The following is a 43,182-nucleotide window of genomic DNA, read 5'->3' as shown; positions in this document are numbered from 1 at the left end:
AATCAGGGGGGCGTTTCAGCGACATCTCGAACATCGCTCGTGGCATCGTCTGCATCCTTGCGGATGTTGATGTCGATGAGCAAGGTAGAACCCTCGGCATCACCAAACTTAACAAGAGTCATGTCCCCGCAGTCCACGGGAAAGAAAGTCACTGTCGTGGCCATGGCTGGCACTCCTTTAGATTGCTCGGGTTTCTCATGAAGTGGGAGCCGGCTGCGCGGCGGCCTATGGCCGTCACACCGATGGCGACCACCGCTTAATTGAATGCTCAGTTGGAACCGGCTTTGCTCGCCCGCTTCTTCGGCACCTTCTCCAGTGCCTCCCAGAGGCGCTTCGCGTAGGCGAATCCAGATTGCTTTACCGTCCTCGCGGTAAAGTGAAAGCACCAAAGGCAACAAAAGACTGCAGCAACAATCACAACACTGGCATGCCCAGGCTCAAGATCAAGTGGCGTCCAGTAAGGCGGATGTCCATGAAGCATCCCCGCATGCACAAGACTGAATGCGATTGTTAGCAATGCGACGGCAAGCCCAACCCATCGCGAGCCATGAGCATTCCTATTGAATCCGTAGGCCACCAGTTCTTTGAAAACAAAAGTGAAAGTTTTTCGGTCATTGGTGAGCGGACGCAGCGTGTCGGCGGCCGCCGCGTAGGCTTGATCTGCCCCCTGTGGGTGTTCGGCCTCTTCTTCGGCCGTCGGCAAGTGGATACCAAGCTTCAACGCTGAGAGTTCGCCATAGCGCCGCTTGGTCATTGGTGGCAGTTGCTCATCCCTGTGTCGCAAGAGGATGGTCGATGGCTGTCCACCCCACTCGCGGAACAGGCGGTCTTGTGCGTGCTGACCCCAAGTGCGCACAAAGCTAGCGAGCAGGTAGGGACCGCCGCAGGCAGTCAACACTGAGGTAAGCGTCACCGCCATTGGACTCTTGGCCCCGTACAGCACCGCAATGCAAAGAATGGCAGGCAGGAGCACTAGAAGTCCCGGCAAGTAGCGAGCTTTCAGATCATATGGGTCCAAGAGCTTGTGGAGGCCAAGGCGCAATGCCAGATCGCCGCCGCTCATGCCGCGACCCCATCCAGCGAGTACTCGGTCTCGACTTCGATGCTGCCCACATAGTTATCGAAGGTGTTTGCGCCCTCGTCCGCCAAGTCTTCCCTCTTCTTGTAATTCGGGTTCGAGGCGTAAAAGTGGACCTTGTTGCCCACCAACTCCATAGTGATGTCGCCAGTGCGGTTTTGGGTAAACGTCATGTAGCCGGTGTAATAGTGCAAGTGACGCGAGGGTGCTTCACCGATCACAATGATTTGAGGGTCGAGCCTTTCCAGCCAAGCATCAGGAATCTTCCCCGAGTGACGCCCATGGTGAGAAGCAAAGACGATCGTGGTCTTCTCCAACGCGATGTGGTCAGTGATCTTCTCCATGAACTCGGTTTCGAGGTCTCCGAGCCACATGACACTGGCTCCCCCCTCAAGGGAATAACGCAACACAGCCGACATGTTGTTGGGACTCTCACCCTGCTCGCACGCGGCCAAAGCGTCTTTGAAATCCGCATTGTCGGTATCTGGCCAAAGAACATTGACGCCCGATGATCCACGCTGTTCGTCGGTCTGATTCATCCACTTGCGGCTGCAATCCTTGTAGATGTAGAAGGCCTTGGTCAGGTCATCGCGCAAATTGCAATAGTGCTTGAACGATTCCGTCTCTTCCGGTTTGGTGGCTTGATTCTTAACAACGTAGAAGTTTGCGATGGGCATCTCAGCATCCAGCAACTCGATGCCACCAATGTGGTCCTGATCGGGATGGGTGGAGATGAAGCGGGTGATCCCTTTGTGGCGGGAAGCGTGCTTGAGATCGGCAATGCGCCCCGCCGCCGTATCGGCATTGAGGTTGCAGTCGATGATCGTGAAGTTGTCGCTGTTGTGCTGTATGTAGAACATGTCGCCGTGGCCAACGGCGAAGCTTTTGACAATTGACATTGGGAATACCTGGTTGAGTGCGAGGCCTCGGGGGAAGCGAGGATCTTGTAGAGCGAGAATGCTGAAAGTAAAGAAAGTATACGCGTACTTTCTATGCGCGTCAACAAACTATACTATTGCAATGAAAAATCGAACTCTCCGTCATCGGTCTCCTGAAGCCTCTAGGGCCAGCCCCCCTCCCGAGCAGGAAGAAAAGCTGCCCGAATCGCATGGGGCTGGAACCTCAGTGGGAGCTGGCACGTCAGGCCTCGCGAACACCGACGCTGGCACGGTCAAGTGGAGCCAGGAACGTAGGCTGCGGTTTATAGACTTCCGGCTTCAGTGGGACGGACGGATCAACCGGCGAGACGTCACCGAGTTCTTCAAGATTTCTGTGCCTCAGGCTTCAGCTGACATTGCGCGGTACACGGACCTTGCTCCTGAGAATTTGGCTTACGACACCTCCTCACGCACATACGTCGCCACGCGAGCGTTCGCCCCTCGCTACCAAACGAGCGGCGCGGGGCAATACCTGTCCCAACTTCTCGCGTTGGAGCGTCAAATCCTCACCGCCGACCAAGCTTTTTTGGCGTTCCGCCCCCCTGTAGCATCGGTGCCGCTGCCCAACCGGACGGTTGATCCGCAGACCCTTTCGCTCGTTGTTCAAGCCATAGCATCACGAGCCAAGTTGCAGATTCAATATCAGTCGATCACGCGCGATGAACCGTTAGACCGCTTAATAAGTCCCCATGCATTTGGCTACGACGGCCTTCGGTGGCATGTGCGTGCCTACTGCCACATGCGGGGCGGGTTCAGAGATTTCGTTCTAGGCCGGATCATGGCGCCAGGTGCACTGATTGCCTCTGAAGTGGACCCACAGCAAGACGTAGAGTGGAACAGCACCGTTGATCTCATCCTTACGCCCAACGAATCGCTGTCGCCAATGCAACGCAAGGGGGTCGAAGTTGACTACGGTATGACCAATGGGATGGTTACGCTGCCGTGTAGGCAGGCGATGTTGTTCTACACGCTCCGGACGCTGAACTTTGAACCTAGCGGAGCACCCAGAAAAGGCGAAAGGCAAGTAGTAATAGCAAATCTGGAAAAAATTAGGCCCTGGCTACCTAAGCCGGGACAGGCCTGAGCGCGGCGTTGCACGATCTGGGAAACCTAGAGAGGAGCTCCAGGCGGCAGGCTCTTAATGCGCGCGTGCTTGAGTTCAGAATCCTTCAGCCGACCTCCCTCGCCTTCATGCCGTCGCGCTTGGCGAGCCATTGTTAGAAGGTTGGCTCTCCAAAAACCGGCCTGGCAGCAGAGCTCTCTGACTGGAGTTGCCCCTGCATGACCGGTGATTTGATCCCCTCAAACCCTTGGACTTCTCTACAACTGACTGGTATGGCCTGTAGAGGGCAGGTCAGCTGCACCAAGGCAAAGGGCCCTGCTGATCGGCAGGGCCCTTTGCTGAGTCGGCGTGAAGACACCCTCAATGACTAATCATCCAAGGCCTCTTAGAAGGAAACGCCTTAGCCCCATTCGGCGCAGTCACCGTCGCCCCCTTCTTCCCAGTCGAACAACACCCACACCCAGACGGATGCTTCATCCGCCCATAACTCCCAACGTCCTTCGACATCATCGGCTCATGCGATGCCTTCTCGTTCCGGTCCATCGCATTGCGCGTGTTCGAGTTCAAGAATGCCAGCCTGGGCGCGCTCACAAACACGCGGGGTGATTCACCACCGCAATCGGGGCACACGGCCGGGTCGTTGCGCTGGGCCAGGCTGCGGAAGGCGTCGAAGCCCCCGCAGTCCGTGCACGCATAGTCATAAGTGGGCATGGGGGCTCCTGCTGCGGGGTTAGACCACGTCTTGCGAGATCGGCATGTCGATGCTGCCGTCCAGCATCTTGATTGGCCCGGCGGCCGTCGGGTTGATGTCGAACTCGAAGATCTCGGTCGGTAGCCACAAGGTGGCGCATGCGTTCGGCACGTCCACCACGCCGCTGATGTGGCCCTGCACCGGCGCCGTGCCCAGGATCGAATAAGCCTGCGCGCCGCTGTAGCCGAACTTCTTCAGATACTCGATGGCGTTCAGGCAGGCCTGGCGGTAGGCCACGTTCACGTCCAGGTAGTGCTGCTTGCCGCCTTCGTCCACCGAGATGCCTTCAAAGATCAGGTAATCCTTGTAGTTGGGCGTGATGGGGCTGGGCTTGAAGATCGGGTTCTTGATGCCGTACTTGGCCATGCCGCCCTTGATCAGGTTCACGCGCATGTGCACCCAGCCGGCCATTTCGATGGCGCCGCAGAAGGTGATTTCGCCATCGCCCTGGCTGAAGTGCAGGTCGCCCACCGACAGGCCCGCGCCATCCACGTACACCGGGAAGAACACCTTCGAGCCGCGGCTCAAGTCCTTGATGTCGCAGTTGCCGCCATGTTCGCGCGGGGGCACGGTGCGGGCGCCTTCGGCGGCGGCCTTGGCCTTGGCATCACCGCTCAGCTTGCCCAGGTGGGCGGTGGCGGCGAAGGGCGGGTTGGCCAGGCCGGGCACGCGGGTGGGGTCGGTGTCGATCAGTTCCTGCTCGCGCTCGTTCCACGCGGCCAGCATCTTCGGGTCAGGCAGGCAGCCGATCAGGCCAGGGTGGATCAGGCCGGCGTATTCGACGCCGGGCACGTGGCGGCTCTTGGTGAACAGGCCATTGAAATCCCAGATGGATTTCTGGGCCAGCGGGAAGTGGTCGGTCAGGAAGCCGCCGCCGTTCTGCTTGCTGAAGAAGCCGTTGAAGCCCCATTGGCTGTCGGCCTTGGTGCCGATGTCCAGCAGGTCGACCACCAGCAGGTCGCCCGGCTCGGCGCCCTTGACGCCCACGGGGCCCGACAGGAAGTGCACGATCGACAGGTCGATGTCGCGCACGTCGTCGGCGCTGTCGTTGTTCTTGATGAAGCCGCCGGTCCAGTCGTAGGTTTCCAGGATGAAGTCGTCGCCGGGGTTCACCCAGCAGGCCATGGGCACATCGGGGTGCCAGCGGTTGTGGACTTGTTCGTTCTCGTAGGCCGATTGGTTCAGGTCTACTTTGATGAGGGTTTCAGCCATTCGCATTGCTCCTTCGGTCAGACAGAAAGGTATTGCTTGATGTGCGCCACGTCGGTGTCCGCACGCTTCGTTTCATGCACCAGCCGGCCGCCTTCGATCACGAACAGCCGGTCGGCCACATCCATCGCGAAGGACAGCACCTGTTCTGAGACGACGATGGTGATCTCGCGCAGCTTGCGGATCTCGTTGAGCGCCTTGGCGATGTCCTTGATGATCGAAGGCTGGATGCCTTCGGTGGGCTCGTCGAGCAGCAGCACCTTGGGGTCGGTCACCAGCGCGCGGGCAATGGCCAGCTGCTGTTGCTGGCCGCCCGACAGGTTGCCGCCCTTGCGGTTGCGCATGTCCCACAGCACCGGGAACAGGGCGTAGATCTCTTCGGGGATCTTGCGGGTCTTGCTGTTCTCAAGCCCCGTCTGGATGTTCTCTTCCACCGACAGGGTGGGGAAGATCATGCGGCCCTGGGGCACGTAGGCGATGCCCTTGGCCACGCGCTTGTAGCTCTCGTCTTTCGACACGCTGTGGCCGGCCACGTTGATCTCGCCGGCCTTGGTGGGCAGCACGCCCATCAGGCTCTTGAACAGCGTGGTCTTGCCCATGCCGTTGCGGCCCATGATGGCGACGGTCTCGTTCTTGTTGGCCTCGAACGAGATGCCGTGCAGCGCCTCGCTCTGGCCATAGCTCACGTACAGGTCTTTGACTTGCAGCATGTTGGTAACTCCAGTGGATGGCAGGTCAGTGACCCAAGTAAACGTCGATGACTTTCGGGTCGTTCTGCACCTGGTCCATCGAGCCTTCGGCCAGGATCTTTCCCTGGTGCATCACGGTCACCTTGGAGGCGATCTGCGCGACGAAGTCCATGTCGTGCTCGATCACGATCATCGAGCGGTTCTTGCAGATGCGCTTGAGCAGGTCGGCGGTGAGCTCGCGCTCCTTGGCGCTCATGCCGGCGATGGGTTCGTCCAGCATCAGCAGCTCGGGCTCCTGCATCAGCAGCATGCCGATCTCCAGCCACTGCTTCTGGCCGTGGCTGAGCAGGCCGGCTTCGCTGTCCAGCTTGTCAGCCAGGCCGATCTCTTCGGCCACGGCCTGCACGCGGGCTTGCACTTCGTTGTCGCACTTGAAGCCCAGCGCGCCCATCACCGAGCGGCCGCGCGGGAAGGACACCTCCAGGTTCTGGAACACGCTGAGGTTCTCGTAGATGGAGGGCGTCTGGAACTTGCGGCCCACGCCCGAGCGCACGATCTTGTGCTCGGCCATCTTGGTCAGCTCGGTGTCCTTGAACTTGATGCTGCCCTTGCTGGCGCGTGTCTTGCCGCAGATCAGGTCGAGCAGGGTGGTCTTGCCGGCGCCGTTAGGGCCGATGATCACGCGCAGCTCGTTCTTGTCGACGTAGAGGTTGAGGCTGTCGATGGCCTTGAATCCGTCGAAGGACACGGTGAGGTCTTCGACGTAGAGAACGAATTCCTTGGCGGCGCTCATGGTGAGGGTGCTCCTGGGAGGGGTGTCGAAGATCGGGGCTCAGGCCTGCTGGCTGCTGATGCCGTCGGGCATGGCGCCGTCGCCCTTGTCCTTGCCCTTGATGGGGGGCAGGGGCGGCTCGGGGTAGGCCGCGTGGGCGGCGGCGGTGCGCTGCTTCTGCGTCACGCGGTCGGCCTTGCGCTTGGCCCACCAGGGCTTGATCTTCTGTTCGACCAGGCCGGCCAGCCCATCCGGGAAGGCCATGGTCACGCCGATGAACAGGGCGGCCATCAGGAACAGCCATAGGTCGGGCGCGCTCTCGGAGAAGTAGGTCTTGCCGAAGTTCACCAGCAGCGCGCCGTAGATGGCGCCCACCAGGCTCATGCGGCCACCGACCGCGGCGAAGATCACCATCTCGATGGAGGGCACGATGCCCACGAACGAGGGCGACATGAAGCCGACCTGCAGCGTGAACATGGCGCCGCCGATGGCCGACAGCATGGCCGCCAGGCAGAAGGCGAACACCTTGAACATGGACACGTCGTAGCCGGAGAAGCGCACGCGGTCTTCCTTGTCGCGCATGGCCAGCAGCAGGGTGCCCAGCTTGGAGCGCTGCACCCAGCGGCACAGCAGCACCGAGCCCAGCAGCAGGCCCGCGCACACGTAGTACAGGATGTAGCGGGCGCTGTCGGTGCGGATGTCCCAGCCCAGCAGTGTCTTCAAGTCGGTGATGCCGTTGACGCCGCCGGTGTAGCCCTGCTGGCCGATGATCAGCACCGTGAGCACCAGGGCCACGGCCTGCGTGATGATGGCGAAGTACACGCCGCCCACACGCCGTTTGAACATGGCGTAGCTGACGATGAAGGCCAGCAGCGTGGGCACCACCAGCACCGCGATGATGGACAGCGGCAGGCTCTTGAAGGGCAGCCACCACAGGGGCAGCTCGGTCAGCTGGTTCCAGTCCATGAAGTCGGGGATGCCCGGCGTGGACTGGATCTTGGTGCTGACCGGGTCAGACGCTTCCAGCTTGAGGAACATGGCCATCATGTAGCCGCCCAGGCCGAAGAACACGCCCTGGCCCAGGCTGAGCACACCGGCGTGGCCCCACAGCATCACCAGGCCCAGCGCCACGAAGGCGTAGCTGAGGTACTTGCCCACCAGGTTGAGGCGGAAGGGCTCCAGCGCGAGCGGGAACACCACGAGCAGCAGGATGGCCAGCAGCACCAGGCTGCCCAGCTTCTGGTTCGCGATCCAGGTTTGAATCTTGGTCATTGGTAAAGCTCCGAGTCGTCGAATCCAGGGGATGTCAGCGGCGCACCTTGGCGGCGAACAGGCCTTGTGGGCGCAGCATCAGGATGCAGATCACCACCATCAGCGTGAGCACCTTGGCGTTCGAGCCCGACATGAAGAACTCCGAGATCGATTGCGTCTGGGCGATGCCGAAGGCCGAGACCACGGTGCCCAGCAGGCTGGCCGCGCCACCGAAGGTGACGACCAGGAAGCTGTCGACGATGTAGAGCGAGCCGCTGGTAGGGCCCGTGGAGCCGATGGTGGTGAAGGCCGCGCCCGCCACACCGGCGATGCCGCAACCGATCGCGAAGGTAAGGCGGTCGGTCTGCTTGGTGTTGATGCCGATGGCGTTGGCCATCACGCGGTTGCTGACCGTGGCGCGCACGCGCAGGCCCCATCGGGCCTTGTACAAGGCCAGCAGCAGCAGGCCCGTGACCACGGCGGTCAGGGCCATCACGAACATGCCGTTGATGGGGATGTCCAGGCCTTCGGCCGGTGCCCACGAGCCCATCAGCCATTCAGGCAGCGTGGGGCTGACTTCCTTGGGACCGATGGCGGTGCGGAAGACCTGCTGCAGGCCCAGGCTCAAGCCCCAGGTGGCGAGCAGGGTGTCCAGCGGTCGTTTGTAGAGGTGGCGGATCAGCGCCCATTCGGTCAGCCAGCCGGCCGCGAAGGCGATGAGGAAGGCGAAGATGATGGCGACGGGAAAGTAGGCCTGGATCAGGTTGGGCGCGTACTTCTCGGTCATGGTCGAGGCCATGTAGATGGTGTAGGCACCGATGGTCATGAACTCGCCGTGGGCCATGTTGATCACGCCCATCTGGCCGAAGATCACCGCCAGGCCCAGTCCCATCAGCAGCAGCACGGAGAACAGGCTCAGGCCCGCGAAGCCTTGCATCAGGCCGATGTTGAGCATTTCAGAAAAAGTCATAAGGCACCTGTCTCTCGAGTCGGGGAAAAACCTGCGCCAGCCGAGTGGCCGGCGCAGGAAGCAGGTAGTTCAATGCACCACCCGCGCGCTCACCAGAGAAGACCCAGCGCACACCACGGATCCGGCTTTGCCGGGCCGTCGGTGTGGCCCCCTTGAGGGGGCGGCCGCAGGCCGTAGGGGGAGGGTTACTGATATCCCTTGGGGAAGGGGTTCGGCTCGATCAGCTCGGGCGATTCGGCCACCACCTTGAAGGTGCCGTCCGGTTGGCCCTGGGCGATGCGCGACTTGCTCCACAGGTGGTGGTTCTGGTGGACCTTGACGTAGCCCTCGGGCGCGGTCTTGAGTTCGATGCCCGGCGAGGCGGCCACCACCTTGTCCACATCGAAGCTGCCGGCCTTTTCGACCGCGGCCTTCCAGAGCCATGGGCCCAGGTAGCCGGCCTGCGTCACGTCGCCGATCACCGCCTTGGGGCCGTAGGCCTTCCTGAACGCTTCGACAAACTTCTTGTTGTTGTCGTTGGTCAAGGTCTGGAAGTACTTCATCGAGCTGTAGAAGCCGGCGAAGTTTTCGCCACCCACGCCCAGCATTTCGTCCTCGGTCACCGACAGGGTCAGCAGGAACTGCTTGGCGCCTGTGATGCCGGCGGCCTTGAGCTGCTTGTAGAAGGCCACGTTGGAGCCACCCACCACGGCGGCGAAGATGCAATCCGGCTTGGCCACCTTGATCTTGTTGATCAGGGAGTTGAAGTTGGTGTGGCCCAGGGGGTAGTACTCCTCGCCCACGACCTTGCCCAGCTTGCCCACCGATTCGATGTGCTTGCGCGCGATCTTCATGGAGGTGCGCGGCCAGATGTAGTCGGAGCCGACCAGGAAGAAGGTCTTGGCCTTCTTCTCTTTCGAGCCCCAGTCCAGGCCGTAGATGATCTGCTGCGTGGCTTCCTGGCCGGTGTAGATCACGTTCTTGGACTGCTCCAGGCCTTCGTAGAAGGTCGGGTAGTACAGCAGGCCGTTTTCCTTTTCGAAGATGGGCAGCACGGCCTTGCGGGAGGCCGAGGTCCAGCAGCCGAAGACGGCGGCGACCTTGTCGTTGACCAGCAGCTTCTTGGACTTCTCGGCAAACGTGGGCCAGTCGGAGGCGCCGTCTTCCTTGATGACCTTGATCTTGCGGCCCAGGATGCCGCCCATGGCGTTGATCTGGTCGATGGCGAGCTGTTCGGCCTGGATCGAGCCGGTCTCGGAGATGGCCATGGTGCCGGTGGCCGAGTGCAGCTGTCCCACGGTGACCTCGGTGTCGGTCACGGCCAGCTTGGTGGTGTTGACCTTGGCCGTGGCCTGGGCGTGGCCCAGGGAAGGCAGGCCGATCAACGGCAGGGCGCCCAAGCCCTGCAGCACCTGGCGGCGGCGCTGGTCATGCTGGGTGGGGTCGTCGTGGTCGTGGGACATTTAAAAACTCCTCGCACAAAAAAGGTGCTTGTGCTGCGCCTTGGTGCGTTCCCCGTGAACACACCTTGTCGGTACAACCTTGGACGCCATGTTGCGCAAGCGCGGGTTTTCGCTGAATACGTCATTCAACGTAGGTGATGTACGCACAGCACATGGATCTCGCATGGCCCGCTTCTTGCGCCATGGCCTGGGTGTTCTTTCACGGGGCCAGTTCGTGTCCGTTGCCCGGCAGAAGATCTTTCGCATTCGCCGTGACTACAACTCCTGGGTGGCCAACGAGACCCTGGAGGACTACGCGCTGCGCTACACCCCGCGCACNTCGCATTCGCCGTGACTACAACTCCTGGGTGGCCAACGAGACCCTGGAGGACTACGCGCTGCGCTACACCCCGCGCACCTTCCGCAAGTGGAGCGAGTTCCGGGTGGCCAACACCGCCTTCGGGGCGGTGTCCTTCCTGGCGCTGGAGGCCATCGGCGGCGCCATCGCGCTGAACTACGGGTTCACCAACGCGATGTGGGCCATCCTGGTGGTGGGCCTGATCATCTTTCTGACGGCGCTGCCGATCAGCTACTACGCGGCCAAGTACGGCCTGGACATGGACCTGCTGACGCGGGGGGCGGGCTTTGGCTACCTGGGCTCGACGCTGACCTCGCTGATCTATGCCACCTTCACCTTCATCTTCTTCGCGCTGGAGGCGGCCATCATGGCGCTGGCGCTGGAGATGCTGTTCGATTGGCCGCTGGCGCTGTGCTACATCGTCTCGTCACTGGTGATCGTGCCTTTGGTGACGCACGGCATCACCCTGATCTCGCGGCTGCAGCTGTGGACGCAGCCGCTGTGGGCGGCGCTGTTCGTGCTGCCCTTCGTGGCCGTGGCGATCCAGCGGCCCGAGGCCTATGTGGAGTTCACCACCCTGGCCGGGCGCACCACGGGCGACAGCGATTTCACGCCGCTGGCCTTCGGCATGGCGGCCACGGTGGCCTTTTCATTGATCGTGCAGGTGGGCGAGCAGGTGGATTACCTGCGCTTCCTGCCGGAGAAGACCAAGGAGAACCAGTGGCGCTGGTGGGGCGCCGTGCTGGTGGCCGGGCCCGGCTGGGTGGTGCCGGGCATGCTCAAGATGGTGGCCGGGGCCTTCCTGGCCTTCCTTGCGCTGCAGCACGAGATCCCTGTGGACAAGGCGGTGGAGCCCACGCAGATGTACCTGGCGGCCTTCAGCGAGGTGTTCACATCCCCCGCCTGGGCACTGGGCGCCACGGTGGTGTTCGTGATCGTGTCGCAGATCAAGATCAACGTGACCAACGCCTACGCGGGCTCGCTGGCGTGGTCGAACTTCTTCGCGCGGCTCACGCACAGCCACCCGGGGCGGGTGGTGTGGCTGGTGTTCAACGTGCTGATCGCCGTGCTCTTGATGACGCTGGGCGTGTTCGGGGCGCTGGAGCGGGTGCTGGGGCTGTACAGCAACGTGGCCATCGCCTGGGTGGGCGCGCTGGTGGCCGATCTGGTGATCAACAAGCCGCTGGGCTGGTCGCCCAAGGGCATCGAGTTCAAGCGCGCCTACCTGTATGACCTGAACCCGGTAGGGCTGGGCTCGACCCTGCTGGCCGCGCTGGTGGGCATGGTGGCGCACGCGGGCGTCATGGGCGAGATGGCGGCGGCCTGGTCGCCTTTCATCGCACTGGGCATCGCGCTGGTGGCCTCGCCCCTGCTGGCCTGGGGCACCAAAGGCCGCTACTACCTGGCCCGCCAGCCCGAGCCGCAGGGCTGGGCGCCAGGGCAGATGGTGCAGTGCTCGGTGTGCGACAACCATTTCGAATCCGAAGACATGGCCACGTGCCCGGCCTACGACGCGCCGATCTGCTCGCTGTGCTGCACGCTCGAATCGCGCTGCCATGACCGCTGCAAATCCAGATCCCGCGCGGCCGAGCAGGTATCGCACGGGCTGAGGGTGGTGCTGCCGGTGGAGTGGTCCAAGCGGGTGAACTTCCGCGTGGGGCACTACCTGGTGGTGTTCCTGGCGCTGGCGGCCATGCTGGCCTTCGTGCTGGGCGTGGTCTATTACCAGGAGGGCGTGGTCAACCACGCGCTGGAGCACATGGGCCAGGCCGGGCCCAGCCTGCTGGAGGCGCCCTTCATCAAGGTGTATGCGCTGCTGCTGCTGGCGGCGGCCGTGTGCTCGTGGTGGGTGGTGCTGGCCAGCGAGAGCCGGCGCATGGCGCAGGATGATTCCAACCGCCAGAACCAGCTGCTGCAGCTGGAGATCGACGCCCACCGCCGCACCGATGCGGCCCTGCAGCAGGCCAAGGAACTGGCCGAGGCGGCCAACCAGGCCAAGACGCGCTACGTGGCCGGCATGACGCACGAGTTGCGCACACCGCTCAACAGCATCCTGGGCTATGCCCAGATCCTGTTGAAGGACGAGGGCCGCAACGGCCCCAAGCGCGGCGCCTTGACCACCATCCAGCGCAGCGGCGAGCACCTGATGGGCCTGATCGACGGCCTGCTGGACCTGGCCCGCATCGAGGCGGGCCGCCTGCGGCTGGACCCCAGCCCCGTGCCGCTGCACGAGTTCCTGGATGATGTGGTGCGCATGGTCGAGCCCCAGGCCCAGGCCAAGGGGCTGGATTTCAGGCTGGAGACGCGCGGGCGGGTGCCTTCATGGGTGCATGCCGATGCCAGGCGCCTGCGCCAGATCCTGCTGAACCTGCTGGGCAATGCCGTGCGCTTCACCGACAAAGGGCAGGTGACCCTGCGGCTGGATGCCCGCCGCGAGGTGCTGCGATTCGAGGTGATCGACACCGGCATCGGCGTGGCGCCGCAGGATCTGGACCGGATCTTCCTGCCCTTCGAGCGTGGCAGCGGCGGGCGGCGCAGCAGCGTGCCGGGCACGGGCCTCGGCCTGACGATCACGCACCTGCTGACCGAGCTGATGGGCGGCGAGCTGAGCGTGCAGAGCACCATGGGCGAGGGCAGCACCTTCACCGTGCGCGTGTACCTGCGCGAGATCGCGGCGCCGGCCACGCCGCTGCTCAGCAACGGGCACGGCGACCGGCCGCGCCACCGCCCCATCACGGGCTACCATGGCCAGCGCCTGACCCTGCTGGTGGTGGACGACCAGCCCATCCAGCGGCAGATGCTGGCGGGCATGCTGCTGCCACTGGGCTTTCAGGTGCGCGAGGCGGCTGGCGGGCTGGAGTGCCTGGAGAGCGTGCGCGACGCCTGCCCCGATGCCGTGCTGCTGGACGTGAGCATGGATGACATGGATGGCTGGAGCACCTCGCGCGCGATCCGCGAGGCGGGCTTTGCCGACGTGCCCATCATCATCGTGTCGGCCAATGTGTTCGAGAACCGGCCCGAGAACCTGGCCGCGGCGCAGTGCCAGGCCTTCGTGGCCAAGCCGGTGATCGAATCCGAGCTGCTGGACACGCTGGGCGAGTACCTGGACATCGAGTGGAACACCGGGCTGTCGGCCTTGCCGGGCCATGGCCGCATGGCGTCGGTGGTGGCTGGGGATGCTGCCAGTGTTGGCGGCACCGAGCAGCGCGCGCGTGCCCGGACGCAGGCTGTTCTGGCGCAGGCCAGCGCGCCGGTGCTGCATGTGGTGAGTCGAGGCGCCGCTGCGCCGGTGGCGGTGTTGCCGCCCGACGCCACGGCCGAGTTGTGCCAGTTGGCGCGCATGGGCCATGTGCAGGGCGTGGCGCGCGCGCTGGCCCAATGGGCACAGGCCTACCCCGAGCATGAACCGCGCTGGCAATCGCTGCAGCAGCGCGTGGACGATTTCGATCTGGATGGACTGCTGGCCGATTTGGCGCCAGCCTTGAACGAGGACCCGCTTGATGAGCCCCAATCCTGAGCGCCACCTGGGCACGGTGCTGGTGGTCGACGATGCACCCGATACGCTGCGCATGCTGTGTGATGCGCTGGCGGCCGAAGGCTACACCGTGCTGGTGGCCCGCGATGGCGAGCAGGCGCTGGAGCGCCTGGAGCTGGTGGTGCCCGATGCGATCCTGCTGGACGCGGTGATGCCGGGCCTGTCGGGCTTCGAGACGTGCCGGCGCATCAAGGCGCACGCGGCCTGGGTGCATGTGCCGGTGGTGTTCATGACGGGCCTGTCGGAGACCTCGGACATCGTGGCCGGCTTCGATGCGGGCGGGGTGGACTACGTGGTCAAGCCGGTGCGCATCGAAGAGGTGCTGGCGCGCCTGGCCACGCACATGCGCAATGCGCGTGTGACGCGCCTGGCGCGTGAGGCAGTGGACGTGGGCGGACACGGCGTGCTGCTGCTGGATGTGAGGCAGCGCATCGCATGGCGCTCGCCCCAGGCAGAACGTTGGCTGCGTGAGGCGTTTCCAGAACTGGAAGGTGGCGCGCCGGTGGAATGGCTGGCGCAACTGGCGGGCAGCCCCACAGGGCACGAGGTGCCTGGACCGGCCCTGCGGGCAGGCACGGTGGGCATCCGGCTGATCGCGCGCAGCCTGGGCGCGGCAGGGCTGGGCGAGACGATGGTGCTGCTGAGCTCGGAACGGCCGGCGGCGGCGAATGCGGCGGCGGGTGGTGCGGTGGTGATGGGGGAGGGCGTGACTGCCGCGCCAAGCCGGCTGGACGTGGCCTCGCTCACGCCGCGTGAGACCGAGGTGCTGTCGTGGCTGGCCAAGGGCAAGACCAACCGCGACATCGCCGACATCCTGGGCATGAGCCATCGCACGGTGAACAAGCACCTGGAGCACATCTTCGAGAAGCTGGGGGTGGAGACGCGGGCTGCGGCGGCGGCCCTGGCGAGCCGCGCGATCCCGGGCTGAGGCCTCGGCCCTTGATCAAGGGGGTGGTAAGTCTCTATGTGGACAGGTGTGACGACTTGTTATGCTCTGCATATGTGGCCGATCAACAGGCCACTAACGTTCATACACAGGGGAGTGCACACGTGAAGAAGTTCGTCCGTATTGTCCGTCTGTTCGGTTTGAGCGCCCTGGCAGTGACCGGAGCGGCCCAGGCGGCTACCACCTGGCACCTCAATGATGTGATCTACAGCGATCCAGAACGCCCAGCCGTTGCGCCCGAGCAGGCGGTCGGCTGGTTCACCTATGACGAGGCGAGCAACACCATCACCGATTGGAGCCTGCTGGTGAAGACGGTGGGCAGCAGCACCGCCAACTTCACCTATGACAAGAGCCGCATGACGGTGACGCCCAGCGTCCGGGACGGCTTTGTCGGCTTCGATGCGAAGACCTTCGATGCGGCCATGTACAACTTGGTGTTTCGTTTCTCCGGAACACTGGCGACGGCTGGTGACACGCTTGCGTTGACCTCGGGCGTCATCAACCACGGTTGGCGTGGCCCGACCAGCTTGCTGGTGAGCGGCTCCATCTCGACATCGCCCGTGCCTGAGATCGATACTGGCGTGGCGTTTGCGATGGGACTGCTGGGTTTGGTGGCCGTGGCGAGGCGCCGCCAGCAAAGCCACCAACAGCAGGATCGGGCTCCCCGGGTCTTGCCGGTGCAGGCGGGCAGGGTAGCAGAGGGAATTGCCGCTGATACGCCCTGCGGATGAGGTGGCGGGAAGGCGTCGTGAAGCTGAACAACGCTGGGCAAACCCATGCGGCGACCTTAGAATTCCGGACGATGCGTGCCGGGGGCTGCTGCCTAGCGGCGCGTTTCTTCAACGCATTCAAATCCCGGGAGAAACCACCATGCGCGCAAACCGCGTCCTTCTGCCTTTGGCGCTGTCACTGATCGGCGGTGCCGTACAGGCCGATCTGCTCTACACCTTCGATGCGTCTGCCCAGGGCTTCACGGTCACCTCTGGCGGCGCACTGACCCATGTGGTCAGCGGCGGCAACGGTCATCTGTCGGTGGCGGACATCGACAACGCAGACGTGCTGTTGAACCTGCCTTTGGCTTCAGGCACCACAGACTGGAGCAGCTACCTGGGGGGCACCCTGTCACTGGACGCGGCCAGCCTGAACGGGCAGGCGCCCAGTTGGTCCACTTTCGGCTTGCTCACGCTGACATCCGCCACGGCAGGCAGCGTGTCCTTCGACTTCGTGCCGGAGACCGATCCCACCACGGGCTGGAAGACCTATTCGGTGCAGCTGGACGTGGCCACCTTCGGCGCCAACCTGTCCGCCGTGCTGGCCAGCCTGAGCAGTGCCACGATCAACCTCGAATCAGGCAACGGCCCGATCGAGGTGGTGGGCATCGACAACGTGCGGCTGACCTCGGCCGTGCCAGAGCCGCAGACCTGGGCCATGGGCCTGGCTGGCCTGGCACTGATCGGCGCACTGCGCCGGCGTGCCCGCGGCTGAGCTGTGGTTGTTGCGGGGCGCGTTCAGGCGCCCCAGTGCACCTGGGGTGCTCCGGCGGTCTGGGTAACCCGGCCCTGGGCATCGAGCGCCAGGCGGCCTTCGACCAGCCAGCGTACGGCCTGCGGATACATCAGGTGCTCTTGCACCAGCACCCGCGCCGACAGGGCCTCGGCCGTGTCGCCCGGCAGCACGGGCACCACGGCCTGTGCCACGATCGGGCCGTGATCGAGTGCCGGGGTCACGAAATGCACGGTGGCGCCAGCCACCTTGCAGCCCGCATCGATGGCGCGCTGGTGTGTGTGCAGCCCGGTGAACGCAGGCAGCAGCGAGGGGTGCACATTGAGCATGCGGCCTTCGAAATACCGCACGAAGCCTTCGGTCAGGATGCGCATGAAGCCGGCCAGCACCACCGCGTCGGGCGCGAAACCATCGACCACGGTGGCCAGCTCGGCATCGAAATCTTCGCGGCTGGCAAAGTTTTTATGGTCCAGCACGGCGGTGGCAATGCCGCGGTCGGCGGCGTAGCGCAGGCCGGCCGCATCGGCCTTGTTGCTGACCACGGCGGCCACCCGGGCCGGCCACTGTTCACGGGCGCAGGCCTCGACGATGGCTTCCATGTTCGAGCCGCGTCCGGAAATCAGGATGACGATGTTTTTCATGCGGCCTAGAGTGTAGTGGGGTCAGGACCCCGCTCGCCCGCCCGGGACGGGGGGCTGCACCTACAATTCCTGCTCTTTTTCGCGCTTCTCGCCCCCGCCATGACCCAACGCGTTCTCACCGGCATCACCACCACTGGCACGCCCCACCTGGGCAACTACGTCGGTGCCATCCGGCCCGCCATCAATGCCAGCCGGGAGCCCGGGGTCGAGAGCTTCTTCTTCCTGGCCGATTACCACGCGCTGATCAAGTGCGATGACCCGGACCGCATCGAGCGCTCGCGCCTGGAGATCGCGGCCACCTGGCTGGCCGCCGGCCTGGACACCGAACGCGTCACGTTCTACCGCCAGAGCGACATCCCCGAGACCACCGAGCTGAACTGGCTGCTGACCTGTGTGACGGCCAAGGGCCAGATGAACCGGGCCCACGCCTACAAGGCCACGGTGGATGCGGCCGTGGCAGCCGGCGAAGAGCCCGATGCCAACGTGACGATGGGCCTGTACTGCTACCCGATCCTGATGGCGGCTGACATCCTGCTGTTCAACGCCCACCGCGTGCCGGTGGGCCGCGATCAGGTGCAGCACATCGAGATGGCGCGCGATGTGGCCCAGCGTTTCAACCATCTCTTTGGCAAAGGCAAGGAGCTGTTCGTGCTGCCCCAGGCCGAGATCGAAGAGGGCGTGGCCACCTTGCCTGGGCTGGATGGCCGCAAGATGTCCAAGAGCTACGACAACACCGTGCCCCTGTTCGAGGGCGGTGCCAAGGCGCTGAAGGAGGCCGTGGCCCGCATCGTGACGGATTCCAAACTGCCGGGCGAGCCCAAGGACCCGGAGGGTGCCCATCTGGTCACCATCCACGATGCGTTTGCCGATGCGGACACCCGTGCGGCCTTCCGCGCGGACCTGCGCGGCGGCCTGGGCTGGGGCGATGCCAAGCAGCGTGTGGTGCAGTTGATCGAGGCGCACGTGGGCCCGATGCGTGAGCGTTATGCCGACCTGGTGGCCCACCCCGAGCGCATCGAAGACATCCTGCAGGAGGGCGCGCGCAAGGCCCGCGCCACGGCCACACCGTTGCTGGCCGAGTTGCGTCAGGCCGTGGGCCTGCGCCGCATGGTGGCAGCGGCCAAGCCACAGGTGGCCAAGGCTGAAGGCGCCGGCAAGTCGGCCGTGCCCGTGTTCAAGCAGTACCGCGAGGCCGACAACCTGTTCTATTTCAAGCTCACCGCCGCCGACGGTGCGCTGCTGCTGCAGAGCCAGGGCTTTGCCGAGGGGCGTGAGGCCGGCGGCTGGGTGAAGCGCTTCAAGACGGAAGGCGCCGCGGCACTGGAAGGCGCGCCGGTCACGCTGGGCGAGGGCGCAGAGAACGCCACGGTGCAGGCCGCCCTGGCCGCCCTGGTGGCTGCGCAGGAGTGAGCGGAGCCCGCGCCATGGCCGGTATCCACATCACCGACATCGAATCCGCCATCAACTGGTGGCGCGAGCGCACACCGTCGACCGATGGCATCAGCCTGGGCCCCGAGGTGCGCGCGCTGGCCGAGGTCTACGCCTTGATGGTGTACTACCACGAGCCCGAATGCGACGAGGACACGATGCCGCGCACAGCCCGCGAGGCCTGGTTACGCTGGTACGACACCACGCCCGACACGCCCTGCATCGCCATCTGCTCGACCAGCCAGGGCGATGACCTGTGCAAGGGCTGTGGCCGCACCTTCGACGAGGTGCAGCTGTGGCCGGAGATGACGCCGGGCGAAAAGCGCAGCACGTGGCGCCGCATCACGATGGAGTCGACGGCGTGGCGCTTCAACCGCTATGCCGAGCGCGCCCGCGAAGGCAAGGTCGTCGTGGACGGTGTGCCTGCCGGGCAGGATACAGAGCAGGGCCCGACCGACGCGGAGGCCGTTCAGGCCGGGACACCTCCCGCTCAGCCGTGAGGCTGCGGCAGGCGGGCGATGTCGGGCTCGCCTGATCCGAACAGGATCGCCAGGTAGTCTTCCTGTGCCGCGCGGCCCTGTCGCACCAGGGCCTGGTGGCCGCCGGGCAGCAGCCGCGTCAGGCGGTGGCGCAGCGCGGTGAAGGGCACCACCAGCGCGGGATACCAGGGCAGCACGCTGGCCGGCAGGCCCAGCGCGCGCATGCCGCGCCCTCCCAGGAAGAAGCGGCAGATGCTGAGGTGCTTGGCGCGTTCGTAGCGGCCCTGCAGCCGATCGAGCACGGGCCAGGCGTTGCCGTAGTGGCGGCTGAGGGGTTCGTCCATCAGGGCCCGGCCCAGGGCCTTGCTGCTGTCGTCGGCCGGCGCCTGGCTCAGCAGGTTGCGGTACAGGGCGATGCGGCCTTGCATCTCGGTGTCCAGCAGCAGGCCTTCTTCCACGCCCATCAGCCAGCCGATGTAGCGCCACAGGTGCATCACGGCATCGCTTTCCTGCCGGTTGATGGCCACGCCCATTGCGCGCTGGCCGAACAGGAAGATCACCGAGAAGCCCAGGTAGGTGGCCTGCATATCGCCCTGGTTGACGGGCAGGCCGAAGTAGGCGGCGTCCCAGTCAGGCAGGGTCTGCACGCGCTGGCGCACCAGGGCATGCATCACGCGCACGCGCACCGTGCTCTTGAAGCCCGGTGCGAAGCGGGACAGGCCGCCGGCGGTGGTGCAGTCGATCCACCATTTGGTGGTCTCGGCCACGCGGCGCTGGGCACCCTTGGCCAGGGAGCCGGTCAGCACCAGGGTGCGGTTGATGGCCGAGGCCTGGTAGCCGCCCATCAGGGCCGCATCGCGCAGCACCTGCAGGCCGGTCAGGCCAGAGAGGTGGCAGGCCTTGGCGCCCGCCAGCAGGCGCGAGGGCTGCACCCAGTCGGGCGTGCGCTCCACGGTGGCAAAGAAATCGCGCAGCTCGGCGGGTGCATCGGGCACCTCGTCGATGCCCAGGTTCAAGGCCTGCTCGAACAGGGCTTGCGTGGTGGCCAGGCCATGCGCGCGCATCCAGGTGGCCAGGCGGTCGGCCGGTGCATCGCCCCGCGTGAGCGAGGCGCCCAGGGCCTGCCATTGGGCGGTGCTCGGTTCGGGATCCTGGCCCCGGATCAACCAGCGCAGCGTGCGCGCGGTTCGGCGCGCCGAAGGCACGTCGGCACCGTGGCGCCCGGGCATGTCAGCCAGCGGCCCCAGAGATTGCTTGACACTCCGTTGCATCGCGTTGGGTCTCCTCGCGGGTCAAGTCGCGGCGCAGTATGGCACGCAAGGCCCGCGAAGGCACGCAGTTCCTATGCTGCAGTGCAGCGTCCGTCAATCGTGCGGAAGCGCGGCGCTGGCGTCCGCCAGGTCACCGGTAGGCAGGGTGCCTGTGCGTGCCTTGGGCTTGAGGGCCTTGCGGATGAAGGGCCAGATGGCCTTGGCGAACGTGAAGAGGTCGGCCTGCGCGATGCAGGGCAGCTCCTGGCCCTGTGCCCAGCCGGGGTTGCGGGCAGCGAAGAAGGCGATGTCGGCATCGCGTGCGATCAGCTCCGGCGGGATGTCGGCCACCGAATCCTTCAGGCAGTTGGCCTGCGGGCCGAAGTCCAGCACCATGCGCTCGCGGTCCAGCTTGCCGGGGTAGAGCTGTTCGCAGTAGTTGCCCACGAGGTCCTGCAGGCCTGGGTGCTCGGTGCGGCGGTCGGGGTAGAAGATGGGGAAGTTGCGCGTGAGCAGCAGGTAGGTCTTGTAGCCCTTGGAAATCAGCAGCCAGTACTGGCGCGAGAACGGCCGCTTGAGCGCCTCGACCAGCAGCTTGCGTGCGAAGGCGGCCTGCAGGGTGCGCGATCCCCAGTACTCCTTCTCGATGATGGTGTCGCCGCTGAACAGGCCCTTGACGCGCTGCCCTTGATGCTCGAAGTGGTAGATGCCGAGCGTGGAGAAGCCGACGATCAGGTCGTTGCTCTGGCGGCGCACCAGGAACACGCCGTCCTTCTTGTCCAGATCGCTCAGGAACACGTCGATGGGGCTGTGGTCGTAATAGCGCTCGAAAATCGCATGCATGCGCAGGATCTCGAAGATGCGCAGGTGCTTGATCTGAACGTACTGGGTGCGAAGCATGGAGCCCTCCTGGGTGGAGCGGTATATTGTTTGAAACGATTAACGAAACACAGGGGAGAAAACACCTATGGTTGTTTCAAACGTCGAATCGTTGGGCAGGCGGGGCGTGCGGGCGACGCGGCGGCGGCGGGCTCGATAGAATTGAGGCACCATGAACGCACCCACCCCTGGCGCGCCGGCTCCTGATGCCGGCAAAGAAGACCACAAGCCCACCAACTTCCTGCGCGGCATCATCGACCGCGACCTGGAGCAGGGCACCTACGCCAGCCGCCGCTGGGCTGGCTCGCCCGGCGATGCGGCCCACCAGCAGCAGGGCCAGCCTGATCCGGCCAGGATCCGCACCCGCTTTCCGCCCGAGCCCAACGGCTACCTGCACGTGGGCCACGCCAAGAGCATCTGTTTGAACTTCGGCCTGGCGCGCGATTACGGTGGCGTCTGCCACATGCGCTTCGACGACACCAACCCCGAGAAAGAAGAGCAGGAGTACGTCGACGCCATCCTGGACGCCGTGAAGTGGCTGGGCTTTGGCTGGGATTCCGCCTTCAAGGGCCAGACCGAGAGCCATCTTTACTACGCGAGCAATTACTTCGATTTCATGTACCGCGCGGCCGAGGCGCTGATCACTGCCGGCCTGGCCTACGTGGACGAGCAGACGCCCGACGAGATGCGCGCCAACCGGGGCGATTTCTCGACGCCTGGCAAGGACAGCCCTTTCCGTGGCCGCACGCCCGATGAGAACCTGGCGCGCTTCCGGGAGATGCGTGATGGCAAGCTGCCCGATGGTGCCGCCGTGCTGCGCGCCAAGATCGACATGGCCAGCCCCAACATCAACATGCGGGACCCGGCCATCTACCGCATCCGCCGCGCCACGCACCACAACACGGGCGACACCTGGTGCATCTACCCGATGTACACCTTCGCGCACCCGATCGAAGACGCGCTGGAGCAGATCACCCACAGCATCTGCACGCTGGAGTTCGAAGACCAGCGCCCGTTCTATGACTGGCTGGTGGACAACCTGGCCACGCTGGGCCTGCTCACGCAGCCGGTGCCGCGCCAGTACGAGTTCGCGCGCCTGAACCTGACCTACGTGATCACCAGCAAACGCAAGCTCAAGCAGCTGGTCGATGAAGGCGTGGTCACCGGCTGGGACGATCCGCGCATGCCCACCATCGCCGGCCTGCGCCGCCGCGGCTACACGCCCGAGGCCATCCAGCTGTTCTGCGAGCGCATCGGCGTGAGCAAGTCCGACAGCTGGATCGACTACAGCACGCTGGACATCGCCCTGCGCGACGACCTGGAGAACAAGGCCCACCGCGGCATGGCCGTGCTGGACCCGATCAAGCTGGTGCTGACCAATTGGGACGAAGTGTTTGGTGCTGGCCACCAGGAGGCTTGCTCGCTGCCTGCCTTGCCGCACCCGCCCGAAGGCACCGAATCGCCCGTGCGCCACTTCACGCTGGGCAAGGACGTTTGGATCGAACGCGAGGACTTCGAGGAAGTGCCGCCCAAGGGCTACAAGCGCCTGTTCCCAGGCAACAAGGTGCGCCTGAAGGGCGGCTACGTGATCGAGTGCACCGGCTGCACCAGGGACGCCGATGGCCAGGTCACCGAGGTGCACGCCACGGTGGTGCCCGACACCAAGAGCGGCACGCCGGGTGCCGACACCGTCAAGGTCAAGGCCGCCATCACCTGGGTGGGCGCGGCTGATGGCGTGGCCGCCGAGGTGCGCCTGTACGACCGCCTGTTCACCGATGCCCAACCCGATGCCGGCGGCAAGGACTTCAAGGCCAGCCTGAACCCGGCCAGCGTCAAGGTGGTCACGGCCTATGTGGAGCCTTCGCTGGCCACGGCGCAGCCTGACCAGAAGTTCCAGTTCGAGCGCTTTGGCTACTTCGTGGCCGACCGCCACGACCACGCGCCAGGCAAGCCGGTGTTCAACAAGATCACCGGGCTGAAGGACAGCTGGGCCAAGTAAGCCCGGTCACTCTTTCGCTGGTGCGCGCGGCCCGTTCTCACGGGCCGCGGCCTTTTCAGCCTGGCGTTGGCGCAGCCGCTCGAAATAGGCGATCTGCTGCGGCGTGGCGCCAGGGCCCGGCGCCACGGTCACGTCGTGCAGGCCAAGCGGCCTGCCTTTGCTCGACCGCAAGGCCACGGGCGCGATGTCCTCGCCGCTGCGGCGCTCGACGATGCGCACCGGCGGCCCCTCTGGTGCGGCCGCGTGCTGGTCACCCCACTGGACAAGCGCCACGATGATGGGAAAGAGATCGCGACCCTTGTCGGTCAGAGCGTAATCCATCGCGCGTCCGTTCTCGCTGGTGGCTGTGATCTCCAGGATGCCGTGCGCCACCAGATCTTGCAGGCGCTGCGTGAGCACATTGGGCGCGATGCCCAGGTTGGCCTGGAAGGCGCCGAAGCGCCGCGTGCCGAAGAAGGCCTCGCGGATGATCAGCAGCGTCCACCACTCGCCGATCTGCTCGAGCGAGCGGGCGATGGAACAGCTCATGTCCGAAAACGAGGTGCGACGCATGGTGTCGTCCATGATACTTGCATCAAGCAAGTAAAGCGACTAGGCTTGGGCTACTTTCATCAAGCAAGTTGTTTGCGGAGACATCGCCATGTCCGAGGTTGCCCTGTTCGTCCATTCCACCGGCATCGGTCCCTTCATGTGGACCAAGCTGCTGGCCGATCTGCCCGAAGGCGTGCAGCCGCTCACACCGGCCAATCGCGGCTACAGCCTGATGGACATGCTGCCGCGCGGCACGCCCATCAGCCTGGCCGATGAGGTGGCGCACCTGAAGGCACAGATCCCGGCGGGCACCACCGGCGTGCACCTGGGCGGCCATTCCTATGGCGGGCTGGCCGCGCTGGCGCTGGCCATGGACCCGGCCGTGCCTGTGCGCTCGATCTGGCTGTACGAGCCGGTGCTGTTCGGCTCGCTCAAGGCCGAGCTGGACGCCGATCCGGCCAGCCTGCCCGCGGACGCGGCCGAGCAGGTGCGTGCCTTGTTCGGTGACCCGGATGCCCTGCTCAATGAAGAGACGGGCGGCGACGACACCTGGCTGGAGCGCTTCGTCGATTACTGGAACCAGCCCGGCATGTGGGCTTCGATGCCCGAGAAGGCCAAGGCCATGGCGCGCATGGTGGGCTGGAAGATGTTCCAGGAGGTGCGCATCGTCTCGCAAGAGCCCGAGGCTTTTGGCCATTACCGCCTGACGGTGCCCACCACGCTGGTCTACGGCGAGCACACCACGCCGCCGGCCCGCGAGATGGTGCGCCGCCTGTCCGAGGTCAACCCGGACGCCGAGGTGGTGCGCCTGCAAGGCCTGGGGCACATGGGCCTGGTGGGCGCGCCTGCGGCGGTCAGCGCCACCTTGCAGACGCACTGGCAGCGGGTGGCGGCTGCGGCCTGAGCTTTGTCAGCCCCGGCCCCCACGGATGAGGGGCTGGGCGGGCTTCCCCGGGGTGATTCTGTTCAGTGGCAGAACTATCTTTGCGACGCAGTTGTTAACGACCATCGTTCAATCAACATCGTTGCAGGAGAACACGCATGAACACCCCTTTCCGCACCATGGCCGGTGCCACCTTGCGCCGTGGCACGCTGGCTGCCGCCCTGGCCTGTGCCAGCTGGTCGGCCCTGGCCGCTGTGCCGCAGGCCACCGTCACGCCCACCGCCACGCCGGGCTTCGGTGCGCGCGCCGCATTTTTTGGTGATGCCGATTTCGTCGAGCAGGAAGTGCACCTGTCGGGGCTGGCTCGCAAGTTCAAAGGCTCGGGTTCGCTGGGCAGTGACGGCAAGTGGACGGCCACGGTGGTGTCCAGCGCCACGCCCTACAACACGATGGCCATCGTGCGCCGGCCGGCCGATCCGGCCAGGTTCAACGGGATCGTCTTGGTCGAGTGGCTCAACGTGAGCACGGGCTACCCGCTCGATGTGGACTGGGGCATGGCGCACGAGGCCATCCTGCGCGAGGGCTATGCCTATGTGGGTGTGAACGTGCAGAAGGTGGGCATGCAGGGCGTGCAGAAGCTCAAGCAGTTCGGCGACCGCTACGCCGCGGGCAGCATCCCCGACGACGACATCTCCTACGACATCTTCTCGCAGACGGCCCAGGCCCTGCGCGACCAGAGCGCGCTGCTGCTGGGCAATCTCAAGCCCGCCAAGATCATCGCGACTGGCCACTCGCAATCGGCCATGCGCCTGGCGACCTATGCCAATGCCATCCAGCCGCTGGACCAGGTCTACGACGGCATCCTGATCCACGGCCGTGGCGGCATCGGAACGCGCATCGGCGCGGGCGACAGCCTGCCGTCCAGCTACGTGGTGCGCGCCGACACGAAGGTGCCCGTGTTCGTGCTGCAGTCGGAGATGGACGTGGCCTTCGGGCCCAGCACTTCCAAGCAGCCCGACGGCGCCAAGGTGCGCCACTGGGAGGTTGCCGGCACCTCGCACGCCGACCAGTACCTGCTGGACAACATCGGCGAGGTCAGTGGGCGCGATGTGGGCTGGACCCCGCCCGGCTGCGGCAGCCCCTACAACGCCTCGTCCTTCTACATGGCCGAGAACGCCGCCATCCACCACCTGAAGAACTGGGTGACGGCTGGCACGGCACCGCCCGTGGCGCCCCGCATGGAGCGCGACTGGCTGGGCTTCATCAAGAAAGATGCACACGGCAATGCCGTGGGTGGGGTGCGCCTGCCGGACCTCGAGGTGCCCATCGCCAAATACAGCCACGCCAACTTCACGACGGGCTCGCTGGCCTTCCTGGACCTGTTCGCCTGCGTGGCCGGTGGCAACACCACCTACTTCAAGGCTGACAAGCTCAAGACCCTGTACCCCACGCACGCCGACTACGTGAACAAGGTCAAGGCGGCCGCCGATGCGGCCGTGGCCAAGGGCTACATCCGCCCGGCGGACCGGGATGCGGCCGTCAAGCGGGCGCAGGCCGCAGCCGTGCCTCAGTGAGCTGAGGCAGGGCTGCGCCGGGCGATTGCCCGTCGTCAGGCGTTGCCCGAGCCTTCGGCCGTGCGGGCGGCCTTCTTGGCAGCAGGCTTGCGGGCTGTCTTGCGGGCCGGGGCCTTGGCAGCAGGCTGGTCTGATGCGGCCGGTGCTGCGGTGGCCGAAGGCGCCGCTGCGGCTTCACCTGCGTTCTTGGTGGCCGCCGGCTTGCGTGCACCGCGAGAGCTTGTCTTGCGGGCGGGCTTTGGTGCGGCCTGGCTCGCCGTGGCATCGGCGGGCGCTTCAATGGCCGCTGGTGCTGGCGATGGGGCCGGTGACTGGGCCGGCGGTGCCGCGGCCACCCCACGGCGGTCGTCGTCGCGCGGGTGCACGGCGGGTTCCACGAAGGGGCGGCGCTCGCGGCGCGGCGCCGGGGCAGGGGCTTGCTCCTGCGGGTAGGGCGTGCCGAGCGCTGCAGCCGATTCGCTGTGCGGCGATGCGGGCTCAGTACCTGGGCGTGCGCGCGCGCCATCCTGGCGTGCGCCTTGTGGCGCATTGCCGCCGCGGTCTCCACGGCCACCGCGACCACCGCGGTTACCGCGCTCGTTGCGGCCTCCGCGTTCGCTGCGGTCGCCACGTTCTGTTCGTTCACCGCGTTCCTGGCGTGGCTCACGGGCGGCACCATGTTCTGCCGCGGCTTCAGGGGGCTGCGCCTGGGTGTGGGTCTGAGTGTCCTCACCGTTCTCGAAAGACTCATCGGCATGGGACGGCGACCACCCGGCGGCCTGCGTTGCGGTTGATGCTTGTGCAACCACCGGCTCGGCGGGCTGGCCCGTGCCACGGTACACATAGGCGCCTGATTTCTCATCGCGCCCGAAGGACAGCAGGCCGCGGCTCTGCGCCTCTTCCAGCAGGTTGCCGAAGGTGCGGAAGCCGAAGTAGGACTCGCTGAACCCGGGGTTGCGGCGCTTGAGCGCTTCTTTCAGCACCGAGGCCCAGATGCGGCCGCCATCGTCGCGGTCGGTGACCAGCGCCTCGTAGGTCTCGGCCGCCAGTTCGACGATCTTGGTACGGCGCGCGTCCATCTCTTCGCGGCGGCGGCGCTCTTCTTCAGGCGAGCGGCGCTGCTGCGGCGGATTGTTCTCGCGCTGGTCGCGTTTGGCGGCCTGGCGCTGGCTTTCGCGCACCAGGTCGTCGTAGAAGATGAACTCGTCGCAGTTGGCGATCAGCAGGTCGGAGGTCGAGTTCTTCACGCCCACGCCGATCACGTGCTTGGCGTTTTCGCGCAGCTTGGAGACCAGCGGCGAGAAATCCGAATCGCCCGAGATGATCACGAAGGTGTTGACGTGCGACTTGGTGTAGCAGAGGTCCAGCGCATCGACCACCAGGCGGATGTCGGCCGAGTTCTTGCCCGATTGGCGCACGTGCGGAATCTCGATCAGCTCGAAATTGGCCTCGTGCATGGTGCCCTTGAAGTTGCGGTAGCGCTCCCAGTCGCAATAGGCCTTCTTGACGACGATGCTGCCCTTGAGCAGCAGGCGCTCGAGCACGCGCTTGATGTCGAACTTGTCGTACTGCGCATCGCGCACGCCGAGTGCGACGTTCTCGAAGTCGCAGAACAGCGCCATGCTGATGTGGTCGGGATGTTGGGGCATGTGTTTTCTCAGGGTAAGCCGCGGCTCAGATCAGCCCGGCGTCTAGAAGGTATTTGCTGGGCCGGGCGCCGTCATAGAGGATGGTCAGCCGGTTACGCGCGCGGGTCATGCCCACGTACAGCAGGTTGCGATTGTCGGTGGTATTGCCGCCGACGGCGAATTCGCCTTTGTTGAGGCCCGGCAGGATCACGTGATCGAACTCCAGGCCCTTGGCGGCCTCGATGCTCGACAGCAGCACGCACTGCTTGCTGCGCATGGCCTTGTGCCGCAGTTCACGGGCGTTCATGGCGCGGAAGAAGGATTCGACATTGTCGAAGGTCGAGGCCGACTGGATCAGCCCACGGATGTTGGCGCCGACCTGTTCGATGTCGTCGGCGCGCACCATCACGCGGGCGGCCAGGCGCTGCGGCGACAGCACGCGGGTGAACCTCTCCATCAGCAGATCGGTGGCATTGGCGCTGATCACGTCCAGCGCGGCCTCGACCAGGTTCTGGATGTGCGAAGGGGCGTTGCGCAGCACCTGGTTGTCGATGAAGGGCGTCGCCAGGCCGGGCTGGTTGGCCACTTCCTTGATGGCCAGCAGTTCGGCCTGCTGCTGCTTCTCGTGATCGGTGGTGTCCACTTCGACGAAGGAGCCGCAGAACAGCAGCAGCGACTTCAGGATGCGCACGCGCGTGTCGATGTCTTCGATGGCGGCGAACTCGCCCCGGGCATGGGCCATCAGGCCGCGCACGAACAGCACCTCGGGCCGCATCAGGTAGGGATCGAAGCCGGCGGTGCGGTAGTCCAGGCCCTGGTCAAGCAGGTGGTTCTCCAGCTCGACCGACTGGTGCGGCTGGCGCAGCAGGATGGCGGTTTCCGAGGCGGGGGATGTGGCCGCCAGGCCATCGCGGTTGCGGATCGACTGGGCGATGTGCCAGTGCGCCTCCTTGGCCAGATCGCAGCGCAGCACGTTCACGGCGGTGTCGTGCGCGCTTTGCGACTGGTAGCGCTTGGACGCCAGGCGGCCCACGTGCTGGGCCAGCCCGAGCCCGAAGCGGTAGGAGCTGCTCAGGGGCAGGCGCTGCGCGGGGGCGATCTCGCGGTCGAAGGTCTCGCCCATGAAGCTGGCATCGGCGCCTGCGGTGGCGTGGATCACCTGGTCGCGGTCGCCGAAGCCGATGAAGGCGGCGGGGTTCTGGCGCAGCACCTGCTGCAGCACCGTGAACATGGCGCGGTTGGTGTCGTGCATCTCGTCCAGCAGCACCAGGTGCAGTCCCAGCGCCACGGGATGCTCGCCTTCGAGCAGGGCGTCTTCGCTCAGCAGCAGGCGGGCCAGGTCGTAGGTGGCGTCGTCCGGGGCGCGGAAGGCGGGGCGGTCCGGGTGGCCGCCCCGGCGCAGGTGCTCGTAGGCATAGAACACGCGCAGGGTGAGGTAGTCGTGGCCCAGGTCGCTGGCCAGGGCTGGGGTCAAGGTGCGGTCGGCGGCTTCGAAGGTCAGCTGCAGCGTGCCCTTGAGCCGCGCGAACGAGGCCAGCAGGCCTTCGATGCTGCCTTCACCGGATCCTTCGAGCGTGAACTCGTCGCGGTGGCGTTCGTCCTGGTTGGACAGCACGTGGTCGATCGCCTGCAGCACATGGGGCTTGAGCTGCTCGGGGGCGGTGTAGCGCGTCACCCCCGGGCCTTCGATGCTGGCCAGGCGATCAGCGCAGAACTGGTCGAAGGTCTGGATGCGCAGGCGGTTGCGCACCTGGGCCGGGATGCCGATGCGGTCCAGCGCCAGGCGCAGCGAGGTGACGGCCGCCTGGGTGTAGGTGAGGGCCACGATGTGCTCGAGCTGGGCGCCACGCTCCAGTGCCTGGGCCAGGCGCAAGGCCAGGGTGGTGGTCTTGGCCGCGCCGGCGTTGGCTTCGACAACGACATGCCGGTGGCGCTCCAGCTGGATCGCGCGCTGCTCGGCGGTGGGGTTCAGGCCCCTGGGCTGGAAGACGGCGTCCGTCATTCACCGTCCGGACCGTGGTCGGCCTCATCGGTCTCATCGGCCTCTTGCTCGACGGGGCCGGCCGCTGCGCCGCCACGGCGCTTCTTCTGGCGCGCCAGCTTCTTGGCCTGGCGTTCTGCCTCGATGGCCTCGGCCGCGGCGAGCCAGGCGCTGAACTCCTCGGGTGTCTCCAGCGTGATGCGGCCCAGCGACAGGTCACGGAAATCGTTGAGCGCGACCTCGGAAGCCTTCTGCATGTTCACGCGGCCGCCGCTCATCACGGCGCCGCGGCGCCGCCCGATTTCTTCGAGCAGTTCTTCATCGTGCCGCTGGGGGATGGTGTCCGGGTCGGCCAGCTTGAAGCGCGCCACCAGGCGGTCGGCGTAGGGGCCCTTGAGGCTGTTGATCAGCTCCAGCGCCACTTCTTCTTCATCGTAGGCGTTGCGGCCCACGGCGCCGCTGGCGGCCAGGTGGTAGCCGGCCTTGTCGACGATGATCTTGGGCCACAGCATGCCGGGGGTGTCGAACAGGTAGACATCGTCGGCCAGGTTGATGCGCTGCTCGATGCGGGTCACGCCGGCCTCATCGCCGGTCTTGGCGGCCTTGCGGCCGGCCAGGGTGTTCATCAGGGTGGATTTGCCCACGTTGGGCACGCCGCAGATCATCAGGCGCAGGGGCTTGGTCATGCTGCTTCGATGCGGTGCCAGCTCGCGGCAGGCTTGCAGCAGGCGCTGGGCGGGCCGGGGCTCGGAGGCATCCAGCCCGATGGCCTTGGTGTCGGGCAGGGCGTTGTAGTGGGCCAGCCAGGCTTCGGTGCGGGCGATGTCGGCCATGTCCTGCTTGTTGAGCACCTTCAGGCGGCGGCGGTGCCCGGTCATCTCGGCCAGCATCGGGTTGGCGCTGGAGCCGGGCAGGCGGGCATCCAGCAACTCGATGACGACGTCGATGTCCTTGATGCGTTCGGCGATGGCTTTCTTGGTCACGTTCATGTGACCGGGAAACCACTGGATGGACATGGGGCGTTCTCGTTTCTTGCGGGGCTTGTCGAAGGGGCCAGGCGTTGGCCAGCCTCGATTGTCAGGCCTTCCGCGGCAGAAACCCTGTGCGGCGTTTTGACAACCCGTTACCAAAAGCGGTGGCGCTTGTCATGACAGGCCGACAGAATAGGCGCGGAAATGGCAGATGTGGCAGATATCGCAAGTGTGTCGGCGTGGGTCACCTAGGGGCAAATGGTGTTGAAAAACCATCGGTGCAGGGTCTTGCTGGTCGAGGACGACTTCCGCAGCGCGGAGGTGGCCAAGTCCATCCTGGAGTACCTCGAATGCGACGTGATCGTGGCCCGCTCAGGGGCCGAGGCCGTGGGCGCCGTGCGGCAGGATGCGTTCGACCTGGTCCTGATGGATGTGGGCCTGCCCGTGATGAACGGCCTGGACGCCACCCGCCTGATCCGCGCCCATGAGCAGGCCCTGGGCCTGCCGCCGGTCTACATCGTGGCGCTGACGGCGCTGACCATGCCGCATGAGCTCGATGAATGCATGACGTCGGGCATGGACGAGGTCATGACCAAGCCGTTCTTCATCGAGCGGCTGCAGCGCGCCATCCTCAATGCCTACCGCGTGACCCGCTGGCCACGGCGGGCCATCACCGCGGCGATCAGCCCACCGGCGATGATCAGGGCCGGCAGGGACGGCTCGGCCACGGCCGAGACCCAGGTGACCTGCTGACCGCCATAGGTGCTCAGGGTGCTGTCGATCCAGCTTTTATACGCAGACACCTGCACGTAGCCGGACAGTGAGGGCGAGCCGTCATCGAAGGTGATGAGGGCCGACGCAATGCCCAGCAGGACGGCACCGCTGGAATCACTGACCTGGCCAAGGAAGAGGCCACTGCCACTGTCACCGCCTTGCACCGTGGCACCTTGCGTGATCAGCCAGTTCACGGTGTGGCTGCCAGTGTCCACGTCGTCCGTGGTGGTCGCGGCAATGGCCGTGGTGCTGGCGTACCCCCTGGGCTGCTGGTTTTGCGCGCTGGCGGCGGTCAGGGGGCCGAGGGTGCTCACCTGGCTGTTCTGGATCGCCGTGTCGTTGAGCACCGCATGCTCGCCGCTGATCGAGGTCAACAGGCGCACCAGGGCGATGTCGTTGGCCGGGAAGGCTTCGTTGCTGAACAACACCACCTGGCTGATCACCGAGGTGCCCAGCGACGAGCTGAAGGTGGTGGCGCCGGTGGACACGCCCTTGGCCACGTGGGCGGCGGTGAGCACCCAGTTGTCGGCGATCAGCACCCCGCTGGTGCCGCCGATTTCACCCACGACGGCGAAGTTGCTGGTGGCCGTGCCACCTTGAAGCGCATAGGCGGGCAGGGCCGCCAGGGCCAGGCCGGCGGTGAGGGTGAGCGCAGTGGCCCAGGCAGTCAAAGTCCTCTTCATGATGGATCCCCATGTTGCTGAATTGAATAGCTTGTAAGCATTGATTGTGGGAGATCTTGGACGCAACGCGACAATCTCCCATGAATCGAAGGGTGAGACATGCGGGCGAGCAGGACTTTGTGCAAGCATGTCGCCCGTGTTGTTGTGGACGCTGTACACAAGCAAGCGTCATCCACAGGGAGCTTTTCTAGATGCCTCATCGAATCGAGGGCCGCCAGCGCTGGGCGGCCTTGGCCGTGTTGTGCCTGGGTGTGCTGATGATCGTGCTGGACACGACCATCGTGAACGTGGCGCTGCCGTCCATCAAGGCCGACCTGGGTTTTTCCGAAACCGCATTGGTGTGGGTGGTCAACGCCTACATGCTGACCTTCGGCGGCTTTTTGCTGCTGGGTGGGCGCCTGGGAGATCTGTTCGGGCACCGGCGGCTGTTCCTGGCGGGCATCACCGTGTTCACACTGGCCTCGCTGGCCTGCGGGGTGGCGCCATCGCAGGGGCTGCTGATTGCTGCACGGGCGGCCCAGGGCCTGGGCGGTGCGGTGGTGTCGGCGGTGTCGCTGTCGTTGATCATGAACCTGTTCACCGAGCCGGGCGAGCGTGCCAAGGCCATGGGGGTGTACGGCTTCGTGTGCGCGGGCGGTGGCAGCATCGGCGTGCTGCTGGGCGGGGTGCTGACCAGTTCGCTCAGCTGGCACTGGATCTTTCTGGTGAACCTGCCGATCGGCGTGGCCGTGTACGCGCTGTGCGTGATGCTGCTGCCTGGTGGCAAGGCGCAGGGCGCGGGCGGGCGCCTGGATGTTGCAGGCGCACTCACCGTGACGAGCTCGCTCATGCTGGCGGTCTATGCCATCGTCAATGGCAACGAGGTGGGCTGGGCCTCGGCGCAGTCGCTGGGCATGCTGGGCGCGGCTGCGGTGCTGATGGCGCTCTTTCTGGTGATCGAATCGCGTGTGGCCGATCCCCTGATGCCGCTGAGCCTGTTCAAGCTGCGCAACGTGGCCGTGTCCAACGTGGCCGGCGTGCTGTGGGCGGCGGCCATGTTCGCGTGGTTCTTCATCTCGGCGCTGTACATGCAGCGGGTGCTGAACTTCACGCCCATGCAGGTGGGGCTGGCCTTCCTGCCGGCCAACATCATCATGGCGCTGTTCTCGCTGGGCCTGTCGGCCAAGCTGGTGATGCGCTTCGGCATCCGCAGGCCCCTGGCCGGTGGCTTGTTGGTGGCCACGGCCGGGCTGGCGCTGTTCGCGCGGGCGCCGGTGGACGGCACCATGCTGGCGGATGTGGTGCCCGGCATGGTGCTGCTGGGCCTGGGGGCTGGGGTGGCCTTCAATCCCATGTTGCTGGCAGCCATGAGCGATGTGGCCCCCAGCGAGTCAGGGCTGGCCTCGGGGGTGGTCAACACCTCCTTCATGATGGGCGGGGCGGTGGGCCTGGCGGTGCTGGCCAGCCTGGCCGATGCGCGCACCCACGCCTTGACGGCGGCGGGGAACACCCTGCCGGTGGCGCTCAGCGGGGGCTACCAGCTGGCCTTTGTCGTCGGGGCCGGTTTTGCCCTGGTGGCGGGTTTGCTGGGGGCGCTGCTGCTGCGCCCTGGGGTGCAGGCAGGTGTGGGGCAAGGGCCTGCGGCCATGCATTGATGGGCTCGCCAAGGCGATAAACATCGGTGGGCGCAGAGGTGGCGAGGCCGCGCGCTGCACGATCACGCCGGATGCGGTGTAATGCGCGCAATCCTCGTCCGATCCACGTCCACCCCTGACACCACGGAGCCCCTCATGACCATCTCGATGTACGCTGCCAGCGTCGTGCCCGCCACGCGAACCCTCAAGGCCCTGTCCAGCATCCTGGGCAAGGCGCAGGCCCATTGCGAGGCCCGCAAGATCGATCCACAGGCTTTCCTGAACTCGCGCATCTTCCCGGACATGTTCCCGCTGGTGCGCCAAGTGCAGATCGCGTCCGACATGATCAAGGGCGGTGTGTCGCGCCTGGCCGGCGTGGAGATCCCGCGCTTCGACGATGTCGAAACCAGTTTCGAAGAGCTGCAGGCCCGCATCGCCCGCACGCTGGATTACCTGGCCACCTTCAAGCCCGAGGACATCAACGGCAGCGAAGACCACACCATCCTGATCGTGCGCTCCACCGGCACGGTCGAATACACCGGCCTGCCTTACCTGACCGAGCAGGTGCTGCCCAATTTCTACTTCCACGTGACGACGGCCTACAACCTGCTGCGCCACGGCGGGGTCGAGATCGGCAAGAAAGATTTCCTGGCCAACCACTGAAGCGCCTACGGAGACACGCATGAAAGCCATCTGGAACGGCACCGTCGTGGCCGAAAGCGACGACACCGTGGTGCTCGAGGGCAACCACTACTTCCCGGCCAGCGCGCTCAAGCAGGAGTACGTGCTGAGCAGCAACCACCGCACCTCGTGCCCATGGAAGGGGCAGGCGTACTACCACACGCTGTTCGTGGATGGCGATGCCAACCCGGATTCGGTCTGGTACTACCCTGAGCCCAGCGAGGCCGCGGCCGAGATCAAGGGCCGCGTGGCCTTCTGGAAGGGCGTGAAGATCGAGGAGTGAGCACGCGCGGTGGTGTGCGTGGTGGTTTGCGCGGGGTACAGGCTCAGTCAGCCACCACCTTGGACACGGCGTGCTGCCATTGCTGCATCAGGGCTTCGGCCTGCGGGCGGGCCATGGTGGGCATGAATCGGCGCTCCACGCGCCACTGGGCGGCCAGCTCGTCCAGGCCTGCGTACACCCCTGTGGCCAGGCCCGCCAGGTAGGCGGCGCCCAGCGCGGTGGTTTCCGTCACCTGCGGGCGCACCACCGGGATGCCGAGCAGATCGGCCTGGAACTGCATCAGCAGATCGTTGCGGCAGGCGCCGCCATCCACACGCAGCTCGGACACCTCGGTGCCGCCACCGGCGCGGATGTCGGCGGCCATGGCCTGCAGCAGCGCCGCACTCTGGAAGGCGATGCTCTCCAGCGCGGCGCGGGCGATGTGGGCCACCGTGGTGCCGCGGCTCAGGCCCAGGATGGCGCCCTTGGCGTGCGGCTTCCAGTAGGGCGCGCCCAGGCCCGTGAAGGCGGGCACGAAGACCACGCCGCCGGCATCGGGCACATCCAGCGCGAGCTGCTCCACCTGGTGGCTGCCTTCGATGGCCTGCAGGCCGTCACGCAGCCACTGCACCACGGCACCCCCGATGAAGACGCTCCCCTCTTGCGCGTAGGCCGCCTGTGCCGACGGCGTGGCGGCCATGGTGCTGATCAGGCCGTTGTGCGAATCGAAGCGGCGCCCGCCCGTGTGCGTGAGCAGGAAGCAGCCGGTGCCGTAGGTGTTCTTGGCCAGGCCCGGCGTGAAGCACGCCTGGCCGAACAGCGCGCTTTGCTGATCGCCCGCCATGGCCGCGATGGGCACGCTGGCGCCGCCGAACAGGCTGGCGTGCGTGTGGGCGAACACGTGCGATGAGGGGTGCACCTCGGGCAGCAGCGAGCGGGGGATGTCGAACAGGGCCAGCAGGTCGTCGTCCCACGTCTGCGTGCCGATGTTGAACAGCATGGTGCGCGAGGCATTGCTCGCATCCGTGGCGTGCAGCGCGCCCTGTGCGGCCGTGCCGCCGGTGAGCTGCCACAGCAGCCAGCTGTCGATGGTGCCGAAGGCGAGCCTGCCTTGCTGGGCCAGGTCACGTGCCCCCGGCACGTTGGCCAGGATCCAGGCCAGCTTGGTGGCCGAGAAGTAGGCATCCACCACCAGGCCGGTGCGCTCGCGGATCAGGGCCTCGTGGCCTTGATCGCGCAGTTGCTGGCACAGGGCTTCGCCGCGCCTGTCCTGCCAGACGATGGCATGGCCGACGGGCTCGCCGGTGTCGCGGTGCCAGACCAGGGTGGTCTCGCGCTGGTTGGTGATGCCGATGGCATGCACCTGCCCAGCGGTGATGCCGGCCTTGGCCAGGGCTTCACGCGCGGTGGTCAGCTGCGAGCGCCAGATCTCCATCGCGTCGTGCTCGACCCAGCCGGGGCGCGGGAAATGCTGGTGGAACTCCTGCTGCGCGATGGCGAGCATCTCGCCGGCCTCGTTGAACACGATGCTGCGTGAGCTGGAGGTGCCTTGGTCGAGGGCGAGGATGTGGGCCATGGTGGGGTGCGGGTGGTTCAGGGGACGACGACGCAGTCTATGCCGGCCTCGGCCAGCAGGGCAGGGAAGGGCTCGGGCGGTGGCGCATCGGTGAACAGCCGATCGATCTGGTCCAGGCGGGCCAGTTCGACCATGGCGGGGCGGTTGAACTTGCCCTGGTCCGCGGCCAGCCACACCTCGCGGCTGTGCTCGATCAGGGCCTGCGCCACCTTCACCTCGCGCAGATCGTAATCACGCAGGGTGCCATCGGGCTCGATGCCCGAGATGCCGATCAGGCCGATGTCGACGCGGAACTGCCGGATGAAATCGACCGCCGTCTCGCCCACGATGCCCCGGTCGATCGGGCGCATCACGCCGCCAGCCACGATCACCTCGCACGAGGCGTTGCCCGCCAGGATGCCGGCCACGTTCAGGTTGTTGGTGATGACGCGCAGGCCCTGGTGGTTCAGCAGCTCGCGCGCGATGGCTTCGGTGGTGGTGCCCAGGTTGATCAGCAGCGAGCAATGGTGCGGGATGGCCTGGGCCACGGCGCGCGCGATGCGCTGCTTGCCCGCAGCGTTGAGCTCCTGCCGCTGCTGGTAGGCCAGGTTCTCGGTGGTGGATCGGGGCAGGCGCACGCCGCCGTGGTAGCGCGCCAGCAGGCCGGCCTGGGCCAGCAACTGCACATCGCGGCGGATGGTCTGCAGCGTCACGCCCAGGGACTCGGCCAGGTGCTCGATGCTGATCACGTCTTGCGCGCGAACTTGTTCGAGCAGGCGTGTCTGGCGCGGATTGAGGTTCATGGCGCGATCATAAGCGAAGCATTTCACACAAAAAAGAATTTAAACGAACTACAATGCGCTGAAGCGAACTGATTCGAGCGCCACCCGGCGCTCGGTCTGATCTGGAGCCTGCCCGTGGACACCACCGCCTTGCCTGCCGACCACCCGGATGCCGACCTGGAAGCGGCGCTGAATCCGGCCATCCCGCACACCTGTGACGTGCTGGTGGTGGGCGGGGGCATCAACGGGGCGGGCATCGCCCGCGATCTGGCGGGGCGCGGCTTCAAGGTGCTGCTGGTGGAGCAGCATGATCTGGCGGCACACACCTCGTCCTCGTCCACCAAGCTGATCCATGGCGGGCTGCGCTATCTGGAGCACCGCGAGTTCTCGCTGGTGCGCAAGGCCCTGCAAGAGCGCGAGGTGCTGCTGCGCAGCGCGCCGCACATCATCAAACCGCTGCGCTTCGTGATGCCGCACGACCCGCACATGCGCCCGGCCTGGTTGATCCGCCTGGGCCTGTTCCTGTACGACCATCTGGCCCGGCGAGAGGTGCTGCCGGGCTCGCGTGGTGTGGCCCTGCGCGGGCACCGGCTGGGCGCGCCGCTGCAGACGCGCTTCAAGCGCGGCTTCGTCTATTCCGATGGCTGGGTGGACGATGCCCGCCTGGTGGTGCTCAACGCGATGGACGCGCGTGAGCGCGGCGCCACCGTGCTCACGCGCACCCGCTGCGTGCGGGCCACCCGTGGCGAGCAGGGCTGGACGGTGCGGCTGCAGCGTGAGGCGCTGACCCCACAGGGGCAGCCCGGCCTGCACACCGTGAAGGCGCGCATGCTGGTCAACGCGGCCGGCCCGTGGGCCCATGCCTTCCTGCGCGACGTGGCCAGTGCGCCTGGCGGCGAGGCGCTCACACGGCACAGCCTGCGCCTGGTCAAGGGCAGCCACATCGTGGTGCCGCGCCTGTTCGAGCATGAGCACGCCTACATCTTCCAGGCGCGCGATGGCCGCATCATCTTCGCGATCCCGTACGAGCAGAAGTTCACCCTGATCGGTACCACCGATGTCGAGGTGCCTTCCATGCCCGACCAGGCCCGCATCAGCGACGAGGAAACCGCCTACCTGTGCGAGCAGGCCAGCGCGTATTTCAGGGCGCCGGTGCAACCCGACATGGTGCTGTGGAGTTATGCCGGTGTGCGCCCCCTGCTGGAAGACGCCCATGCCGATGCCTCGGCCGTGACGCGCGACTACCTGCTGGAAACCTGCGCCCATGGCGCGCCCTTGATGACGGTGTGGGGCGGCAAGATCACCACTTACCGCAAGCTGGCCGAAGAGGCGGCCACGCAGATCGGGCAGATGTTGGGCGATGGGCGCGGTGCCTGGACCCGCCAGTCCCGCCTGCCCGGCGGCGATCTGGATGCCTGGATCGGCCCGCCCCTGCGGCCCGACCGCGACATGCAGGCCTTTTTGTCGCGCTGGCGGCACAAGCACCCCTGGCTGCCCCTGGCCCTGGCCGAGCGCTGGACGAAGGCCTATGGCGCACGCGCCGAGCGGGTGCTCGGTGGCGCCACCACGCCGGCGGGGCTGGGGCGGGAGGTGGCACCCGGCCTGTACGAATGCGAGCTGCGCTACCTGGTGCGCCACGAATGGGCCAGGTCTGCCGATGACGTGCTGTGGCGGCGCAGCAAGCTGGGCTTGCACCTTACGCCGGAGCAACGCCTGCAGGTGCAGGCCTGGATGGCCGCGGCTGTGCAGGGCGCGGTGACGGCCGGCACCGTGGGTGCAGAGGTGGTGCCTGCAATGGCCGAGGCCACCTGATCTGCCGGTGCTCAGGCTGCCAGTGGCATCGCGGCCTGGGCGCCTTCTTCGATGCCCAGCCAGGCCGAGATGGCCCGCGAATCCGTGATCGTGCGCACCGACTGGTAGGCCTCTTCGGCCTCCGGGAAACGGCGGCGCAGGAAGTTCAGCCACTGCTTGAGGCGGCCGGCGCGGTGGCGGGGCTCGATGTGGGCTTCGATCAGGCCCCAGAAGATGTGCAGCAGCGGTTGCAGTTCGGGCCAGCCGGGCAGGGACGTGCCATGGGCTGGTGTGCCGTGTTGCACCGCATAGCGGATGGCCAGTGCCAGCCCGGGGTCGGTCACGATGCCGCGGCCCAGCATCAGGTCTGCGCTGCCGGACACCTCGCGGCAGCGCAGGGCGTCGTCCACCGTCCAGATCTCGCCATTGGCCACCACCGGGATGCTCACGGCGGCACGGATGTCGGCGATGCGGTCCCAGTACGCCGGCGGCCGATAGCCGTGGGCCTTGGTGCGGGCATGCACCACCAGCTCGCAGGCGCCGCCCGCGGCCAGGGCCTGGGCGCAATCCAGCGCCAGGCTGTCGTCCTCGAAGCCCAGGCGCATCTTGGCCGACACGGGCATGTCGGCCGGTACCGCGCGGCGCACCGCGGCGACGATGCGCTCCAGCAGTTCAGGCTCTTGCAGCAGGGCCGCGCCGCCCCCATGGCGGTTGACGATCTTGGCCGGGCAGCCGAAGTTGAGGTCGATGCCTGCAGGCCCCAGGCCGGCCAGGCGCGCGGCGTTGTCGGCCAGGCAAGCGGGGTCCGAGCCCAGCAGCTGGGCGCGCACGGGCACGCCGGCCGGGGTGAGGCCGGCATGCCGGAGTTCCGGCACGATGCGGTAGAAGACGCGCTCGGGCAGCAACTGGTCCGTCACGCGGATGAACTCGGATACGCAGCGGTCGATGCCGCCGACGCGGGTGAGGATGTCGCGCAGGGCGAAATCCAGCAGACCCTCCATCGGCGCGAGCAGGATGTTCATGGCAACAGGTGGGCGGGCACGCGGCGCGCCAGGACGAAAGGCGCTAGTGTACGAAGATGGCGCGCTCTGTGCGCGCCCCCTCAGCCTCAGGAGACCTGATCCATGCCGGACAAAAAGAGCCGTTCAGGCGACGACCGTGACAAAGATGCGAAGAAGGGTGCCAAGAGCGATGGCAAGGCCGATGGCCGACTGGGCCGCAAGGAGTACGAGGAGCTGCTGGCCCCCTTGCACCTGGAGCTCGACCGCGTGGCCCGCTGGGTGCAGCACCGGGGCAAGCGCCTGGTGGTGTTGATCGAAGGCCGCGACACGGCGGGCAAGGGCGGCGTGATCAACGCCATCAGCCAGGTCATGAGCCCGCGTCAGTGCCATGTGGTGGCCTTGCCCAAGCCCAGCGAGGACGAGCGCACGCAGTGGTACTTCCAGCGCTACGTGTCGCACCTGCCGGCCGGCGGCCACATCGCGCTGTTCGACCGCAGCTGGTACAACCGCGCCGGTGTCGAGCGCGTGATGGGCTACTGCTCCGAGGACGAGGCCAAGCGCTTCCTGGCGCAGGCGCCGCAGTTCGAGCGGATGCTGGTGGACGACGGCATCCTGCTGTTCAAGTACTGGCTGACGGTGGACCAGGCCGAGCAGGAGCAGCGCCTGGCCGAGCGCCGCGACGACCCGCTCAAGCGCTGGAAGCTGTCGCCCATCGACCTGCAGGCGCGCGAGAAGTACGCCGAGTACGGCAAGGCCCGCGATGCCATGCTGCGCGCCACGCACACCGAGCATGCCCCCTGGACCCTGGTGGATTTCAACGACCAGCGCCGCGGCCGCCTGACCCTGATCCGCCACCTGCTGGACCAGTTGCCCGATTGCGACGTACCGGAGCAGCCGCTGGAGTTTCCTCCGCTGAGCGGCAAGCCCGGCAAAGAGGTGTTCCGTGGGCCGCTCAAACCCATCGATAGCGGGTTCTGAGCCGTGGGCTGGCCGCGCACGGCTCGGCTTTGTCAAGCTTGTTGGCAGGGGTGGAGTTCGTAAAGTTAACGATCTTGCGGCTTCATCATCGGCGCCCGGTGCCGATAAGAAGTGACGGGCAGCGCCGCCCGCCCATTGCATTGTCCGCAATTGCCAGATTCCATGACGACCACCGCCCTCGAGCCCAGCCGCACGGCCGCCATCCAAGCAGAACTAGACCAGGCGCGCCGCAATGGCCCGCTCCAGCACATCGTCATCCCGCCGTGCCCTGAGCTGCTGACGCGGTTGCGCGCGGCCATGGCGCCCACCGAGCCCGACCTGAACGAAGTGGCACGCATCGCCGCCAGCGATGTGGCCATGTCGGCCACCTTGATCCGCAGTGCCAATGGCCCGCTGTTCGCGGCGGGCCAGCCGGTGCAGACCGTGGGCCAGGCCATGAACCGCCTGGGCCTGGAGCACACGGCGTCGGTCATGGCTGGCTTTCTGATGCAGCGTGCCATCCGCGTCAACCATGCCTTGCTGGCCCGCTTCTGGGAGCGATCAACCAAGCGCGCGCTGGCCATGGCCTTCATCGCCAAGAAGCTGCCGGGCCTGTCGCCCGACCTGGCGCACACCTACGGCCTGTTCGCACATGTGGGCATGCCGGTGATGATGCAGAGCGTCAAGGGCTATGCCGGCACGATGATCGAGGCACGCGCCCGCATCGACCGCTCGCCCATCGCCACCGAGAACGCCAACCACCGCACCGACCACGCCGTGGTGGGGGCGCTGGTGGCCCGTGTGTGGCGCCTGGCGCCGTCCGTGGTGGCCGCCATCCGCCTGCACCACGATCTGGAACTGCTGGGTGGCCGTGGGGCCGAATCCGAGGTGCAGACCCTGGTGGCCGCCGGCCTGGTGGCCGAGTACCTGATGCGCCGCCACGAGGGTGAGGAGCACGATGTCGACTGGCTCAGCCACGGCCAGGCCGCGCTGGACTGGCTGCATGTGGATGGTGACGAGGTGCTCTTCTGGGAAGAAGAGCTGCGCGTGACCCTGGACGAGGCCTGAGCAGCGGCGTTCAGCCGCCAGCGCTCACAGCGTCACAGCGTGGCGGCCAGGGACTGCAAGGCCTGCTGGGTGGCTTCGTCGGCCGGGAAGAAGGTTTCCAGCGCCAGTTCCGACAAGGTGATGTCCACCGGCGAGCCGAACACCGTGGTGGTGCTGATGAAGCTGAGCAGGCCGAAAGGGGTGCGCAAGCGCAGGGGCACGGCCACGCCACCGAGGTCGTCGTCCTGGGAGTGCTGCTGTGTGTCGGCCTCCTGGGCAGGCACTGGGTACTCGCGCAGTTCTTCCAGCAGGGCTGACAGCACCGGATCACCGCTGGCTTCGATCTGCTGGTGCAGCCGCGCCAGCAGGTGGGCGCGCCAATCGGCCCCGTTCACGATGTTGGGCGCAAAGCCCTTGGGGTGCAGGCTGGCGCGCAGCACGTTGACCGGGCCTTGCAGCAGCGAAGGATCCACGCTGCCCATCAGCGCCTGGGCGATGGGGTTGGCCTGCAGCAGCGTCCAGTGACTGTCCACCGCGATGGCGGGGTAGGGCATGTGCCCCTGGAGGATCAGTGACACCGCACGCTGGGCCGAGGCCATGCTCGGATCGGCCAGGGTGCGCTCGGCATAGGCCGGCGCATGCCCGGCGGCCATCAGCATCGTGTTGCGCTCGCGCAGGGGGATGTCCAGCCGCTCGGCCAGGCGCAGCAGCATGTCGCGGCTGGGTGTGGCGCGGCCGGTCTCGATGAAGCTGAGGTGGCGGGCGGACACCTCGGTGTCCAGGGCGAGGTCCAGCTGGCTCAGGCGGCGGCGCTGGCGCCAGTCACGCAGCAGCGTGCCCACGGGCGGGGTGTGCGGCGAGGGCGCTGAATGGGCGGTGGGCAGGCGGTTCATGGACCGCAGGATAGCGGGATGACTGATGCGCGGCCATGACCTCCGAGGTAATCGACGTGCTGCAGGCGGGTCGACACCATGGGCCTCGTTGTTCCTTGTTTCATCAACCAACTGGAGAAAAGCCATGTCTTCTTCAATGCCCATGACCCGTCTGCTTCGTTTCGCGCTGCTGCTGGATGCCGGGGCCAGTGCGGCCACCGGCGTGTTGCTGGTGGCGGGCCATGCCCTGCTGTCGCCCCTGCTCGGTTTGCCTGTCGCCTTGCTGCTGGGGGCCGGCCTGGTGTCTCTGCCTTATGCGCTGGGTTTGTTCGTGCTGGCGCGGCGTGAGCGCATCCCATCCGCGCTGGGATGGGCCGTGATCGGTTTCAATGCCTTATGGGCCGTCGAGAGTGTCGGCATCCTGGTGCTGGGCTGGGTGCAGCCGAGCACCTTGGGG

General features: G+C 66.1%; 40 protein-coding genes (1 of these 40 cut by a window edge). 18 read left to right on the top strand and 22 right to left on the bottom strand.

Features of this window, described 5'->3' with window-relative positions:
* Positions 1 to 2: 2 nt before the first annotated feature.
* From EIP75_RS16065 to EIP75_RS16055, 3 genes are all read right to left on the bottom strand, one after another.
* Positions 3 to 164, bottom strand: a complete 162-nt coding sequence (locus tag EIP75_RS16065) for a hypothetical protein (protein WP_199758610.1) — start codon at positions 162 to 164, stop codon at positions 3 to 5.
* Positions 165 to 268: 104 nt separating this feature from the next.
* Positions 269 to 1,063: a hypothetical protein gene (locus EIP75_RS16060; protein WP_125244283.1), complete on the bottom strand. Its 795-nt coding sequence runs from the start codon at positions 1,061 to 1,063 to the stop codon at positions 269 to 271.
* A complete protein-coding gene (locus EIP75_RS16055) occupies positions 1,060 to 1,977 on the bottom strand; it encodes a ComEC/Rec2 family competence protein (RefSeq protein WP_125244282.1) in 918 nt (305 codons plus the stop codon). The genes EIP75_RS16060 and EIP75_RS16055 overlap by 4 nt, the downstream gene beginning before the upstream one ends.
* A 58-nt stretch (positions 1,978 to 2,035) precedes the next feature.
* On the opposite strand from EIP75_RS16055, the gene EIP75_RS16050 reads away from it, so the two are divergent.
* Positions 2,036 to 3,100, top strand: coding sequence for a helix-turn-helix transcriptional regulator (locus EIP75_RS16050; protein WP_158622873.1), 1,065 nt, complete (start codon positions 2,036 to 2,038; stop codon positions 3,098 to 3,100).
* A 339-nt stretch (positions 3,101 to 3,439) separates the two neighbouring features.
* Here EIP75_RS16050 and EIP75_RS16045 read toward each other — a convergent pair whose 3' ends face one another.
* From EIP75_RS16045 to urtA, 7 genes are all read right to left on the bottom strand, one after another.
* A complete protein-coding gene (locus EIP75_RS16045) occupies positions 3,440 to 3,790 on the bottom strand; it encodes an FmdB family zinc ribbon protein (protein WP_125244280.1) in 351 nt (116 codons plus the stop codon).
* Positions 3,791 to 3,809: 19 nt separating this feature from the next.
* On the bottom strand, positions 3,810 to 5,042 hold the full coding sequence (fmdA, locus tag EIP75_RS16040) for a formamidase (protein ID WP_125244279.1): 1,233 nt from the start codon (positions 5,040 to 5,042) through the stop codon (positions 3,810 to 3,812).
* Between the two features lie 17 nt (positions 5,043 to 5,059).
* Positions 5,060 to 5,749 (bottom strand): urea ABC transporter ATP-binding subunit UrtE, encoded by a 690-nt coding sequence (urtE, locus tag EIP75_RS16035; RefSeq protein WP_125244278.1) that lies wholly within the window; start codon positions 5,747 to 5,749, stop codon positions 5,060 to 5,062.
* Positions 5,750 to 5,774: 25 nt separating this feature from the next.
* Positions 5,775 to 6,521, bottom strand: coding sequence for an urea ABC transporter ATP-binding protein UrtD (urtD, locus tag EIP75_RS16030; RefSeq protein WP_125244277.1), 747 nt, complete (start codon positions 6,519 to 6,521; stop codon positions 5,775 to 5,777).
* 39 nt (positions 6,522 to 6,560) lie between these two features.
* Positions 6,561 to 7,772: an urea ABC transporter permease subunit UrtC gene (gene urtC, locus EIP75_RS16025; RefSeq protein WP_125244276.1), complete on the bottom strand. Its 1,212-nt coding sequence runs from the start codon at positions 7,770 to 7,772 to the stop codon at positions 6,561 to 6,563.
* 34 nt (positions 7,773 to 7,806) lie between these two features.
* The gene (urtB, locus tag EIP75_RS16020; protein ID WP_125244275.1) at positions 7,807 to 8,721 is read right to left on the bottom strand and encodes an urea ABC transporter permease subunit UrtB; all 915 of its coding nucleotides are present in this window, start codon (positions 8,719 to 8,721) and stop codon (positions 7,807 to 7,809) included.
* A gap of 185 nt (positions 8,722 to 8,906) precedes the next feature.
* A complete protein-coding gene (gene urtA, locus EIP75_RS16015; protein WP_125244274.1) occupies positions 8,907 to 10,163 on the bottom strand; it encodes an urea ABC transporter substrate-binding protein in 1,257 nt (418 codons plus the stop codon).
* 182 nt (positions 10,164 to 10,345) lie between these two features.
* Between urtA and EIP75_RS16010 the strand changes: the two genes are divergently transcribed.
* The 4 genes from EIP75_RS16010 (at position 10,346) to EIP75_RS15995 (ending at position 16,466) form a co-directional block, all read left to right on the top strand.
* Positions 10,346 to 14,017, top strand: coding sequence for a hybrid sensor histidine kinase/response regulator (locus tag EIP75_RS16010; RefSeq protein ID WP_125244298.1), 3,672 nt, complete (start codon positions 10,346 to 10,348; stop codon positions 14,015 to 14,017).
* Complete coding sequence (locus EIP75_RS16005; protein WP_125244273.1) at positions 14,001 to 14,963, top strand: response regulator transcription factor; 963 nt, start codon at positions 14,001 to 14,003, stop codon at positions 14,961 to 14,963. The genes EIP75_RS16010 and EIP75_RS16005 overlap by 17 nt, the downstream gene beginning before the upstream one ends.
* A 122-nt stretch (positions 14,964 to 15,085) precedes the next feature.
* Positions 15,086 to 15,712, top strand: coding sequence for a hypothetical protein (locus EIP75_RS16000; RefSeq protein WP_125244272.1), 627 nt, complete (start codon positions 15,086 to 15,088; stop codon positions 15,710 to 15,712).
* A 139-nt stretch (positions 15,713 to 15,851) separates the two neighbouring features.
* Positions 15,852 to 16,466: a PEP-CTERM sorting domain-containing protein gene (locus EIP75_RS15995; protein WP_125244271.1), complete on the top strand. Its 615-nt coding sequence runs from the start codon at positions 15,852 to 15,854 to the stop codon at positions 16,464 to 16,466.
* 23 nt (positions 16,467 to 16,489) lie between these two features.
* Here the strand turns inward: EIP75_RS15995 and purN are convergent, their stop codons facing one another.
* Positions 16,490 to 17,125 (bottom strand): phosphoribosylglycinamide formyltransferase, encoded by a 636-nt coding sequence (purN, locus tag EIP75_RS15990; RefSeq protein ID WP_125244270.1) that lies wholly within the window; start codon positions 17,123 to 17,125, stop codon positions 16,490 to 16,492.
* 99 nt (positions 17,126 to 17,224) lie between these two features.
* On the opposite strand from purN, the gene EIP75_RS15985 reads away from it, so the two are divergent.
* Positions 17,225 to 18,535: a tryptophan--tRNA ligase gene (locus tag EIP75_RS15985; RefSeq protein ID WP_125244269.1), complete on the top strand. Its 1,311-nt coding sequence runs from the start codon at positions 17,225 to 17,227 to the stop codon at positions 18,533 to 18,535.
* Between the two features lie 14 nt (positions 18,536 to 18,549).
* Positions 18,550 to 19,053 carry a DUF3717 domain-containing protein gene (locus EIP75_RS15980; protein WP_125244268.1) on the top strand — a complete coding sequence of 168 codons (504 nt, stop codon included), beginning with the start codon at positions 18,550 to 18,552 and terminating at the stop codon, positions 19,051 to 19,053.
* Here EIP75_RS15980 and EIP75_RS15975 read toward each other — a convergent pair.
* Positions 19,044 to 20,303: an oxygenase MpaB family protein gene (locus EIP75_RS15975; RefSeq protein WP_125244267.1), complete on the bottom strand. Its 1,260-nt coding sequence runs from the start codon at positions 20,301 to 20,303 to the stop codon at positions 19,044 to 19,046. The genes EIP75_RS15980 and EIP75_RS15975 overlap by 10 nt on opposite strands.
* 93 nt (positions 20,304 to 20,396) lie before the next feature.
* Entirely contained in the window at positions 20,397 to 21,182 is a 786-nt protein-coding gene (locus tag EIP75_RS15970) for a hypothetical protein (protein WP_125244266.1), read from the bottom strand.
* Positions 21,183 to 21,333: 151 nt separating this feature from the next.
* Between EIP75_RS15970 and EIP75_RS15965 the strand changes: the two genes are divergently transcribed.
* Positions 21,334 to 23,160 carry a glutamine--tRNA ligase/YqeY domain fusion protein gene (locus EIP75_RS15965; protein ID WP_125244265.1) on the top strand — a complete coding sequence of 609 codons (1,827 nt, stop codon included), beginning with the start codon at positions 21,334 to 21,336 and terminating at the stop codon, positions 23,158 to 23,160.
* A gap of 6 nt (positions 23,161 to 23,166) precedes the next feature.
* Here the strand turns inward: EIP75_RS15965 and EIP75_RS15960 are convergent, their stop codons facing one another.
* Positions 23,167 to 23,724: a winged helix-turn-helix transcriptional regulator gene (locus EIP75_RS15960; protein WP_233584902.1), complete on the bottom strand. Its 558-nt coding sequence runs from the start codon at positions 23,722 to 23,724 to the stop codon at positions 23,167 to 23,169.
* Positions 23,725 to 23,800: 76 nt separating this feature from the next.
* Between EIP75_RS15960 and EIP75_RS15955 the strand changes: the two genes are divergently transcribed.
* Both EIP75_RS15955 and EIP75_RS15950 read left to right on the top strand, forming a co-directional pair.
* Complete coding sequence (locus EIP75_RS15955; protein ID WP_125244264.1) at positions 23,801 to 24,595, top strand: alpha/beta fold hydrolase; 795 nt, start codon at positions 23,801 to 23,803, stop codon at positions 24,593 to 24,595.
* Between the two features lie 137 nt (positions 24,596 to 24,732).
* Positions 24,733 to 26,148: an alpha/beta hydrolase domain-containing protein gene (locus EIP75_RS15950; RefSeq protein WP_125244263.1), complete on the top strand. Its 1,416-nt coding sequence runs from the start codon at positions 24,733 to 24,735 to the stop codon at positions 26,146 to 26,148.
* Between the two features lie 35 nt (positions 26,149 to 26,183).
* Here EIP75_RS15950 and EIP75_RS15945 read toward each other — a convergent pair whose 3' ends face one another.
* From EIP75_RS15945 to ylqF, 3 genes are read right to left on the bottom strand one after another with little or no spacing between them, the layout of a single operon-like run.
* Complete coding sequence (locus EIP75_RS15945; RefSeq protein WP_233584901.1) at positions 26,184 to 27,776, bottom strand: NYN domain-containing protein; 1,593 nt, start codon at positions 27,774 to 27,776, stop codon at positions 26,184 to 26,186.
* Between the two features lie 25 nt (positions 27,777 to 27,801).
* Positions 27,802 to 29,757, bottom strand: coding sequence for a 3'-5' exonuclease (locus EIP75_RS15940; protein WP_125244262.1), 1,956 nt, complete (start codon positions 29,755 to 29,757; stop codon positions 27,802 to 27,804).
* The gene (gene ylqF, locus EIP75_RS15935; RefSeq protein WP_125244261.1) at positions 29,754 to 30,752 is read right to left on the bottom strand and encodes a ribosome biogenesis GTPase YlqF; all 999 of its coding nucleotides are present in this window, start codon (positions 30,750 to 30,752) and stop codon (positions 29,754 to 29,756) included. The genes EIP75_RS15940 and ylqF overlap by 4 nt, the downstream gene beginning before the upstream one ends.
* A 243-nt stretch (positions 30,753 to 30,995) precedes the next feature.
* On the opposite strand from ylqF, the gene EIP75_RS15930 reads away from it, so the two are divergent.
* On the top strand, positions 30,996 to 31,460 hold the full coding sequence (locus tag EIP75_RS15930; protein ID WP_158622872.1) for a response regulator: 465 nt from the start codon (positions 30,996 to 30,998) through the stop codon (positions 31,458 to 31,460).
* Here EIP75_RS15930 and EIP75_RS15925 read toward each other — a convergent pair.
* Positions 31,346 to 32,164: a trypsin-like serine protease gene (locus EIP75_RS15925; protein ID WP_158622871.1), complete on the bottom strand. Its 819-nt coding sequence runs from the start codon at positions 32,162 to 32,164 to the stop codon at positions 31,346 to 31,348. The genes EIP75_RS15930 and EIP75_RS15925 overlap by 115 nt on opposite strands.
* A gap of 191 nt (positions 32,165 to 32,355) precedes the next feature.
* On the opposite strand from EIP75_RS15925, the gene EIP75_RS15920 reads away from it, so the two are divergent.
* The 3 genes from EIP75_RS15920 to EIP75_RS15910 all read left to right on the top strand — a co-directional run bounded on the left by EIP75_RS15920 (position 32,356) and on the right by EIP75_RS15910 (position 34,741).
* Positions 32,356 to 33,798 (top strand): DHA2 family efflux MFS transporter permease subunit, encoded by a 1,443-nt coding sequence (locus tag EIP75_RS15920; RefSeq protein WP_125244258.1) that lies wholly within the window; start codon positions 32,356 to 32,358, stop codon positions 33,796 to 33,798.
* A 135-nt stretch (positions 33,799 to 33,933) separates the two neighbouring features.
* Positions 33,934 to 34,440 (top strand): DUF1993 domain-containing protein, encoded by a 507-nt coding sequence (locus tag EIP75_RS15915; RefSeq protein WP_125244257.1) that lies wholly within the window; start codon positions 33,934 to 33,936, stop codon positions 34,438 to 34,440.
* A complete protein-coding gene (locus tag EIP75_RS15910) occupies positions 34,421 to 34,741 on the top strand; it encodes a DUF427 domain-containing protein (protein ID WP_508608330.1) in 321 nt (106 codons plus the stop codon). The genes EIP75_RS15915 and EIP75_RS15910 overlap by 20 nt, the downstream gene beginning before the upstream one ends.
* Before the next feature lie 43 nt (positions 34,742 to 34,784).
* Here EIP75_RS15910 and glpK read toward each other — a convergent pair whose 3' ends face one another.
* Positions 34,785 to 36,296, bottom strand: a complete 1,512-nt coding sequence (gene glpK / locus EIP75_RS15905; RefSeq protein WP_125244255.1) for a glycerol kinase GlpK — start codon at positions 36,294 to 36,296, stop codon at positions 34,785 to 34,787.
* Between the two features lie 17 nt (positions 36,297 to 36,313).
* A complete protein-coding gene (locus EIP75_RS15900; RefSeq protein WP_125244254.1) occupies positions 36,314 to 37,078 on the bottom strand; it encodes a DeoR/GlpR family DNA-binding transcription regulator in 765 nt (254 codons plus the stop codon).
* A gap of 156 nt (positions 37,079 to 37,234) precedes the next feature.
* Between EIP75_RS15900 and glpD the strand changes: the two genes are divergently transcribed.
* Positions 37,235 to 38,869 (top strand): glycerol-3-phosphate dehydrogenase, encoded by a 1,635-nt coding sequence (glpD, locus tag EIP75_RS15895; RefSeq protein WP_199758618.1) that lies wholly within the window; start codon positions 37,235 to 37,237, stop codon positions 38,867 to 38,869.
* Positions 38,870 to 38,880: 11 nt separating this feature from the next.
* On the opposite strand, the gene EIP75_RS15890 is transcribed toward glpD, so the two are convergent.
* Complete coding sequence (locus EIP75_RS15890; protein WP_125244252.1) at positions 38,881 to 39,870, bottom strand: tRNA dihydrouridine synthase; 990 nt, start codon at positions 39,868 to 39,870, stop codon at positions 38,881 to 38,883.
* A 102-nt stretch (positions 39,871 to 39,972) separates the two neighbouring features.
* Here EIP75_RS15890 and ppk2 point away from each other — a divergent pair, with 102 nt between their 5' ends.
* Together ppk2 and EIP75_RS15880 are read left to right on the top strand one after the other, a co-directional pair.
* Positions 39,973 to 40,827: a polyphosphate kinase 2 gene (gene ppk2 / locus EIP75_RS15885; protein ID WP_125244251.1), complete on the top strand. Its 855-nt coding sequence runs from the start codon at positions 39,973 to 39,975 to the stop codon at positions 40,825 to 40,827.
* Positions 40,828 to 40,989: 162 nt separating this feature from the next.
* Positions 40,990 to 41,874 (top strand): HDOD domain-containing protein, encoded by an 885-nt coding sequence (locus tag EIP75_RS15880; protein ID WP_125244250.1) that lies wholly within the window; start codon positions 40,990 to 40,992, stop codon positions 41,872 to 41,874.
* Positions 41,875 to 41,906: 32 nt separating this feature from the next.
* On the opposite strand, the gene EIP75_RS15875 is transcribed toward EIP75_RS15880, so the two are convergent.
* Positions 41,907 to 42,746: a helix-turn-helix domain-containing protein gene (locus tag EIP75_RS15875; protein WP_125244249.1), complete on the bottom strand. Its 840-nt coding sequence runs from the start codon at positions 42,744 to 42,746 to the stop codon at positions 41,907 to 41,909.
* A 124-nt stretch (positions 42,747 to 42,870) separates the two neighbouring features.
* On the opposite strand from EIP75_RS15875, the gene EIP75_RS15870 reads away from it, so the two are divergent.
* A protein-coding gene (locus EIP75_RS15870) for a hypothetical protein (RefSeq protein ID WP_125244248.1) crosses the window boundary here: on the top strand, positions 42,871 to 43,182 show its 5' portion. Its footprint extends 105 nt past the window's final position; only the first 312 of its 417 coding nucleotides appear in the window; the start codon lies at positions 42,871 to 42,873; its stop codon lies beyond the right edge, outside the window.

It is taken from the genome of Aquabacterium soli, assembly GCF_003933735.1.
In the GTDB taxonomy this organism is placed as follows: domain Bacteria; phylum Pseudomonadota; class Gammaproteobacteria; order Burkholderiales; family Burkholderiaceae_C; genus Aquabacterium; species Aquabacterium soli.
The sequence above is the reverse complement of the archived record's forward strand: the minus strand, read 5'-3'. Positions and strand labels throughout refer to the sequence as shown.

What these genes read in the sequence shown, in the direction of transcription:
- EIP75_RS16065 (WP_199758610.1), bottom strand. Translation starts at nt 164, where the DNA reads ATGGCCACGACAGTGACTTTCTTTCCCGTGGACTGCGGGGACATGACT.
- EIP75_RS16060 (WP_125244283.1), bottom strand. Translation starts at nt 1,063, where the DNA reads ATGAGCGGCGGCGATCTGGCATTGCGCCTTGGCCTCCACAAGCTCTTG.
- EIP75_RS16055 (WP_125244282.1), bottom strand. Translation starts at nt 1,977, where the DNA reads ATGTCAATTGTCAAAAGCTTCGCCGTTGGCCACGGCGACATGTTCTAC.
- EIP75_RS16050 (WP_158622873.1), top strand. Translation starts at nt 2,036, where the DNA reads ATGCTGAAAGTAAAGAAAGTATACGCGTACTTTCTATGCGCGTCAACA.
- EIP75_RS16045 (WP_125244280.1), bottom strand. Translation starts at nt 3,790, where the DNA reads ATGCCCACTTATGACTATGCGTGCACGGACTGCGGGGGCTTCGACGCC.
- fmdA (WP_125244279.1), bottom strand. Translation starts at nt 5,042, where the DNA reads ATGGCTGAAACCCTCATCAAAGTAGACCTGAACCAATCGGCCTACGAG.
- urtE (WP_125244278.1), bottom strand. Translation starts at nt 5,749, where the DNA reads ATGCTGCAAGTCAAAGACCTGTACGTGAGCTATGGCCAGAGCGAGGCG.
- urtD (WP_125244277.1), bottom strand. Translation starts at nt 6,521, where the DNA reads ATGAGCGCCGCCAAGGAATTCGTTCTCTACGTCGAAGACCTCACCGTG.
- urtC (WP_125244276.1), bottom strand. Translation starts at nt 7,772, where the DNA reads ATGACCAAGATTCAAACCTGGATCGCGAACCAGAAGCTGGGCAGCCTG.
- urtB (WP_125244275.1), bottom strand. Translation starts at nt 8,721, where the DNA reads ATGACTTTTTCTGAAATGCTCAACATCGGCCTGATGCAAGGCTTCGCG.
- urtA (WP_125244274.1), bottom strand. Translation starts at nt 10,163, where the DNA reads ATGTCCCACGACCACGACGACCCCACCCAGCATGACCAGCGCCGCCGC.
- EIP75_RS16005 (WP_125244273.1), top strand. Translation starts at nt 14,001, where the DNA reads ATGAGCCCCAATCCTGAGCGCCACCTGGGCACGGTGCTGGTGGTCGAC.
- EIP75_RS15995 (WP_125244271.1), top strand. Translation starts at nt 15,852, where the DNA reads ATGCGCGCAAACCGCGTCCTTCTGCCTTTGGCGCTGTCACTGATCGGC.
- purN (WP_125244270.1), bottom strand. Translation starts at nt 17,125, where the DNA reads ATGAAAAACATCGTCATCCTGATTTCCGGACGCGGCTCGAACATGGAA.
- EIP75_RS15985 (WP_125244269.1), top strand. Translation starts at nt 17,225, where the DNA reads ATGACCCAACGCGTTCTCACCGGCATCACCACCACTGGCACGCCCCAC.
- EIP75_RS15980 (WP_125244268.1), top strand. Translation starts at nt 18,550, where the DNA reads ATGGCCGGTATCCACATCACCGACATCGAATCCGCCATCAACTGGTGG.
- EIP75_RS15975 (WP_125244267.1), bottom strand. Translation starts at nt 20,303, where the DNA reads ATGCAACGGAGTGTCAAGCAATCTCTGGGGCCGCTGGCTGACATGCCC.
- EIP75_RS15970 (WP_125244266.1), bottom strand. Translation starts at nt 21,182, where the DNA reads ATGCTTCGCACCCAGTACGTTCAGATCAAGCACCTGCGCATCTTCGAG.
- EIP75_RS15965 (WP_125244265.1), top strand. Translation starts at nt 21,334, where the DNA reads ATGAACGCACCCACCCCTGGCGCGCCGGCTCCTGATGCCGGCAAAGAA.
- EIP75_RS15960 (WP_233584902.1), bottom strand. Translation starts at nt 23,724, where the DNA reads ATGGACGACACCATGCGTCGCACCTCGTTTTCGGACATGAGCTGTTCC.
- EIP75_RS15955 (WP_125244264.1), top strand. Translation starts at nt 23,801, where the DNA reads ATGTCCGAGGTTGCCCTGTTCGTCCATTCCACCGGCATCGGTCCCTTC.
- EIP75_RS15950 (WP_125244263.1), top strand. Translation starts at nt 24,733, where the DNA reads ATGAACACCCCTTTCCGCACCATGGCCGGTGCCACCTTGCGCCGTGGC.
- EIP75_RS15945 (WP_233584901.1), bottom strand. Translation starts at nt 27,776, where the DNA reads ATGCCCCAACATCCCGACCACATCAGCATGGCGCTGTTCTGCGACTTC.
- EIP75_RS15940 (WP_125244262.1), bottom strand. Translation starts at nt 29,757, where the DNA reads ATGACGGACGCCGTCTTCCAGCCCAGGGGCCTGAACCCCACCGCCGAG.
- ylqF (WP_125244261.1), bottom strand. Translation starts at nt 30,752, where the DNA reads ATGTCCATCCAGTGGTTTCCCGGTCACATGAACGTGACCAAGAAAGCC.
- EIP75_RS15925 (WP_158622871.1), bottom strand. Translation starts at nt 32,164, where the DNA reads ATGAAGAGGACTTTGACTGCCTGGGCCACTGCGCTCACCCTCACCGCC.
- EIP75_RS15920 (WP_125244258.1), top strand. Translation starts at nt 32,356, where the DNA reads ATGCCTCATCGAATCGAGGGCCGCCAGCGCTGGGCGGCCTTGGCCGTG.
- EIP75_RS15915 (WP_125244257.1), top strand. Translation starts at nt 33,934, where the DNA reads ATGACCATCTCGATGTACGCTGCCAGCGTCGTGCCCGCCACGCGAACC.
- glpK (WP_125244255.1), bottom strand. Translation starts at nt 36,296, where the DNA reads ATGGCCCACATCCTCGCCCTCGACCAAGGCACCTCCAGCTCACGCAGC.
- EIP75_RS15900 (WP_125244254.1), bottom strand. Translation starts at nt 37,078, where the DNA reads ATGAACCTCAATCCGCGCCAGACACGCCTGCTCGAACAAGTTCGCGCG.
- EIP75_RS15890 (WP_125244252.1), bottom strand. Translation starts at nt 39,870, where the DNA reads ATGAACATCCTGCTCGCGCCGATGGAGGGTCTGCTGGATTTCGCCCTG.
- ppk2 (WP_125244251.1), top strand. Translation starts at nt 39,973, where the DNA reads ATGCCGGACAAAAAGAGCCGTTCAGGCGACGACCGTGACAAAGATGCG.
- EIP75_RS15880 (WP_125244250.1), top strand. Translation starts at nt 40,990, where the DNA reads ATGACGACCACCGCCCTCGAGCCCAGCCGCACGGCCGCCATCCAAGCA.
- EIP75_RS15875 (WP_125244249.1), bottom strand. Translation starts at nt 42,746, where the DNA reads ATGAACCGCCTGCCCACCGCCCATTCAGCGCCCTCGCCGCACACCCCG.